The sequence below is a fragment of the uncultured Piscinibacter sp. genome, from assembly GCF_937952055.1.
Classification (GTDB): Bacteria; Pseudomonadota; Gammaproteobacteria; order Burkholderiales; family Burkholderiaceae_C; genus Piscinibacter.
Window position 1 is genome coordinate 1 of the sequence record NZ_CALFYO010000020.1, and the last position, 57,066, is coordinate 57,066.

At 65.6% G+C, this 57,066-nt stretch carries 51 protein-coding genes, 1 tRNA gene and 1 pseudogene (1 of these 53 only partly in view); 23 read left to right on the plus strand and 30 right to left on the minus strand.

Annotated features, from left to right (window positions below; all coding sequences use genetic code 11):
• Positions 1-417 precede the first annotated feature (417 nt).
• From Q0599_RS26165 to Q0599_RS10840, 3 genes and pseudogenes are all read left to right on the plus strand, one after another.
• Positions 418-486: pseudogene (locus Q0599_RS26165) on the plus strand (zinc-ribbon domain-containing protein); the annotation flags it as partial.
• Between the two features lie 174 nt (positions 487-660).
• On the plus strand, positions 661-918 hold the full coding sequence (locus tag Q0599_RS10835; RefSeq protein ID WP_298829360.1) for a hypothetical protein: 258 nt from the start codon (positions 661-663) through the stop codon (positions 916-918).
• A 718-nt stretch (positions 919-1,636) separates the two neighbouring features.
• Entirely contained in the window at positions 1,637-1,870 is a 234-nt protein-coding gene (locus tag Q0599_RS10840; protein WP_298829362.1) for a hypothetical protein, read from the plus strand.
• A 557-nt stretch (positions 1,871-2,427) separates the two neighbouring features.
• Here the strand turns inward: Q0599_RS10840 and Q0599_RS10845 are convergent.
• From Q0599_RS10845 to Q0599_RS10900, 12 genes are all read right to left on the minus strand, one after another.
• Positions 2,428-2,733, minus strand: a complete 306-nt coding sequence (locus Q0599_RS10845; protein ID WP_298829364.1) for a hypothetical protein — start codon at positions 2,731-2,733, stop codon at positions 2,428-2,430.
• Positions 2,734-2,965: 232 nt separating this feature from the next.
• The gene (locus tag Q0599_RS10850; RefSeq protein ID WP_298829365.1) at positions 2,966-3,199 is read right to left on the minus strand and encodes a hypothetical protein; all 234 of its coding nucleotides are present in this window, start codon (positions 3,197-3,199) and stop codon (positions 2,966-2,968) included.
• A gap of 1 nt (position 3,200) precedes the next feature.
• Positions 3,201-4,307 carry a phage major capsid protein gene (locus tag Q0599_RS10855; RefSeq protein WP_298829367.1) on the minus strand — a complete coding sequence of 369 codons (1,107 nt, stop codon included), beginning with the start codon at positions 4,305-4,307 and terminating at the stop codon, positions 3,201-3,203.
• A gap of 46 nt (positions 4,308-4,353) precedes the next feature.
• The gene (locus Q0599_RS10860; protein ID WP_298829370.1) at positions 4,354-4,755 is read right to left on the minus strand and encodes a hypothetical protein; all 402 of its coding nucleotides are present in this window, start codon (positions 4,753-4,755) and stop codon (positions 4,354-4,356) included.
• On the minus strand, positions 4,755-5,276 hold the full coding sequence (locus Q0599_RS10865; RefSeq protein ID WP_298829372.1) for a hypothetical protein: 522 nt from the start codon (positions 5,274-5,276) through the stop codon (positions 4,755-4,757). Before Q0599_RS10865 ends, Q0599_RS10860 begins: the two co-directional genes overlap by 1 nt.
• A gap of 128 nt (positions 5,277-5,404) precedes the next feature.
• Positions 5,405-5,866 (minus strand): hypothetical protein, encoded by a 462-nt coding sequence (locus Q0599_RS10870; protein WP_298829374.1) that lies wholly within the window; start codon positions 5,864-5,866, stop codon positions 5,405-5,407.
• On the minus strand, positions 5,863-7,437 hold the full coding sequence (locus Q0599_RS10875) for a YfjI family protein (protein WP_298829376.1): 1,575 nt from the start codon (positions 7,435-7,437) through the stop codon (positions 5,863-5,865). Before Q0599_RS10875 ends, Q0599_RS10870 begins: the two co-directional genes overlap by 4 nt.
• On the minus strand, positions 7,434-7,892 hold the full coding sequence (locus tag Q0599_RS10880; RefSeq protein ID WP_298829378.1) for a CHC2 zinc finger domain-containing protein: 459 nt from the start codon (positions 7,890-7,892) through the stop codon (positions 7,434-7,436). Before Q0599_RS10880 ends, Q0599_RS10875 begins: the two co-directional genes overlap by 4 nt.
• Complete coding sequence (locus Q0599_RS10885) at positions 7,889-8,107, minus strand: hypothetical protein (protein WP_298829380.1); 219 nt, start codon at positions 8,105-8,107, stop codon at positions 7,889-7,891. Before Q0599_RS10885 ends, Q0599_RS10880 begins: the two co-directional genes overlap by 4 nt.
• Positions 8,104-8,307, minus strand: a complete 204-nt coding sequence (locus tag Q0599_RS10890) for an excisionase family DNA-binding protein (RefSeq protein WP_298829382.1) — start codon at positions 8,305-8,307, stop codon at positions 8,104-8,106. The genes Q0599_RS10885 and Q0599_RS10890 overlap by 4 nt, the downstream gene beginning before the upstream one ends.
• Positions 8,308-8,382: 75 nt before the next feature.
• Positions 8,383-9,102, minus strand: coding sequence for a hypothetical protein (locus tag Q0599_RS10895; RefSeq protein ID WP_298829384.1), 720 nt, complete (start codon positions 9,100-9,102; stop codon positions 8,383-8,385).
• On the minus strand, positions 9,099-10,337 hold the full coding sequence (locus tag Q0599_RS10900; protein WP_298829385.1) for a site-specific integrase: 1,239 nt from the start codon (positions 10,335-10,337) through the stop codon (positions 9,099-9,101). Before Q0599_RS10900 ends, Q0599_RS10895 begins: the two co-directional genes overlap by 4 nt.
• Positions 10,338-10,662: 325 nt before the next feature.
• Between Q0599_RS10900 and Q0599_RS10905 the strand changes: the two genes are divergently transcribed.
• Positions 10,663-12,594 (plus strand): SurA N-terminal domain-containing protein, encoded by a 1,932-nt coding sequence (locus Q0599_RS10905; RefSeq protein WP_298829386.1) that lies wholly within the window; start codon positions 10,663-10,665, stop codon positions 12,592-12,594.
• Positions 12,595-12,632: 38 nt separating this feature from the next.
• A tRNA-His gene (locus tag Q0599_RS10910) sits at positions 12,633-12,708 on the plus strand.
• A gap of 55 nt (positions 12,709-12,763) precedes the next feature.
• On the opposite strand, the gene Q0599_RS10915 is transcribed toward Q0599_RS10910, so the two are convergent.
• From Q0599_RS10915 to Q0599_RS10925, 3 genes are all read right to left on the minus strand, one after another.
• Positions 12,764-15,055, minus strand: a complete 2,292-nt coding sequence (locus Q0599_RS10915) for an ATP-binding protein (protein WP_298829388.1) — start codon at positions 15,053-15,055, stop codon at positions 12,764-12,766.
• 15 nt (positions 15,056-15,070) lie between these two features.
• Entirely contained in the window at positions 15,071-15,796 is a 726-nt protein-coding gene (locus tag Q0599_RS10920) for a response regulator transcription factor (RefSeq protein ID WP_298829390.1), read from the minus strand.
• A 114-nt stretch (positions 15,797-15,910) separates the two neighbouring features.
• Positions 15,911-16,888 carry an NADPH:quinone oxidoreductase family protein gene (locus Q0599_RS10925; RefSeq protein WP_298829393.1) on the minus strand — a complete coding sequence of 326 codons (978 nt, stop codon included), beginning with the start codon at positions 16,886-16,888 and terminating at the stop codon, positions 15,911-15,913.
• A gap of 91 nt (positions 16,889-16,979) precedes the next feature.
• Here Q0599_RS10925 and surE point away from each other — a divergent pair, with 91 nt between their 5' ends.
• From surE to rpoS, 4 genes are read left to right on the plus strand one after another with little or no spacing between them, the layout of a single operon-like run.
• Entirely contained in the window at positions 16,980-17,756 is a 777-nt protein-coding gene (gene surE / locus Q0599_RS10930) for a 5'/3'-nucleotidase SurE (RefSeq protein WP_298829394.1), read from the plus strand.
• On the plus strand, positions 17,753-18,571 hold the full coding sequence (locus tag Q0599_RS10935; protein ID WP_298829395.1) for a protein-L-isoaspartate(D-aspartate) O-methyltransferase: 819 nt from the start codon (positions 17,753-17,755) through the stop codon (positions 18,569-18,571). Before surE ends, Q0599_RS10935 begins: the two co-directional genes overlap by 4 nt.
• Before the next feature lie 3 nt (positions 18,572-18,574).
• Positions 18,575-19,501, plus strand: coding sequence for a peptidoglycan DD-metalloendopeptidase family protein (locus tag Q0599_RS10940; RefSeq protein ID WP_298829396.1), 927 nt, complete (start codon positions 18,575-18,577; stop codon positions 19,499-19,501).
• 24 nt (positions 19,502-19,525) lie between these two features.
• Complete coding sequence (gene rpoS / locus Q0599_RS10945) at positions 19,526-20,569, plus strand: RNA polymerase sigma factor RpoS (protein ID WP_298829397.1); 1,044 nt, start codon at positions 19,526-19,528, stop codon at positions 20,567-20,569.
• Here rpoS and Q0599_RS10950 read toward each other — a convergent pair.
• Complete coding sequence (locus tag Q0599_RS10950) at positions 20,566-21,714, minus strand: iron-containing alcohol dehydrogenase (RefSeq protein WP_298829398.1); 1,149 nt, start codon at positions 21,712-21,714, stop codon at positions 20,566-20,568. The two genes, rpoS and Q0599_RS10950, sit on opposite strands and share 4 nt — an antisense overlap.
• A 98-nt stretch (positions 21,715-21,812) precedes the next feature.
• Between Q0599_RS10950 and Q0599_RS10955 the strand changes: the two genes are divergently transcribed.
• Both Q0599_RS10955 and Q0599_RS10960 read left to right on the plus strand, forming a co-directional pair.
• Positions 21,813-22,724 (plus strand): alpha/beta hydrolase, encoded by a 912-nt coding sequence (locus Q0599_RS10955; RefSeq protein ID WP_298829399.1) that lies wholly within the window; start codon positions 21,813-21,815, stop codon positions 22,722-22,724.
• Complete coding sequence (locus Q0599_RS10960; RefSeq protein WP_298829400.1) at positions 22,721-23,578, plus strand: YbgC/FadM family acyl-CoA thioesterase; 858 nt, start codon at positions 22,721-22,723, stop codon at positions 23,576-23,578. The genes Q0599_RS10955 and Q0599_RS10960 overlap by 4 nt, the downstream gene beginning before the upstream one ends.
• 22 nt (positions 23,579-23,600) lie before the next feature.
• Here Q0599_RS10960 and Q0599_RS10965 read toward each other — a convergent pair whose 3' ends face one another.
• From Q0599_RS10965 to Q0599_RS10975, 3 genes are all read right to left on the minus strand, one after another.
• Positions 23,601-24,563 (minus strand): NRDE family protein, encoded by a 963-nt coding sequence (locus Q0599_RS10965; RefSeq protein WP_298829401.1) that lies wholly within the window; start codon positions 24,561-24,563, stop codon positions 23,601-23,603.
• Positions 24,551-24,856 (minus strand): DUF4936 family protein, encoded by a 306-nt coding sequence (locus Q0599_RS10970; RefSeq protein WP_298829402.1) that lies wholly within the window; start codon positions 24,854-24,856, stop codon positions 24,551-24,553. The genes Q0599_RS10965 and Q0599_RS10970 overlap by 13 nt, the downstream gene beginning before the upstream one ends.
• Positions 24,857-24,924: 68 nt before the next feature.
• Positions 24,925-25,848 carry a folate-binding protein gene (locus tag Q0599_RS10975; RefSeq protein WP_298829403.1) on the minus strand — a complete coding sequence of 308 codons (924 nt, stop codon included), beginning with the start codon at positions 25,846-25,848 and terminating at the stop codon, positions 24,925-24,927.
• Positions 25,849-25,926: 78 nt separating this feature from the next.
• On the opposite strand from Q0599_RS10975, the gene mltG reads away from it, so the two are divergent.
• The 6 genes from mltG (at position 25,927) to Q0599_RS11005 (ending at position 30,532) form a co-directional block, all read left to right on the plus strand.
• Entirely contained in the window at positions 25,927-26,919 is a 993-nt protein-coding gene (mltG, locus tag Q0599_RS10980; protein WP_298829404.1) for an endolytic transglycosylase MltG, read from the plus strand.
• Between the two features lie 18 nt (positions 26,920-26,937).
• Entirely contained in the window at positions 26,938-27,549 is a 612-nt protein-coding gene (gene tmk / locus Q0599_RS10985; RefSeq protein ID WP_367180930.1) for a dTMP kinase, read from the plus strand.
• On the plus strand, positions 27,543-28,604 hold the full coding sequence (holB, locus tag Q0599_RS10990; protein WP_298829405.1) for a DNA polymerase III subunit delta': 1,062 nt from the start codon (positions 27,543-27,545) through the stop codon (positions 28,602-28,604). The genes tmk and holB overlap by 7 nt, the downstream gene beginning before the upstream one ends.
• Entirely contained in the window at positions 28,601-28,996 is a 396-nt protein-coding gene (locus Q0599_RS10995) for a PilZ domain-containing protein (RefSeq protein WP_298829406.1), read from the plus strand. The genes holB and Q0599_RS10995 overlap by 4 nt, the downstream gene beginning before the upstream one ends.
• Before the next feature lie 53 nt (positions 28,997-29,049).
• Positions 29,050-29,835, plus strand: coding sequence for a TatD family hydrolase (locus Q0599_RS11000; protein WP_298830432.1), 786 nt, complete (start codon positions 29,050-29,052; stop codon positions 29,833-29,835).
• Positions 29,836-29,920: 85 nt separating this feature from the next.
• Entirely contained in the window at positions 29,921-30,532 is a 612-nt protein-coding gene (locus tag Q0599_RS11005) for an ankyrin repeat domain-containing protein (RefSeq protein WP_298829407.1), read from the plus strand.
• A gap of 460 nt (positions 30,533-30,992) precedes the next feature.
• On the opposite strand, the gene Q0599_RS26170 is transcribed toward Q0599_RS11005, so the two are convergent.
• A complete protein-coding gene (locus Q0599_RS26170) occupies positions 30,993-31,619 on the minus strand; it encodes a DNA/RNA helicase domain-containing protein (RefSeq protein ID WP_367180931.1) in 627 nt (208 codons plus the stop codon).
• Between Q0599_RS26170 and Q0599_RS11010 the strand changes: the two genes are divergently transcribed.
• From Q0599_RS11010 to Q0599_RS11030, 5 genes are read left to right on the plus strand one after another with little or no spacing between them, the layout of a single operon-like run.
• Positions 31,561-33,111 (plus strand): hypothetical protein, encoded by a 1,551-nt coding sequence (locus tag Q0599_RS11010; protein WP_298829409.1) that lies wholly within the window; start codon positions 31,561-31,563, stop codon positions 33,109-33,111. The two genes, Q0599_RS26170 and Q0599_RS11010, sit on opposite strands and share 59 nt — an antisense overlap.
• Positions 33,111-33,917, plus strand: a complete 807-nt coding sequence (locus tag Q0599_RS11015; protein ID WP_298829411.1) for a hypothetical protein — start codon at positions 33,111-33,113, stop codon at positions 33,915-33,917. The genes Q0599_RS11010 and Q0599_RS11015 overlap by 1 nt, the downstream gene beginning before the upstream one ends.
• 4 nt (positions 33,918-33,921) lie before the next feature.
• Positions 33,922-35,649: a hypothetical protein gene (locus Q0599_RS11020; protein WP_298829413.1), complete on the plus strand. Its 1,728-nt coding sequence runs from the start codon at positions 33,922-33,924 to the stop codon at positions 35,647-35,649.
• Positions 35,646-36,881, plus strand: coding sequence for a hypothetical protein (locus tag Q0599_RS11025; protein WP_298829416.1), 1,236 nt, complete (start codon positions 35,646-35,648; stop codon positions 36,879-36,881). Before Q0599_RS11020 ends, Q0599_RS11025 begins: the two co-directional genes overlap by 4 nt.
• 8 nt (positions 36,882-36,889) lie before the next feature.
• Positions 36,890-37,432 carry a thermonuclease family protein gene (locus Q0599_RS11030; RefSeq protein WP_298829417.1) on the plus strand — a complete coding sequence of 181 codons (543 nt, stop codon included), beginning with the start codon at positions 36,890-36,892 and terminating at the stop codon, positions 37,430-37,432.
• Here Q0599_RS11030 and xerC read toward each other — a convergent pair.
• The 10 genes from xerC to Q0599_RS11080 form a co-directional block, all read right to left on the minus strand.
• Positions 37,416-37,988, minus strand: coding sequence for a tyrosine-type recombinase/integrase (gene xerC, locus Q0599_RS11035; protein WP_298829418.1), 573 nt, complete (start codon positions 37,986-37,988; stop codon positions 37,416-37,418). The genes Q0599_RS11030 and xerC overlap by 17 nt on opposite strands.
• Positions 37,989-38,458: 470 nt before the next feature.
• Complete coding sequence (locus tag Q0599_RS11040) at positions 38,459-41,932, minus strand: YhaN family protein (RefSeq protein WP_298829420.1); 3,474 nt, start codon at positions 41,930-41,932, stop codon at positions 38,459-38,461.
• The gene (locus Q0599_RS11045) at positions 41,929-43,188 is read right to left on the minus strand and encodes a DNA repair exonuclease (RefSeq protein ID WP_298829422.1); all 1,260 of its coding nucleotides are present in this window, start codon (positions 43,186-43,188) and stop codon (positions 41,929-41,931) included. The genes Q0599_RS11040 and Q0599_RS11045 overlap by 4 nt, the downstream gene beginning before the upstream one ends.
• On the minus strand, positions 43,166-45,484 hold the full coding sequence (locus Q0599_RS11050) for a DEAD/DEAH box helicase (RefSeq protein WP_298829424.1): 2,319 nt from the start codon (positions 45,482-45,484) through the stop codon (positions 43,166-43,168). The genes Q0599_RS11045 and Q0599_RS11050 overlap by 23 nt, the downstream gene beginning before the upstream one ends.
• Before the next feature lie 23 nt (positions 45,485-45,507).
• The gene (locus Q0599_RS11055; protein ID WP_298829426.1) at positions 45,508-46,809 is read right to left on the minus strand and encodes an ATP-binding protein; all 1,302 of its coding nucleotides are present in this window, start codon (positions 46,807-46,809) and stop codon (positions 45,508-45,510) included.
• A complete protein-coding gene (locus Q0599_RS11060) occupies positions 46,806-49,238 on the minus strand; it encodes a TerB N-terminal domain-containing protein (RefSeq protein ID WP_298829428.1) in 2,433 nt (810 codons plus the stop codon). Before Q0599_RS11060 ends, Q0599_RS11055 begins: the two co-directional genes overlap by 4 nt.
• Before the next feature lie 22 nt (positions 49,239-49,260).
• Positions 49,261-50,352, minus strand: a complete 1,092-nt coding sequence (locus tag Q0599_RS11065) for a Wadjet anti-phage system protein JetD domain-containing protein (protein ID WP_298830434.1) — start codon at positions 50,350-50,352, stop codon at positions 49,261-49,263.
• A 50-nt stretch (positions 50,353-50,402) separates the two neighbouring features.
• A complete protein-coding gene (locus Q0599_RS11070; protein WP_298829431.1) occupies positions 50,403-54,023 on the minus strand; it encodes an SbcC/MukB-like Walker B domain-containing protein in 3,621 nt (1,206 codons plus the stop codon).
• Positions 54,020-54,691 (minus strand): DUF4194 domain-containing protein, encoded by a 672-nt coding sequence (locus tag Q0599_RS11075; RefSeq protein WP_298829433.1) that lies wholly within the window; start codon positions 54,689-54,691, stop codon positions 54,020-54,022. Before Q0599_RS11075 ends, Q0599_RS11070 begins: the two co-directional genes overlap by 4 nt.
• Positions 54,688-56,160 (minus strand): Wadjet anti-phage system protein JetA family protein, encoded by a 1,473-nt coding sequence (locus tag Q0599_RS11080; RefSeq protein ID WP_298829435.1) that lies wholly within the window; start codon positions 56,158-56,160, stop codon positions 54,688-54,690. The genes Q0599_RS11075 and Q0599_RS11080 overlap by 4 nt, the downstream gene beginning before the upstream one ends.
• 83 nt (positions 56,161-56,243) lie before the next feature.
• Between Q0599_RS11080 and Q0599_RS11085 the strand changes: the two genes are divergently transcribed.
• Positions 56,244-57,066, plus strand: the 5' portion of a protein-coding gene (locus Q0599_RS11085; RefSeq protein WP_298829437.1) for a WYL domain-containing protein. 23 nt of this gene lie beyond the right edge of the window; the window shows 823 of its 846 coding nt (coding positions 1-823); it begins with the start codon at positions 56,244-56,246; its stop codon lies off the right edge, out of view.

Below are 57,066 nucleotides of genomic sequence, written 5' to 3' on the forward strand. Positions count from 1 at the left end.
GAGCGGCGCCCTTACAAGGCGTAGGTCGGGGGTTCGAACCCCTCAGCACCCACCAATGAAAAAGGGCCTCGCCAATGTGCGGGGCCTTTTCGCGTAAGTGCAGGGTAAGTGCAGCGGAGAGCTAGCCCCTCCCGCCATGCACTCAGACCGGCCAGCGCGTAAGTGCCCCCCTGCAGGTCCGTCCACTCGGTTCCACAGGTTCCGCTGGTTCCGGCCCTCCCGGAGAGACTGTGCACGTTGGCGGCGCACTGACAGTGATCAGCAATCCAGCCTCAGAGCCTCACCAGAATTGCGCTAGGTACGTTCGCGGCGCGCAGACACGGCGCAGGGCCTGACGCCCTCACTCGGGGATACGCGAGAGGGCTAGGCCGTGGCACGATCCCCGCACGAGACCTAGGTAGGGAGCTGGTCATGGCGATGATCAAGTGCAAGGAGTGCGGCAATTCCGTCAGCACCAAGGCGGCTACGTGCCCAAAGTGCGGCGCCCCTTTGCCGAAGCAGACGAGCATGGCAACTTGGATCATAGGCGGCGTCTTTGCGCTCAGCCTCTTCAGCTGTATATCGCGTCAGAACGAGGCGGAGACGAAGAGGGCCGCGACACCTCCTCCGCCCCCACCAAGTCCTGCGCAACTTGCCGAGAAGGCTCGCCAGGATCGCGAGGTGAACATCGTGCTGGCCGGAGCACGGCGTCTGAAGAGCGCGATGAAGAAGCCGGAGACGTTCGAACTGACACGCGCGATCATGATCGACGGCAAGGTCATCTGCTACGAATACGTGGCGCGCAACTCGTTCAACGACCGAGCCCCGGGGCACTACGTCGTCTCGGATACCGTCAGCTCCGACAAGGCGAGCGACTGGAACAAGCTCTGCGCGGGCAAGTCGGGCGACGACTACACGCACGTTAGGGTGATGCTCTAGTGGGGCGCCTGCACTTCGGTGGTCGAACAGGAACTGACCGCGCCCGATCTCCAGAGGTGACTATGCGTCGAGGGCGTCAGTTCTTCGTCACCTGCTTGACTCTGGCCAGCGTTGCAGGACTGCCAGTTTCGGCCAAGCCCTCCCCGTCACCACTCTCGTGTGCGTCGGCGGCTGGTGTTAAGACACTCGCTGAGGTTGAGTTCATTCCGAGTCAAGACGTCTACTCAGTCAACGTCACCTTCATCGGAAAGCGCCCGCCCAGCAAGGAAATTGATCGAGTGCTGCGTGACTGTGTTCTGGCCGCGTCGAAGCGCGATGGAAGCAAGGACATGCTTGGCTCGCCTTGGTTCCGAAAGCGCGCCTCGGACAATCCGAATGAGGATGAACTCCTACACCCGTATGGCGGGCTCAACTACCTCTCTTACGAGGCGTCCTCTCGGAGCATCGGCATTCGGGAGCTGAAGCTGAAGAAGAAGTAGGTGAGGCTGAGCACTCAGAGTTAGGCAGCCACACCTAGCTCCCAAGCAAGTTTCTGGTCATAGTGCGGATGTGGATTGATTCAGCGGGAGTGTCCTTCTGCTGTGCAGGGGGAGAGCCCCTTGCCTCCGGAGCGAGACTCCGGTGTGACTCGCGGCGTGGCTCGGTTCAGGCTACTTCGGAAGGCGCTCAGTCCATCCTTTCCGGGCGGCCCTCTTACACATCAAACGTGGAGGGTTCCATGAACCAATTCGATCCAAACCCACTTCATATTGTCCTCGGCAGGAGGAGCGTTCTGCTGCTTGGCGGAGTTGGCCCCTGCGCCGACGCCATGATCAACGCACTCGCCGAGAGGTTCCCGGGCAGGGCAATCCTGGTGTCAGTCGATGACCTCGCCGACGATGACGTTCTTCTCCTGCCGACGGGCACGTCCCCTGACGAGCTGGCGGACTTCGAAAGGCAGCTTCGTGCATAGCGGAGCATCTGTGCCGCAGCTCACGCGAGCAGCGGCCGAACTAGCACGACCTGCCGCATGCGCAGACAGGCATAGCGGGTCGCGTCTGCCGCATGGTCGGGGCCTGAGCTGTCCACGTCCTCCGCGCGCTTCTGGTCACGTGCAAGGTAGGGGACCGTCGCGCCCACCAGTAGCTGCAAGCTCGGCTGACGTACAGACCCGGACGGTCAGGCTTGCCGGCATCCGCGAGCAGCCGGCGCATCACGTTCCAGCCCGAGATCCGGTCCGCCTTCCTCGCGGGCTAGAACACGACGCCACCCAGATGATGAGATGACCAAGCCAGCGCGCTCCGCAGTGCAACTCCGTGCCATGGTGCAAGTTCGGTTGAACGCTCAGCCCGAGGTGCAGCAGCGCGTCGCCACAGATCCGCGACTAGGGCCAGTCGTCGGCCCTGTCGCGGCGCACGAACGCGACGCCCGCGGCAGGAACTGGGACATCACAGAACTTGAACGCGGCGAGGGGCTAGAGCGCACCTTCCGCGCGATCGTTGACGGATTGCGAGAGGCGCTCGACGTGGTCTAGATCAGCCCGCGCCAGCCAGTCCAGTTTGGCGGCGGCGGCATCCACTCACCGAAGTCGGTGCTCTCGATGTAGCCGAGCACTCGCGAGCGGATAGCGAGTTCCAACGGCACGCAGTCGGGCCCGAGGGGAACTGATCCATCGAAGGTTCCGCCTCGTTCCAGACCCCCGAACAGGCCCTTGCTTGGCTCGCTGATGACGCAAGCGAAGAAAGCCTCGGTGTCGCTCACTGGGCCGTAGGTCACCCAGTAGCGGAAGCGCCGGCCGGAGCAGGGTTGGACGTGATCACCGCTGAGGATTGCCACGCGCAGATGCTAGCGCTCGCCGCAATGTGCGCACGCAGTTCCCGGAGCGAGGTTTCGGCAGGCAGCTTCGCCAGCCGGTTCTCGACCAGCAGCAAAGCGTCTTCAGGGCTCAATGGAACCAAGCCGCGGTACAGCCCGTGGCGTCGCAGATCGCGGCCCCGTAGACAAACGTGATCGCGGATACGCACGACGATGTGCTCCTGAAGAACGCTAGGACGGCACGGGGCTTCGATCACTGGGCGGGCCTGCACATGGCACCAGACTGCTTCTCGCGGCGCAGGCATTCGGCGTTTGAAGCGCGCACCGATTCCCGAACAGCTTCCATGTCGGTGACGTTGGCCAGCGAAGCTCGCCCGGACTCAAGCAGCAGCGCCGCCTCGCTGGGGGACACGTCGACCGTACGGCCTGCGGATACGTGGTCGCCGCGCAGCATCAGCGGGCGATTGACCATCATGCGGATGCTCATGTCAGGTCACCGTGCCAGCAACAGAGAACGCGGACGGCTGCGGGAAGGCCAGGTCACAGGCCAGGATGACCCGTGCCGCCACCGCACCGGACTTGAACCCGGTGTACGGGTCGATTTCCACGCGGAGGGCAGGCGGGCCCCACACGCCGAGCACGGCCTGCGACCAGTCGCCCACCGTCAGCGCACCGGTCGGCGCGTTGCTGGTGGCGCTGGCAGGTGCGCCGAGGATGCCGTCGTCGTCCCACAAGAATCTGCCGCCGCCGGTCGCACGTTCGCGTGCGCCGAGCAGTTCCTGCACGGCCGGCGTGCCGATCCAGCGCAGGCGATTCTGTCGACCGCCAGCCGCGAGAACTTGGCGCCGCATCGCGAGCACGCCGGCATGCGCGAGCGACGTGCCGCTTGTCGTGTTGATCCCCGGAGTCATATGCAAGCCGGTTGGCTGACCCGCGGTACCAGAGCCGCTGAAGACGGCTGCGTCGAGCAGCTGGCCGACCGCGCCGAGCAGTTGCTGCCGCAGCATCGCCTCCAGCGAGGCCGCCTGCAGGGTCATGTTCCGGGAGATGTTGACCCAGCCGGCGACGAACTTCGGCGTCATGGCGACCTGACCGAGCACCGGCTGCGCAGTCGGCAGGTTCGTGGACTCAGTCGCGATCCATCCACCACCGGCCGCGGTCGTGATGCGCGTCAGAGTGACGTTTCCCTGCAGGCCAGGGATCACCGTCATGCCGGCCTCGACAGCCACGGAGTAGGGGCGCAGTACGTCGAAGGGTTCGGCGTTAGCGATGCTGGAGCCGACGAGGAATCCGCCACCCGCTGCGGAAGCCGCGGTCAGGTCACGGATAGCGTGCAACGGGATCAGCACGCGGTGCGGGTCGAAGTGTTCGCCAGCCAGCGTGGCGGTGCTGCTGCAGATTTCCCGTTCGCGGCCGTCGACCAGGCCGCGGGGGGTCTTCATCTGCTCCACCAGTCGGGAGAACGAGAACGGCGGCGCATCGGCTTCTTCCGTGCCGGCGAGTTCTTCGTAGTGGCGCCACAGCACGCGGGCGACTGCCAGGCGTGCGTCTTCGGGAATGGTGCGGCGGGCTGCGGTCGGTACGTAGGTTTCCATGCGATCTGTACTCGTTGTGGGACTGGCTTGATGATCGGCGCCGGCTTCACGCACCGCCACCAGCGGCGCGGGTTTCGAGGGCGTCGAAAGTCGCGAGCACCTTTAGTTGATACACCGCACCGGCGCGGCCGTCCGTGCCGATCCGCACCAGGCGGATGCCGCCGATGACGCAGCCTTCGCAGCGCTCCAGCAGGTTGCCGAACTGCCGCAGCCCGCCGCGCTCGGACGTGTACTCACCGACCAGCGCGACGAGGTCGTCAGCGACGTGGCCTCGACCGACCATCGCAGCCGCCGAGAGGTCGGCCGCAGTCCATGCAGCCTCGCCGAGAAGTTGATGCACCAGCGGCAACAGCTTCGCCAAGACGCGCCTGTCATCTACAGCAAGCAGGCGGCGCATCATGTGGCGCACGTCGTCTTCGAGCAGTTGCAGGGACAGGGCAAAGTCCATCACGCTTCCCAACTAATGATTGCGTTGATGGTCTCGCTGTACTCTGCATCGTCACCGGCCGCGACGGCGTACCAGAAGCGGCCAATGATTTCCATCTGCGCCGCCGTGTGCTTCGCGGTGCTCTCCGGGTCCGACAGGTCGATGCAGTCACCGACCAGTGCATCGAAGACCTTCATATCCATGAGCACGCTGGGCCGCAGTTCTCCGGGAACAGCACGCATCGCGGCGCGTAGGTCGGGCTCGATCAGTTCGAACTGCCCGTTGCGCAGGAGGGACTCGGCCATCTTCGCTAGGCGCTGCACCTTCTCGACCCTCGGGTCGGTCGACTTGAGCAGCGCCGCACGGGCCGCCCGGCGGTCGTGAAGCTTCATCAAGCCGGAAGGCAGCCGGGTGTAGTCGAGATTCGCCTCGCGCCAGGTCTTGGCGAGATCCGCGTCATGCGTCGGCATGCCCCGTAGTTCCAGCTTCCGAACCATCGCAGGACTGATGCCGAGGGCTTTAGCGAGTTCTTTCTTCAGCATGACGCTTCACCAGTTGGTTTACCGGACCAAAAGTCTTTTCCAGAAGGTGGCGCGGCCTCGCGGTCGGTTCGAACCCGTGTTTTCTCTTCGTTCCAAGTACCTTTTGTGTTTTCCTGACTGCATAGCTCTCATGGCGCAAAGCCCCCGCAGCGATGTAGAACACCAAGCGGCAGCGGCGATCCATCGGGGCAGGTGCGGGCGCGTCCGTATCGGCATTCAGCGCATGCATGGCGGTCGTCTTGCTCGCGGTCCCTCAGCACAAGGCGTTCGGCCAGGCGTTCGGCATCAAGCTCTGCCCATCCCCAGCGGAGCAGGCGGTCGCATCGGCTGATGAACGCCTCGATCTCGGCATCAGACCACCCACCTGCGTGGCAGGCATCGGCCTGTTGCTTGGTCATCACGAGGATGCGTTTTGCAGGAACGGCCGCACCCCCTACCGACGAAACCGACGAAACCCGAACGAGTTTTCTGGCAATGCGCGCCGGGGCTGCCGACGAAACCGACGAAAGGGGGGTTTCGTCAGTTTTGGCGGTGGGGTTGGCGGGCTTCTGTGAAAACTCATGTTTCGCACGAGTCATCCAGTCAATCACGATGCGGCCCTCCGGATGCGCGGGTTGATGTAGTAGCGCGTCGTGGGTCGGCCTGGTTGATCCTCAATGTCTGCGGACTGAATCCAGCCGCGCTCTTCGAGGGTTGCCAGTGCTGTTTCTGCCTGAAGCGTGGTTCCGATCCCGGTCCATCCCTTGCGGACCACATCGCGTGCCGTGAAGCCGTCCTGCAGCTTGCCTTCGGCGAGCCGGCGCCCGACCATCGCAGCGGCACTCACCCTGGCGGCTTCAATCAGCCCATAGATGCGGCGGGCGTGCCCTTCGAGGTACTGGCACCATGCCGCCGCCCGGATAGCGCTGTCGGCCTGCACAGGGCCGATGCGGCCTTCAGCCAGGTGAAGGATCAGCGCCAGCGCGCAGAAAAGCTTCTCGTACTTGCCGAAGTGCTGCTGCATCAGCGGATTGGTTTCGGTGGCAATCCGCTGCCGATGCAGTTCGCCAGACCACTCGATGAAGACCTCCTGCGCCGCGTCGTCGAAGTAGAAGTGCGGGAGCTTCACGAAGTCATCTGCAGGCGCCGCGCCGTCCTGCACGGGGTCGAACGCGGCCATTCGATCGAAAATATCGCGCACGGCCTCACGGGCGCCTTTAACGGGGTAGCGGTCGCGCCACTCCCACTTCACAGCATCGGGGTACACAAGGACTTGGAACCGCTGGATTCGTCCGTCGTTGTCGAGCGACGACGCGATGCCAGATAAGTACTTCGACAACAGGTCCGGTTGAATGCCTCCGAACACTGACAGGCACAAACTCTTGACGTGCAGGCTGCCGCGTCCAATCCGGTCGATGTTGAAACTGCCTGTGCCGTTCCAGCCTTCGAGGTAGAAGGCCCTGTCGCCCTCGCGGCCCTCGCGCTCCCAACTCGACAGAAGGCCGACAAGCTCATCCCGGAACACGAACATGCCGGCCGGGTTATGGGTCAGCAAGTCGCCCAGCTTCTCGACGGTGGCGTCGTTGCTCTTGAACCGCCGTTCGTGCGGCTCTTCGGGCGCATGCAGGTCTTGCAGGTCTGCCACCGCGGCGTCCATCTTCAGGCTGTCGCCTTTACCAGAAGCGGCCTTCTTCATCGATGCCTTCAATGCGGCCCGCCGCGCTTCAAACGCGGCCACCTCGGCTTCGTGAACGCGCACGGCTTCAGCGTGCTTTTCGGACTCCGCAGCTTCGAGCCGGTCCAGGAACCGCATCACAGTGTTGATCGCCGGAGTCTTCTTGGCGGACGGGTCGCCGACGACGCCGCCGAACAAGTTTGGCGTGACGATCCAGTCGTCGCGGCGCTTAGGCTTGATGGCGCACTTGGCCCCGATTACTGAGCCGAGCGCCACCACGATGGCGGCGGCGATGTAGTCCGGGCTGCAGGGCATCCGGTCGGCTTCGTCGAGCACGAACTCAGCGAGCGTTTGCGGCAGCAGCGCGGCAGCATCAAAGTTTGGCGCCGCGAGCAGTTCGGCTTTGATTTCCTCGGGCTGAGGCCAGGCTGAATCTTCATTCTTGATCTCCTCGTCAATCTTCGCGGCAGAGGCCTCGATGCGGCGAAAGTTCGGGACGGCGCTCATGCAAACTCCCCTGCGAGCTTTTGGATTCGGCCGGCGCCGATCAAGAACCTCTGCCAGTCGGCATCGGTCGGGATGACGCCTCGGCGGATGTCGGAAATGACGACGATGGCGACGTTCAACTCGAACGCGACAACCTGCATGGCGTCGCGTGCCGACAGCGTGCGTGGTCGGTCTGTGTTCGGTTTGCCGTCGTCGGACCAGGCGCCCAGCGCTCGCGCTGCCTCGACAAAATCAAGCCCGTGACGCTCCATGTGAAAGGCCAAGACGTCGCCGCCTTTGGCACCGCAGCCCATGCAGACCCAGCCACCGGAAACCGTGTTGACGCGAAGGCTCGGCGTGTTCTCGCCGTGGAATGGACACATCACGGTGCGCCATCTACCAGAGCCGATAGGGTGCAGGCCCTCGGCCTCAAGGTAGGCCATCGGATCGGGCAGGCGTTCGCGGACGAAGCTCATTGCGCGCACCCAGATTGCTCGGCGAAGTCGGCCAATGCGTCGACGCTGTACAGCGCTTTTGCGAGCCCCCAGCGCGCGACGATGAAGACCGCGCGGCCGTGTTCGTCGCTGATGGCCAGCTCGAACCCGCGCATCTGCAGGGCGGCGCGGATGCGAGCCATGCGCTGGTCGCTTGCGGCCACGGCGTCCTCAGAGGGCAGGGCGGCGGTATTCATGCTGCCTCGGCCAGCTTGCGCTGCACGAATCGCTGCAGCTCGGTGTCCGGGATCAGTCGGCGCTTGCCGAGCTTGAAGCTTCTCAGTTCACCGCTGGCAATCGCCTCGTACACCTTGCGGGTGGAGACTCCGAGCCGCACACCGGCCCGCTCGGGTGAGTGGTTCAGCGGCTCAATGGCCGGCCTTGCTTGCTCATTCACTGCGCGCTCCTGCTGTTAGGCACGGCGTGAATGATTTCGGCACAGGCTCCCGGCCAGTACCGGCAAACGCTCGATCTACCGGGATTCGCCTCGCTCGATCCAGCGCGCGGCCTTCTCGTGGAACCAGGCGGAAGCCGCCGACCTGAGCGTCCCGCCGGCCTGCAGGTGCTGCTTCACGTACACCAGCGGGGCCGCGTCCTGCGCACTGATGTAGTCGCGGATGATCTCTTGCACCGCGGAGTGCCCACGCTCCACCAGCTCTCCGACTTCGCTGTAGAACGCGGAGTTCAAAGCCTTGTCGGGGTTCTCGGCGAGCACGCCTAGCGCGGCCCGATAGGTGTCCAGACCCATTGCCTTAGCTTCCCGGGCTTTCACGGTCCCGCGGATTGGGCCGAATGCGTCTTCCCAGGTCTTGTGCACGCCAGCATGCGCGCCCCAGAAGCGCTCAACGTAGGGCAGAGCGATCCAGGCGGGCAACGTGACTCCGCTTGCAGCACACAGAGCAACCGCTTCGAGCAACGGGCCACCTGCGCCACCTTCAATGGCCGCGCGAAGCGTCAGACACTGTCCTGCGGCCAGGACTTGGCTATCCGGGCTGCGAGCAATGCTGCCTAGCCAACGCGCTTGCGCCGCTTGCTGTTCGGAATACAGCTCTCGCCACATCTGCCGATAGACGGCTTCGTTCGGATTAGCGCGCAAGCGTTCGAACATGTAGACGATCGGCCATGGATCGAAAGGCGCAGACCCGAAGTTGTCGAAGCCCTCGAAGTGGTCGCTCCATGTATCCACGATCACGCCCCCAACATCTCGACTGCATCGGCCAGTGCGCCGGGCGCCAGCTTCGCGTAACGCATGGTCATGCGCGGGTTCTTGTGCCCGAGCAGCTTTTGCACGGTGAACAGCGGCACGCCCTTCATGACAAGCTGGCTGGCGAAGTCGTGCCGCAGGTCGTGCCAGCGCAGATCCGGCACCTTCGCAGCCTTGGTGACTTCGGCCCATGCCTTCTTCACGTTATTGAACCGGCCGCCGCTCACCGGGGATTTGAAGACCAGGCCCGCTGCGGCCTCGGGCTTGATCGTGTTCAGCACGGCCAGCGCCTCGACGTTCAGCGGCACCGTGCGCGTGTTGTTGCCCTTGCTGTGGCTGGCGAGCACCGTGATGGTCTTCAACTGCAGGTCCACCTGTTCCCAGGTCAGCGAGAACAGTTCGCCCTGTCGCAGCCCCGTGTTCAGCGTGAGCAGGACCATCGGCGTGATGTGGTCGCTGTACGTGCCCAGCTCGGGCAACAGCTCATAGCCGCGTTGGGCGCGCCAGGCGTTTGCGCTGGCGCGTTCTTTCCGGGCTGCATCGTCGCGGTCCTTCAAGGCCTTGCGCAGCCGCTGCGCCTCGTCGGGCTGCAGGTAGCGCACCGTTTCGTCGTCGGCCACTTTCAACGCCTTGAACGATTCCAGCGGGTGTGTAGCGCCCTCGGTGTTTGAAACCCAATGGCTGAACACGCCCGACAGCGCGCTGACGTCACGGTTGACGGTGGCCTGCGCGGCACCCGCGAGGATTCGCTTGTTCCGCAGTCGGTCGATTTCGCTGGCGGAAATGTCTGTCATCCGCTTGTTCAGCAGTGACTTCCATACCGCCTTTACCCGCGCGATGGAGCGAGCCCCGTTCTTGAGCTTGGCCAGCGCGTGGTCCGCGTAGTAGTCGACGATGTATTCGGCCAGCGTCGCGGCGCCGTGGGACTTCTTATCGTGCGCCTCAGGGTTCAGCAGGATCGCCTTTGCGCGCGCCCGGGCCTGTTCGAGCGTGTAGGTGGTGGCGTTGCCGATCTTTACGCGCCTGCCCCGGGCGATCTGCACGTAGTAGGTCCGCAATCCGCTCGGCTGCACGCGGAGCAGCAGGCCCAGCGGCTGGGTGGCGCGTACTTCATAGGGCTTGTCGGGTTTGTCCTTACCCTTTGCCGCACTTGCGATGCTGGATCGGGGGTGCGGCGGCGGAGTCGTCAGATGAGTGGCAACCGTCAATGCGTGTCTCGGCATGGTTTGCTCCTGCGACTCATAAGTGCGCCGTAAGTGCAAATTCTAGCCCAAGATGGCAGAAACTAGCAGGCAACCGCACATAACGGGTCGTTGGTTCACCTATAAAATCGCCTTCGCACGAGGTACGCGCGTAAGTGCTGGATTCGCCCTTACAAGGCGTAGGTCGGGGGTTCGAACCCCTCAGCACCCACCACTGCCCCCTGCGGGCCAGGCCGATCGGCCCCGAAGGCCTGCGATAGAATCAGTCAGCACACCAGAGACCCGAAGGCGAACCCAGGTTCGCCTTTGTTGCATCTGGACTTCCTGCAGTCGATAGAGGCACTCGATGTTCGAATTTGTCCGCAAGCACACCCGGATCCTGCAGTTCGTCCTGGTGCTGTTGATCTTCCCGTCCTTCGTGTTCTTCGGCATCCAGGGCTACAGCCGCTTCACGGGCGGCGAAAACGAGCCGGTCGCCAAGGTCGACGGGAACAACATCACCCAGGCCGAGTGGAGTGCCGCGCAGCGCGATCAGATCGAGCGAGTGCGCCGCCAGATGCCTGGTGTCGACCCCAAACTCTTCGATACCCCGGAGATGAAGCAGCAGGTGCTCGACGGGCTGATCCGCGAACGCGTGTTGCTCACCGCCGCCGGCAAGCTGCATCTGGTGACCACGAACGAACGCCTGCAACGCGAATTGCTGGCCATTCCGCAGCTGTCAACCTTGCGCAAGCCCGATGGCAGCATCGACCTCGACGCCTACAAGGCCCTCCTCGGCGCGCAGGGCATGACGCCCGAGATGTTCGAGGCGCGCATGCGCCAGGACACCACGATGCGCCAGGTGCTGCAGGGTGTCGGCGGCACGGCCTTCGGCCCCGCCGGCAGCAGCAACGCGGCATTCGACGCCCTGCTGCAGCAACGCGAGATCCAGGTGCAGCGCTTCGACGCGAAGGACTACCTGGCAAAGGTCAACCCGACCGACGCCGAGCTCGAGGCCTACTACAAGGCTCCGGAGAACGCGTCGCAGTTCGAGGCGCCAGAGCAGGCGTCGATCGAATATGTGGTGCTCGACCTCGATGCGATCAAGAAGGACATCACTGTCCCCGAGGACGAGCTTCGAAAGTACTACGCCGAGAACGAAAAGCGCTTCGCCGTGCCGGAAGAGCGCCGTGCCAGCCACATCCTCGTGAAGGCCGAGAAGAGCGCACCGGCGGCCGATCGCGAGAAGGCCCGGGCCAAGGCGGAGCAGCTGCTTGCCGAGGTGAAGAAGTCGCCTGGCAGCTTCGCTGACATCGCGCGCAAGAACAGCGACGACCCTGGCTCGGCCGCACGCGGCGGGGACCTCGACTTTTTCGGTCGCGGCGCCATGGTCAAGCCCTTCGAGGACGCGGCGTTCGGCCTCAAGCAGGGCGAAATCAGCGGCATCGTGGAGAGTGACTTCGGCTACCACATCATCCAGGTCACTGGTGCGCGCGGTGGCGAGAAGAAGACCTTCGAGCAGGTGCGTGCCGAAATCGAGGAGGAAGCGAAGAAGCAGCAGGCACAGACGCGCTTCGCGGCGGCCGCCGTCGACTTCAGCAACATGGTGTACGAGCAGGCCGACAGCCTCAAGCCCGCTGCGGAGAAGTTCAAGCTCGAGGTCCGTACGGCGAAGGATGTCGGGCGCTCCCCGTCACCGGGAGCCGCCGGGGCGCTCGCCAATGCGAAATTCCTCGAGGCGCTGTTCGGCGCCGACTCGGTGAAGAACAAGCGCAACATCGAGGCGGTCGAGGTCGGTCCGAACCAGCTCGCGTCGGCACGCCTGCTGCAGTACAGCCCGGCACGGCAGCGGCCCTTCGAGGAGGTCAAGGCATTGGTGCGCGAGAAGGTCGCTGCCCGCCAGGCTGCCGCGCTGGCGCGCAAGGAGGGCGAGGCACGTCTGGCCGAGTTGCAGAAGGCACCGGAGTCGGCCGTGCCCGGCAGCGCGGCGACCGTGTCGCGCAGCACGCCGCGAGACGTTCCGCGCGACATCGTCGACGCGGCGCTGCGCGCGCCGGCCGACAAGCTACCGGCCTTTGTCGGCGTCAACCAGGGCAACCAGGGCTACGCCGTCGTGAAGATTGCCAAGGTGATGGGCCGCGACCCGGCCGGCGGGGACGCGCAGCGCCTGCAGGCCCAGTATGGCCAAGCATGGGGCGACGCCGAGGCGCAGGCCTACTACGCCGCACTCAAGAGCCGCTATCGCGCCGAGGCCCTGCCGGCCGCGGCGCGTGCGGCGAGCGCCGCAGCCGGCAGCTGAGCCAGCACGATCCCTCGGCTATAATGCTTGGCTCTGCGGTGGCTGTAGCTCAGTTGGTAGAGTCCAGGATTGTGATTCCTGTCGTCGTGGGTTCGAGTCCCATCAGCCACCCCACCGAATGACCACGAAGCCGGGCCCAGCGCCCGGCTTTTTCGTCGCCTCGCGAGGTTCAGTTGCGCGCCGAGAACTCGCGGATCGTCACCCGGCAGCCGATGCCTCGCGGGCTGAGTTCGCGCCACTCCACCTCGCCGCCGAGCTGCTTGACACGCTTGCGCACGCCACCGAGCCCGAGTCCGTGCGACCAGGCGCGCGGGTTGCGACCCTCGCCGTTGTCGAGTACCTGCAGGTCGAGCCGGTCCTTGCGCAGCACCAGGGAGACCTCGACCCGGGTCGCGCGCGCATGGGCGATGGCATTGCTGACCAGTTCGCGCAGCACGCGCGTCAAGGCCGACCACTGCACCACGGTCAGCAACACGTCCTCGTCCGACTCGAAGCTCCAGTCGAGCTGCACGTGGGCGGCCGTGAGGCGCTGCGTCAGGTCGGCCTTCCACTCGGCAGCGGCATGCGAGAGCCGATGGTTGGGCGCCGCCAGCCCGCGCGTCAGCGTCTTCAGGTCCTGCAGCGTGTGCCGCACGTACTCTTCCATCTCCGGTGACTGGGCCTTGTACATCAGCGTCAGCAGACGCGCGCCGATGTCATCGTGCAGATCCTGCGCGAGGCGTGTGCGCTCCTCGCTGCGCCCCTGCTCGACGGCCTTGTCGAAGGCCACGGCGCGCCGCAACTGCTCGACGACGCGGGCGGTGAGCCGAGCGTCCTCGAAGGTGAAGAGCCGACGGCCGCGGTTGGCAAAGCGGATCACGATCGACCCCCTCGCGGGTGCGGCACCGGCGTCCAGCGAGGGCACCGGAATCATCAGCGTCGATCCGTCGCCCGACACCCGCGTCGCACTCACCGAGCGTTCGACCAGCAGCACCTCCATCGGCTCGAACAGGTCGCGCAGCAGCTCTGACAACAGCGCAGCAGTGCGCTCCGGATGCACTTCCACCTCGCGCGCGATGCGGTAGAGCTGCTCGAACATGCGCTCGGTGGTGAGCATGTTGTTGCCCAACAGCTGATTCAGGATCCACTGCCGTGCGCCTGAATAGACGGCAAGCGATACGAACAGTGCGAGCGTCAGGGAAGCGAACTGGCCGAGCGAGAACACCGCGACGAAGAGCAGGTCGAGGGAGGTGGCCACCGTGCTCACCGCTGCGAGCATCGAGAACTCGCGCAGGATCTGCTGCGAGCGCGACAGGAAGGGCACCAGCAACAGCAGCGACGCGAAGAACACGTACCAGATCATCGAGCCGATCGAAGCGATCTGCTGGTGCACCCCCGGCTGGTCCACCACGGCGGCGAGCGACAGCGTCAACAGCAGCCAAGTGCCCAGCGTGACGAGGCCGAAGCGGCGCAGCACCGTGGCGAACGGATGCGGCTGGATCTGGTAGGACCAGGTCAAGAGCCCCACCATGGCCAGCCCGTAGATCATCACCGCGACCTGCACCCACCACCAGCCGAAGGGCAGCGCGTCGAACGAGACCAGTGTCGTCAGCAGCAGCGCGCCCAGCCAGGCTCCCGATGCGATGTATGACGCGCGAGGAAGCCGACGCGGGTGCAGCGCTGCGGCATGCACGATCGCCGCGGCGGTGCACAGGTCGAAGCCGATGCGCATCGGCAGGTCGAGGTTGGCGATACGGGCGGGCAGGGCGAGGTCGAGCGTCGCCTCGATGGCGATGAAGATCAGATTGCCCGACTGGCACAAGGCCATCAGCGCATAGAGCAGGTTGCGGCCATTGGGCTTGGCGAGCAGCACGACCATGCCCACGAGATAGAGCAGCAGGGCCAGCGCGCACAGCACCCAGTACATCACCGGCAGGCCGGCGAAACCGCGCGGCTTGGTCTGGACGAGGGTGCTTCGACCGCCGGCGAAGACGAGTTGCACGGCCTGCTGCGACAGCAGGCCGTCGAGATCCTCGTGCAGCAGGTGATGGCGGGCGCGTGCCTCGTCGTCGATCACCCACCGCGCCGAGCGCTGCAAGGTCAAAGCGTCCTTCAGCTCCACCGTGAGGCCGTCGGCCTGCACCGCCAGCAGCACTTGACCGACCATCGGAGCAAGCGCGATGTCGGAAGCCTGGGCCAGCTCGACCTGGTTCTGCGCCGTCGCACGCCAGCTGGCATCGATGCGCGGCAGGGCGGACATTTCGCGTGCCAGCAGGAACAGCCCAAGGCAGCCGACCAGCGCCGCGACGACGAGCAGGCGCAGCCGCCAGCCCATCCAGCGCGACATCGAGTCGCCGGCGAGTGCCAGCCTTTCGCCGAAGCTCGATTCGATGACGGAGTCACCTGGCGTGAGCGTGGACAACGGCCCCTGCGCGGCACCCGTCGGGCGCGTGTTCCTCGCCGGCGAAGCGTGTTGCGCCACGGCGATGCGCCGGCGTCAGACCAGCCCTTGCTTGCTTGCCAGCACCGCCGCCTCGGCGCGGCTGGAGACGTTGAGCTTCTTGTAGATGGACTTGATGTGGTCGTTGACGGTGAACCACTTGATGCCCATCAGGTTCGCGATCTCCTTGATCGTGAATCCCTTGCTGAGGTAGGTCAGCACCTCGCTTTCGCGCGGGGTGAGGCGCTCGTGGTCCAACGGTGCGCCGCGTCCCATCGGCATCGGCCGGCTGCTCTGGAAGCCGGAGTTCAGCGGCACCGGGCTGCTGTCCACCGCCGGACCTTGCCGGAAATGGGTGAGCAGCCGGCGCGCGATCGCCGGCGACAGCGGCGGCTGGCCGCGCACGATCTTCTGCAATTCCTCGACGAGCACCTCGAAGCGATCTTCCTTCAGCAGGTAGCCATCGGCGCCGCACTGCAGTGCGGGAAAGAGATGGTCGTCGTCGGAGTAGAGCGTCGTGACGATCTTGGTGGCCGGATACTTCACCAGCTCGGCCAGCAGTTCCATGCCATTGCCGTCGGGCAGTTCCAGGTCGACAAGGATCAGCTTGAACGGATCGGCCGGCTCGCGGCCGGCACTCAGCGGGCCGATGTGCCGACGCGCGCTTTCCAGATCACCGGCCTCGGTGATCGCGATGGCGTCGCTGAAGCTCTCCCGCACGACGCGGCACAAGAAGCTGCGCGCCACCGGGTTGTCTTCGAGAATGAGGACTTTGACCGACATGCTCCACCCAGCACGGCTTTCTGCGGCCGTTGTTGTTTGCGTCGGATGTTAGCGCACTCTGTTCGGTGCGCAGCCGATGCGTGACGAAGTTCCCGCCTCCGGATGCGGACGCGCTCAGTCGTTCACCAGCACGAGCTTGCCGCGCACCTTTCTCGTGCCCATGAGACGGTAGGCCTCGGGCAGTTCGGCCATCGGCAAGCGCCGGTCGATCACCGGCTTCACCTTGCCCTGCGCATACCACTGCGCCAGTTCGGTGAGCGCCTGCGCATTGGCCCGCGGCTCGCGTCGAGCGAACTCGCCCCAGAACACGCCGACGATGGACGCGCCCTTGAGCAAGGCGAGGTTCAAGGGCAAGCTGGGGATCGTGCCCTGCGCGAAGCCCACCACGAGGTAGCGGCCGCGCCAGGCCATGGAGCGGAATACCGGCTCGGCGAGATCGCCGCCGACCGGATCGTAGACCACGTCCGGGCCCTTGCCGCCGGTCAGTCGCTTGAGTTCCTCGCGGATGTTGGCGCTGGCGTAGTTGACGGTGTCGTCCGCCCCGATCTCCCGGCAGAGCTCACACTTCTCGTCGCTGGACGCGGCTGCGATCACCCGCGCGCCCACCGCCTTGCCGATCTGGATGGCTGCGGTGCCCACCCCGCCGGCGGCGCCGAGCACCAGCAGCGTCTCGCCGGATTTCAGTGCGGCGCGGTCGATCAATGCATGGTGGGTCGTGCCATAGGTCAGCACGAAGGCTGCGGCATCGTCGAAGGCGAACCCCGGGGGCAGGGGCATGACCACCGAGGCGCTGACGCATGCATGCGTGGCGAAGCCACCGGTGCCCGAGAAAGCCGCCACCGGATCGCCGACCTTCAGGTGTTGCACGCCGTCGCCCACCGCTTCGACGATGCCGGAGAACTCCGAACCGGGCACGAACGGCGGAGTCGGCTTCATCTGGTACTTGTTCTGCACGATCAGCAGGTCGGGGAAGTTCAAGCTCGCCGCCTTGATGGCGACGAGCACCTCTCCGGCGCCGGGCTGCGGCGTGGGCAGTTCCTTCCAGGCCACGGCATCGACGCCGGTCGGGTTCTCGCACAGCCAGGCATGCATTTCGGTCTCCGTGGAAAGGGTTGGCGGCGCATGATAAGCATCAACGGCGGACTGTCCCGTCGCGCAGGCGACGCCTCCCTACAATCGGTGCATGCGCATCCTCATCGCCAACGACGACGGCTACCTGGCTCCTGGCATCGCCGCGCTGATCCAGGCCTGTGCCGGGCTCGGCGAGCTCGACGTGGTAGCCCCGGAGCAGAACGCGAGCGGCACCTCGAACTCCCTGACCCTGACGCGCCCGCTGTCCGTCTACGCGGCTCGCCATGCGCATGGCGAGGCGGTGAACTCCTTCCGCTACATCAACGGCACGCCATCGGACTGCGTTCACGTGGCGCTCACCGGTCTGCTGCCGCAGCGCCCGGACCTCGTCGTCTCGGGCATCAACAACGGTGCCAATATGGGCGACGACACGCTCTACTCCGGCACGGTGGCCGCGGCGATGGAGGGCTTCCTGTTCGGCATCCCGGCGATCGCCTTCTCGCAGGTCGAGAAGGGCTGGGCGAACCTCGATGCGGCCGCCCGCGTCGCGCGCAGCGTGATCGAGCAGGCGCTGCGCCAGCCGCCCGCCGGCGGAGCCTGGCTGCTCAACGTGAACATCCCCAACAGCGCCGATGCCGATCGCCTGCCGCGCCAGGTCACGCGCCTCGGGCGGCGACACGCGAGCGAGCCGGTGATCCGGCAGACGAGCCCGCGCGGCGAAACGATCTACTGGATCGGTCCGGCCGGCGATGCACGCGAAGGCGGCGAGGGCACCGACTTCCACGCCGTCGCCAACGGGGCGGTCTCGGTCACGCCCCTGCAGGTCGACCTTACCGACCATGCCGCGCTGCCGGCCTGGCGTGCCTGGATGGGCGGGGCGGCTTCATGAGCGACGCGGGCTCGAAGGGCTCGCGATTCCCTTTGCGGCTCGACCAGGTCGGTCGCGCCGTCGCTTCGCCGAAGACGCCGCTGCTGCGGCCACAGGCGCCGCTGCAGCAAGCCCATCTCGACGCATCGCGGCGCAGCGCGCCGTCGGGAATCGGACTGGACTCGGCCGATGTGCGCCGGCGCATGGTGCAGCGCCTGCATGCGCAGGGGCTGCGACACGAAGCCGTGATCGCGGCGCTGGATGCCGTGCCGCGCCATCTGTTCGTCGACGCTGCGCTGGCGACGCAGGCCTACGAGGACACGAGCTTGCCGATCGGCCACGGTCAGACGATCTCCAAGCCGTCGGTGGTCGGGCGCATGCTCGAGTTGCTGATGCTGGGCGCCAGCGCGCGCGCCCACGGCTCGCTGGCAAGGACGCTCGAGATCGGCACCGGCTGCGGCTATCAGGCCGCACTCCTGGCCCGGCTGTCCCAGCAGGTGCTGTCGATCGAGCGCCTGCGCCCGCTGCACGAGAAAGCCCGCGAGCATCTGGCGCCGTTGCGCATGACGAACTTGCGTCTGGTGTATGGTGACGGCATGCGGGGACACCCGCCGAACGCGCCCTACGACAGCATCATCGCCGCGGCGGGCGGCGAGGCGCTGCCGCCGGCCTGGCTGGAGCAGCTGGCGGTGGGCGGGCGCCTCGTGGCGCCGCTGCAGGAACCACGAACACACAGTCAGGTCCTTGTCGTGGTGGATCGCCACGAAGGCGGCTACGAGCACAGCGTCCACGAAGCGGTGAAGTTCGTGCCTCTAAAATCAGGTCTCGGTGGATGACGAATGAATGAACGGAAGGTGAGTCCCTCGTCGGCGCGCGGCGCAGGCATGGCCACGGTGCTGTGCGCCGCGCTGCTGCTGGCCGGTTGCGCCGGATCGAAGTATCCGGCGCCGGTGGAGGATCGTCTGATCGCCCGCAGCACGCCCACGATCGTGGCGCCAGGACCGGGCGCGGTGCCCGCACAACCTGCCGCCGACGCCACCAAGCCACTGCCCGGCGCCGAGAACGCGGGCAAGCCCGGCTACTACACCGTGAAGCCCGGCGACACGATGATCCGCGTCGGGCTGGAGAGCGGCCAGAACTGGAAGGATCTGGTCAAGTGGAACAACCTCGAGAACGCCAACGTGATCGAGGTCGGCCAGGTGCTGCGCGTCATCCCGCCGGGTTCGGACGCCGGCGTGTCGACGCGGCCCGTGACCACGGCCAAGATCGAGGCGCGGCCGCTCGACGCCAAGCCGTCGGCGGCCGGCGGCACGCCGGTGGCCGCGACCGCGCCGTCCGCATCGCCGGCGGTCGTTGCAGCCACCGCGGCGGCAGCCGCCGCCACGCGCGATGGTGACGACGACATCAACTGGATGTGGCCGGCGACCGGGCCCATCAACGGTGGCTTCGAGGAGGGCAAGAGCAAGGGCCTGGGCATCGCCGGAAAGCTCGGTGATCCAGTGCTCGCCGCTGCCGATGGCAAGGTGGTCTACGCCGGATCGGGGCTGCGTGGCTACGGCAACCTGGTGATCCTCAAGCACAATGCCACCTACCTCACCGCCTACGCCCACAACCAGACCTTGCTGGTCAAGGAAGATCAGGCAGTCAAGCGCGGCCAGAAGATCGCGGAAATGGGCAACACCGATTCCGACCGGGTCTTGCTGCACTTCGAGATCCGCAAGCAAGGCAAGCCGGTCGATCCGGCAAAGCTGCTACCGCCGCGCTGACGGCGCACGCTCGAGGCCCGGACCATGCCCAGAAAGCGCACATCGCTCGACGGGACATCGGTCAGCCCTCCGCCGCCGATCAACGGCCGTCCGCTGCCCGAGGCCGATGGCCCCGCGGCGGAGATCGACGGGCCCGACGGGCCCGACGTGGGTGACGGCGTTCCAGACATCGAACCCCGTGCGGTCGAACTGGCCGCCGGCGACGGCGAGGTCGGCAACACGCTGCAGACATATCTGCGCGAGATCCGCCGCGCGCCGCTGCTGACACCGCAGCAGGAGTACGACACCGCCGTGCGGGCACGCGCGGGCGAGTTCGCGGCCCGGCAGGCGATGATCGAGCACAACCTGCGCCTGGTCGTGAGCATCGCGAAGAACTACCTCGGGCGCGGGCTGCCCATGCCCGACTTGATCGAGGAAGGCAACCTGGGGCTGATGCACGCGATCGGCAAGTTCGAGCCCGAGCGTGGTTTCCGCTTCTCGACCTACGCCTCGTGGTGGATCCGCCAGAGCATCGAGCGCGCGATCATGCACCAGGCCCGCCTGGTGCGGCTGCCGGTGCATGTGGTGCGGGAGCTCAACCAGGTGCTGAAGGCGCGCCGCAGCCTCGAATCGCAATTGCCGGGCGACTTCGACGGCGAGCGTCAGGTGCGCGTGGAGGACGTGGCGGCTGCGGTCGGTCGGCCGGTGCAGGAGGTGGCCGACCTGCTGCGCTTTGCCGAGCAGCCTACCTCGCTCGACGCGCCGCTCGAGCGCCACCCGGCCGAAGGCGGTTCCGAATCGCTGCTCGACAGCGTGGCCGACGACGGCGCCTCCGATCCGATGAGCCTGACGCTGTCCAACGAGGTCGAGCGCCTGCTCGCGCACGGCCTCGACGAGTTGAACGACCGAGAACGCGAAGTCCTCGCCGGTCGCTACGGCCTGCGCGACCGCGAGCCGGAGACCCTGGAGGTGCTGGCCGAGCGGCTCGGGCTGACGCGCGAGCGCATCCGGCAGATCCAGCAGGAGGCGCTGGTCAAGCTCAAGCGCCGCATGCTGCGCAACGGCATCGACCGCGACTCGGTCTTCTAGAGCGAGGCTTCGAGCATCTGCCGGTAGTCCTCGCGCGTGGCGATGCGCGGGTTGGTCTTGTGGCAATGGTCGGCCATCGCGCCGTCGATGACGCGCTCGAAGAGATCGGCACCCACGCCCATCGCGCGCAGGCCGCTGGGCAGGCCGAGCCGAGCATTCATGTCGCGGATCGCCTCGGCGATCTCGCTGCCGGCGGCGTCGCTGGCACCGATGCCCATCGCATGGGCCAGCCGCGCCAGGCGGCGCTCACGCACCATCGACTCCGCCGGCGCATTGAAGCGCACCACGGCCGGCAGAAACACCGCATTGAGCGTGCCGTGATGCAGCTTCGGATTCACGCCGCCCAGGCTGTGGCTGAGGCTGTGCACGCAACCGAGTCCCTTCTGGAAGGCCATCGCACCCTGCATGCTGGCGCTCATCATCTGCCAACGCGCCTCGCGATCGGCGCCGTCGCGGGTGGCACGCTCGATGTGAGCCCAGCCGCGCTCGAGCCCATCGAGGCCGATGCCGTCGGCCGGCGGGTTGACGGCCGGCGCCATGAAGGTTTCGAGGCAGTGCGCGATGGCGTCCATGCCGGTGGCGGCAGTCAGCAGCGGCGGCAGGCCCAGCGTGAGCTCGGGGTCGCAGATCGCCGCCTTGGGCACCAGGTGCCAGCTGTGGAAGCCGAGCTTGCGGCCGTCGTCGACGATGACGATGGCGCCGCGCGCCACCTCGCTGCCGGTGCCGGCGGTCGTGGGCACGGCGATCAGCGGTGCGACTCGCTCGCTGATCCTCGGGCTGCCGCCTTCGATCGTGGCGTAGGTCTTCAGCGGGCCCTCGTGCGTCGCGGCGATCGCCACGCCCTTGGCGAGGTCGATGCTCGAACCACCGCCGACGGCGACCAGGCCGTCGCAGCCCTGCGCCTGGAACGTCGCCACCGCCGCGCGAACGGCGGCTTCGGTCGGATTGGAGGGCGTCTGGTCGAACACCGCGTGGGGCAGGGTGCCGAGCGACGCGAGCGCCTTGTCGAGCACGCCGGCGGCGCGCACGCCGGCGTCGGTGACGACCAGCGGCCTGCGCATGCCAACACGTTCGCACTCCTGCGGCAGCAGCGACACGGCACCGAAGTCGAGCTGGATCTGGGTGATGTAGTTGATGAAGGCCATGCAGCCGAGTGTAGGGGGCGGCTCGCGTCCTGCAAGCGGGACCACCCGATGTGGCAGACTGCCGCGCGGCCATGAGCACCCATCTGCTGACCCCGCGCATGGCCGGCCTGCTGGAGCGGATCCGCCGCGCCAACCGTCCGGCCTTCCACACCATGACACCCGCCGAGGCGCGCGTCGCCTATGTGGCAGCCGCCGAAGTGCTGGACCTGCCGCGTGCGAAGCTGGCGCGCGTCGAGAACCTGCAGTTGCCGGGCGCCGGCGCTGCGATGCTCGACGCTCGCCGCTATCGCGCGGGCGAGCGCACGCGAGGAACGCTGCTCTATCTGCACGGTGGCGGCTTCACCATCGGCGGGCTGGAGACGCACGACAGCCTGTGCCGGCAGCTCGCCCTGCACAGCGATGCCGAGGTGCTCGCCCTCGACTACCGGCTCGCCCCCGAGCATCGTTTTCCGACCGCCGTCGAGGACGCCTGGACGGCGTTGCGCTGGCTCTGGACTGAGGGCCGCACGTTCGGCTTCGACGCCGCGCGCCTGGCCGTCGGCGGCGACAGCGCCGGCGGCACGCTCGCGGCGGTCGCCGCCATCCTGGCGCGTGATCACGGTCTACCGCTGCGCGCGCAACTGCTTGTCTCGCCGGGCACGACGGCGCATGCGGACACCGCCTCGCACCGCCTGTTCGCCAACGGCTTCCTGCTCGACGCGACCACCATCGAGTGGTTCTTCGAGCAGTACATCGAACGCTCCCAGCGCAGTGACTGGCGCTTCGCGCCCTTGAACGCCCACGACCTGGAAGGCGTTGCACCGGCCTGCGTCGTGCTGGCCGAATGCGATCCGCTGTGCGACGAGGGCATCGCCTATGCGGACCGCCTGCGTGCAGCCGGGGTCGCGGTCACGCTGGATCTGGTGCGCGGCGTGACGCATGATTTCATCAAGATGGGCCGCGTCCTAGACGAAGCTCGCCACGCGCAGGCCACGCTCGGCGCTGCGCTGAGAAAGGCTTTCGAACCATGAAGCGAAACGAGTTCCGGTTCTTCGACCGCCTGCGCGTGCGCTGGGCGGAGATCGACGCGCAGAAGATCGTCTTCAACGCGCACTACCTCATGTACTTCGACACTGCGGTCGCCGGCTACTGGCGCGCGCTGGCGTTGCCTTACGCGCAGTCGATGGAGTCGCTCGGCGGAGACCTCTATGTGCGCAAGGCCACCGTCGAGTACCACGGCTCGGCGCGGTACGACGACCGGCTCGACATCGGCATGCGCTGCGGTCGCATCGGCAATTCGTCGATCCAGTTCCTCGGCGCCGTGTTCCGCGGCGACGAATTGCTCGTCGAGGGCGAGCTGATCTACGTGTTCGCCGACCCGCACAGCCAGAGCTCGCGAGCGGTGCCCGCGCCCTTGCGCGAGGTGCTGCAGGGCTTCGAGGCCGGGAAAGCCATGGTCGAGGTGCGGCTAGGCGGCTGGGACAGCCTGGGCGTCGACGCCAGCGCCATTCGTACAGCGGTCTTCGTGGACGAACAGCGCATCCCGGCCGAGATGGAGTGGGACACCGCCGACGCCGAGTGCGTGCATGCGGTGGCCTACAACCGCTTCGGACTGCCGCTGGCCACCGGCCGCCTGCTGCAGCACGTGCCCGGCGTGGCCAAGATCGGGCGCATGGCGGTCAGCCAGGCGGTGCGCGGCAGCGGCGTGGGGCGCGAGGTGCTCGAGGCCCTGATGAAGGTGGCTCGCATGCGCGGCGACCACGAAGTGCTGCTGCACGCGCAGACCAGCGCTGCCGCGTTCTATGCACGCGCCGGGTTCGTCCCGCGCGGGGCGCAATTCGAGGAAGCCGGCATCCCGCACGTCGAGATGGTGCGGGCACTGTAGCGCCGGGGAGGCCTCCCGACGATCAGCCGGAGACGGCAGTGGTGCGGCGCCGTCTCGACTCGGGTCGCAGCAGGCTGCGCACCCGGCTGCGGCGCTGCGCGGCGGTCGCCGAGATGCCTTCGATCTCCGACTCCGACACCGCGCCGCCTTGTACGGCCTGCACCGCATCGCCGGCGCTGTAGCGCGGCGGCCAGTGGTTCAACGTGGCGCGGCGCAGCAGCGCCATGCCGCCGACCGGCGAGAAGCTGCGCTCGAACACATGCGTCACGTTGTGCCGGTTGACGCGCTCGGTGATGACGAGCGTCGAGCAGCGCGTGCCGTAAAGCTGATCGGGCGATCGGATGAAGGCCGGTGCCAGCATGCGCTCCTTGTCGAGCCCGACGCCGGTGTCGGGCAGGTCGGCGTCGTCCGGCACGCGGCGGTCGGCCAAGGCATCGAACAGGCGATTGGCGAGTTCGTCCACCGAGCGGGACTGGACGATCGCATCACGGGTGCGCGACTTCAGTGCCGTCACCTTGGGCCAAGGCGTGTCGAGCCCGGCATTGGACAGGCCGTACACGCCCCGTTCGAGGCGCTGGGGGTGAGCGCCGGTGTTGCTCGCCCAATAGCACTCACCGAGCGAGAAGTCGGCGGCGATCAGGTTGAACCCGTTGTAGCCCGCCAGCACGGTTCGCATCCAGAACTGGTCGACGCGCTCGCGGGCAGCCAGCCAGTCCGCCACGATGCGGCCGCGCGATGGCGCCGCCGGGTCGTTGCGTGCAGGATCGCGCACGTTGGTGAGCAGGCCGAGGCGACCCTCGGCCGTCAGGCCCAGCCAGGTACCGCCGGCATCGAGGTCACGGCCACCGAGGATGGGCGTCGCACCAGGCCCCCTCGTCCACCAAGCCAGGCGCGCCGCCGGCCGCGCGAAGTACTCGTCGCGGTTGGCCGCCACCACCAGCGGGAAGCGGCGGTCCTCGTCGAGGGCCAGCGTCAGGAGGCACATGGGATGAACACCTCGGTGTGTCGGTCGCCCTCGATCAACCCTGTCAGGCAGGCGGCGTGCGTTTCGATCTGCTGCTGGAGGCTGTCGTCGAGGGCGAGGCCGGAAGTCATGGTGTCCGAAGAGTAGGTTTCCATCCAGGTCAGCAGGCCCTGCTTCACCTCGGGACGTCGCAGCAACCGCGCCACCAGCCCGGGGTGTTCCAGGCGCAACCGGGCCTGGAACCCGCGCACCTTGGCCCGCACTGCATCGGCGTGGTCCGCGTGCGATCGATAGTAGATGAACAGCTCGCGCACCGGCACTCCGACGATCGTTCGGGGTTCGAGCCCGTGAAGTTTTGCCGTGCCGTCTGCCGCGCGGGCGCTCAGGCCGCGGCCGCCGATTCCAGGGGCACGGCGTAGGGCAGATCGCGGCGTTCCAGGCGCGGCCCGTCGGCGGCGGCCAGGTGCAGCGAGCCGCCTTCCAGCGCGGCCAGCTTCACCTCGGCGAGCACACGGCTCCCGCCGCCGGGCGAGGGCGCCGCATTGGCCACCAGGCCCGCCGGCTGGCCGGGGTCGGCACTGTGGAACAGCTCCTGACCCGCCTGCGCCGCCGCGGCCACGTCGAAGAGGAACAAGCGCCGCTTGATGGTGCCGCGGTACTGACTGCGAGCAACGACCTCCTGGCCCGGATAGCAGCCCTTCTTGAAGTCGACCCCGCCGATCAATTCGAAGTTGACCATCTGCGGCACGAACTGGTCGGCGGTCGCCGCCTCCACGGTCGGCACGCCGCTGCTCACCTCCAGCCAGCGCCAGGCATCGAGGGCGATGGCGGGCAGCCCCTGCGGGGCTGGGCCGACCAGCATGGCTCGCTTCACGCCCAGCACGTCCGGCAGACGCAGCACCGTGCCGGCAGGGGCGTCGCGCCGCTCCCAGACGACGGCGTCGCCGAGCAGCGCGGCCGCCGCATCGCCCGCCAGTCCGTGCAAGGGCAGCTCCGCGCTCGCGTCGCTCAGCTTGCACTGAGCGCGCAGCACGAACATGGCCAAGCGCTTGAGCGTCGGCGCGAGCAGGTCGGCCGAGCAGGCAAGCAGGATCTCGTCGGGCCCACCCTGCCAGGCGACGAAACTCGCCTGCAGCCGCCCCTTGGCGGAGCAGAAGCCGGCCAGCACGGCACGTCCGCCATCGAGGTGCAGCATGTCGTTGGTCAGCTGGCCGTGCAGGAAGCTTGCGGCATCGGCGCCGCGAGCACGAATCACGCCGAGGTGCAGCAGCGCCACGACACCGTTGGTTGCGAAGTCGGTATGCATGTGCCGATTATCATCAGCCGCCATGAGATGCATCGCACAGGGGTCTCGCGGCATGCGCCGCACGAGCCGTCACCTTCAATGAAGTGGTTGTCGCGCCTGCTCCTGCTGGCGTCGCTGGCCGGACTCGCGGCAGCCAGCGGCGCGGCCTGGTGGCTGCACCAACCCCTGAAGCTCGCCGGCGAGAGCGTCGAACTCTCCATCGAACAGGGCGAATTGCCGCGCGATATCGCGCAGGGATGGGTGAAGGCCGGCGTGCAGGCGCCGCCGTGGGCGCTGTACCAGTGGTTCCGCTGGTCGGGCAAGGCCAAGCGCATCCGCGCCGGCAGCTACGAGATCGGCCCCGGCACCACGCCGGTCGCGCTGCTCGACAAGATGGTGCGCGGCGACGAAACCCTGGCCACCGTACGCCTGATCGAAGGCTGGACGTTCCGCCAGTTCCGTGCCGAACTGGCGCGCGCCGAAGCGCTGAAGCCGACCACGGCCGGCATGTCCGACGAGCAACTCATGGCAGCGCTCGGCACACCCGGCCAGTGGCCGGAAGGACGCTTCTACCCGGACACCTACGCCTACAGCAAGGGCAGCGCCGACCTCGCCGTGCTCAAGCGCGCACACCGCGCCATGCAGCAGCGCGTCGAGGAGGCCTGGGCCGCGCGCGCACCGGGCCTGCCGCTGCGCACGCCCGACGAAGCGCTCATCCTCGCCTCCATCGTCGAGAAGGAGACCGGGGCCGAAGCGGAGCGCTCGCGCGTGGCCGCGGTGTTCGCCAACCGCCTGCGCATCGGCATGCCGTTGCAGACCGACCCGACGGTGATCTACGGGCTCGGCGAGGCCTTCGACGGCAACCTGCGCAAGCGAGACCTGCAGGCCGACACACCGTACAACACCTACACGCGACCGGGCTTGCCGCCGACGCCTATCGCCATGCCCGGTGCGGCGTCACTGCGCGCGGCGGTACAGCCGGCGGCGTCGAAGGCGCTCTACTTCGTCGCCCGCGGCGATGGCACGAGCGAGTTCAGCGAGACGCTGGCCGAGCATAATCGGGCGGTCAACAAGTACCAGCGCGGCCGCTAGCGCCTGCCTCCCACGCCCGTGAGCGGCCGATTCATCACCTTCGAGGGCATCGACGGCGCCGGTAAGTCCACGCACATCGCCGAGCTCGTCGAGCACCTGCGACGGCGCGGCGCCGAAGTCGTCTGCACGCGCGAGCCCGGCGGCACGGAACTCGCCGAGCGGCTGCGCGAACTCGTGCTGCACCAGCCCATGGATGCGCTCACCGAGGCGCTGCTCGTCTTCGCGGCGCGCCGCGACCATGTGCAGCAGCTCGTCGCGCCGGCGCTGGCGCGCGGAGCCACGGTCGTGTGCGACCGGTTCACCGATGCAACCTTTGCGTACCAGGGCGGCGGGCGCGGCTTCGACGTCGCGGTACTGACGCAACTCGAAGCGTTGGTGCACGGCACCCTGCAGCCGGACCTGACCTTCTGGCTCGACCTCCCCGCCGCGACCGCAGCCAGGCGGCGCGCGCAAGCGCGCGCCGCTGATCGCTTCGAGAGCGAGGACCTCGCCTTCTTCGAACGCGTGAGGGCAGGCTACGCAGCGCGCATGGCGCAGGCGCCGCAGCGCTTCGCGCGCATCGACTCCGCACTCGAACGCGGTGAGGTGTGGCGACAGATCCAGGCCGAACTGGAGCGGCGCGCATGGTAGGGGCGGACGGTGAGCTCCCGCTGCCCTGGCTCTTCGCCTGGCTCGAGCAGGCGCTGCGCACCCAGCGCGGCCATGCGATCCTGATCCACGGCCCGCAGGGCATCGGCCAGTGGCAGCTGTCCCTCACGCTCGCCCAGGCGTGGTTGTGCGAGTCATCGGCGCGGGGGCGCCTACCTTGCGGCAGCTGCGCCTCGTGCCGGCTGGTGCAGGCACGCTCCCACCCCGATCTGCTCGTGCTGCTGCCCGAGGCGCTGCAAGGCCCGCTGGGCTGGAGCTCTGCGGAAGGCGAGGGCGACGCGCCCGAGTCGGGCAGCAAGAGCAAGCAGCCCAGCAAGGAGATCCGGGTCGATGCCGTGCGCAGCGCGGTCGCCTTCGCGCAGACCACGCCGGCGCGCGATGCGGGCAAGGTGGTCGTGCTGCATCCGGCCGAGCGCATGAACGGCATTGCCGCCAACGCGCTGCTGAAGACACTCGAGGAGCCCGCCGGCACGGCGCGATTCATCCTGAGCAGCGCTGCGCCCGAGGCGCTGCTGCCGACGATCCGCAGTCGCTGCCAGGCGCTGGCCCTGTCGCTGCCCGACCCCGCGCAGGCCGTCGTCTGGCTGGCCGCGCAGGGTGTGGCCTCGCCCGAGGTGGTGCTGGCAGCCGCTGGAGGCCAGCCACTCGATGCGCTCGACTGGGTGGGCGAGGGGCTGGATGCGCGACTGTGGACGCAGCTGCCCGCATTGGTACAGCGCGGCGACGCGTCGCCGCTGGCCGGATGGCCCCTCGTACGCGCCGTCGACGCGCTGCAGAAACTCTGCCACGACGCGCTCTGCGCCAGCGTGGGCGCCGAGCCGCGCTTCTTTCCGAGGAGCGTGGTGCCGGATCGCGTGGGCACGGCGGCGCTCGTCGCCTGGTCCCGCGAGCTGAACCGGGCTGCGCGACAGGCCGAACACCCGCTGAATGCCGGGCTGATGATCGAGGCGCTCGTCTCGCGGGCCCGACAGGCGCTGACGGCGGAGCAGGGCGGCGGGCCCGGTTCACGTCTTGTTTCGGTACACTCAGCCGCATGAGCGAAGCCAGCGGACGAAGCATGCTCCCCGGTACGCCGGCCACGGCCGCTGCCGCACGGCCGAGCGTCATCCAGCTGGTGTTTCGCGAGAAGGGTGCGCTCTACGCGGCCTACATGCCGGTGTTCTCCGACGGCGGGCTGTTCGTGCCCACCACGCGCGAGTACCGCCTCGGCGAGGACATCTACCTGCTGCTGTCGCTGCCCGACGATCCGCAGCGCTACCCGGTCGCCGGCAAGGTCGGCTGGATCACGCCGGCCAATGCCTCGGGCGGGCGCACGCAAGGCGTCGGCGTACGTTTCCCCACCGACGAGAAGACGCGCCTGCTCAAGGCGAAGATCGAAGAGCTCCTCGGCACATCGATCTCCTCGGCCAAGCCGACGCAAACGATCTGAGGTTCACGCCTCGCTCCGGCCGGAAGCTCCGGCCACCCATGCCTTGCCTTGCCATGTTCGTCGACTCGCATTGCCATCTGAGCTTTCCCGAGCTCGCCGCGCGGATCACCGAGATCCGTGACGAGATGGCCGCCGCGTCGGTCGACAAGGCGCTGTGCATCTGCACGACGCTGGAGGAGTTCGATCAGGTGCACGCGCTGGCAACGCGTTTCGACAACTTCTGGTGCAGTGCCGGCGTACATCCGGACAACGAGGGTGTTCGCGAGCCGCACGTCGAGGACTTGGTGGCCATGGCAGGGCGGCCGCGCGTGGTGGCCATCGGCGAGACGGGCCTGGACTACTACCGCCTGCATGGACGCGACGTGACCGAAATGGAGTGGCAGCGTGAGCGGTTCCGCGTTCACATCCGTGCGGCGCGCGTCACGCGTCTGCCCCTCGTGATCCACACGCGCAGCGCCTCGCAGGACACGCTGCGCGTCCTGCGCGAGGAAGGCGGGCAGGCGGCCGGGGGAGTTTTTCATTGCTTCACCGAGACGATGCAGGTGGCCCGCGAAGCGCTCGACCTGGGCTTCTACATCTCCTTTTCCGGCATCCTGACCTTCAGGAATGCCGCCGAACTGCAGGCGGTGGCGCGCTACGTGCCGATCGACCGCTGCCTGATAGAGACCGACAGCCCCTACCTCGCCCCCGTACCGTTCCGCGGCAAGACCAACACGCCAGCACGGGTGCCGCATGTGGCGGCGAAACTCGCCGCCCTGAAGGAGATGCCGCTGGAGGAAGTTGCAGCAGCGACCAGCAAGAACTTCGAAGCGCTCTTCAGGACCTCACATTTCACTTGAAATATTGTCAGTAAGTAATTATCAAACAACAACTTTGACGGTCATTGCGGATCGGACAATGATGAGATTCTGGTTGAAGATAGTGATGTACATCATTATCGGAATTGGATTTTCTTCAACTCGCGCTGGTTCCTACGAGGCCTTCTTTCAGGCCGTCATCAGGGACGACATCGGCACCCTGCGGAGCCTGCTCGCACAGGGCATGGATCCGAACAGCCGTGATCCAAAGGGCTATCCCGCGCTGGCGCTGGCGGTGCGGCGCGAGTCTCCTCGGGCGTTCGCCATGCTGCTTGCCCATCCGGACACCGACGTGAATGCACTCAACTCCGCAGGCGAAAGTGCTTTGATGCTCGCGGCGATCGCCGGCGACCTGGAAACCTGCGATCGGTTGTTGGCACGTGGGGCGAACGTGCAGCAGCCGGGCTGGTCGCCGATTCACTACGCCGCCAGCGGCCCGGGCACCAAGATCGTCGAACGGCTGCTCGACCGTGGCGCCGCGGTCGACGCCGAGGCGCCGAACGGCACCACGCCGCTCATGCTCGCCGCCCAGCATGCGCCGGAGGCCACCGTGAGCCTGTTGCTGCAGCACGGCGCCGACACCCGCCGGCGCAATCAGCGCGGCTTGCAGGCAATCGACTTTGCCGAGCTGGGCGGCCGCGAGTGGCTGGTCGAACGTTTCGAGAAGTTGCCACGCTAGTTTCCCGGCAACAGTTCACGACGGATCGGCCGTGTCGGATTTCTTCCTACACGGGGAATGGCGCAACGACGACTTCCCACCCTCGGACCGAGGCCTAGAGTGCCTTTCATCCCAGTGCACTCATGCCGGAGGTCCTCGATGCAGTCCGCACAACCCGTCGTCAATCCGTTTGCGCTCCTGCTGAATCCCGCGGCGGTCGTCGCTGAAATGGAGCGCTCCGAACGATTGAACCGTCTTTCAAGCCGCATTTGCAGACCCCTGGACAAGCCACAGCCCGCCGCGCCGACCGATGGGAGCCGAGTGGACGATGCGGGTCCAGCGCGCCACAGGCCGGAACTCGACCGGCTTCCATAAAGCGCTCTAATGTATATTATGTAAACTACTGGCGACATCTGGCCAGGACGATGGCTCGCTGAGTGTCGATACCCGCTTACCTCGCCAACGCTCCTAGGTCAGGCTGCTAACGACTACAACATGAAACTGCCAACGGCGCGTTGGCGGACATTGAGGAGCCACGTGTTCGACGACGCACGGTTCGTCTCATCAACCGAACCCGGTCGCAGACCTTCCCGAACCTAGGCCCGCCAGCTTTGCCGTGTACAAGGGACGCCACGCGCCCTAGTTTGGTGAACTCGTCGAGTGCAGCCTGTACCGCAGCCGGACTCTGGAGCGACGACAGACCCCTTGCCATGTCGCACCTACTTGGCAGTGGCCACGGGCGTGTCGGGCGTGGTCTGGTTGGTGCATTGTGGCCGCATGGGTCCTGAGTCCGCTTGGGCGTCGAGTCCCCAGCGGGGTCCTTCCCGGCGTTCGAGGCCAACTTGGAGGCTACGGCCTCGTTGAGGTCCACACCCAGCACCGCGGAGACCCACGTGTTGCGCTCCCTCTCATGCCGAAGGTCAGGGCCAAAGATGATGCCGACATAGTCGAACTCGAAGCCCTGCAAGGTCTTCAACCCCTCCCCGGTCACACCTGCGACAACCCTGGCGGCCCGCCAGCCTTTTAGCGAGGAGAGCTGACGCCCGCAAATGAGCGTAGCGCCCGCACAACTGCGGGTCCAAGGGCCTCGACGAAGGCAGAATCTCACGTTTGGTTACGGCGCACCTTGCGGTTTGAATGCGCCGCCGCAACAGGAGAAGAAACCTTTGGGATTCTTTCGCACGGTATGGCAATGGCTCTTAGCTCCCGGCAACCAGTCGTCGGACCACGACGACGACATCCAGAAGATTGATGTTGCCAAGCTCGCCAAGGAGCTCAACCTCGCCGCGGAGGGCAAGCGCTTGGGCGAAGCGGGCCTGCCGCCTCCGGAGGCGACGACGCTGTACGGGCCGGAGTCCGCCTGCGTCCAGAGAGTCGAGCAAGCCAGGCAGGGCTATGTCACCTGGGCCCAAAGGAGGCTCAACATCCTGAGCCGCGACCTGGGGCACTCGGACGTCACCTCCGAGGTCAACCGGGCACTGCAGGCCCACCAGGAGTTTGAGCGCGAAGCCAGCAGCGTGCTCAACCGCCACGAGGGCGTGCTGGCCAGGCTGTCCGAGCAGGCGCGCCAGAAAGGGCGGGAGTTGCAGGATTTCAAGGCACGGCATCGCCTGACCCGAGATGCGGACTACCCGGACTCCACCGGTCGCTTTAAGCGCATCGGGTTTCTGGGGTTGTTGCTGCTCGTCGAGGCAGGCCTGAACACGAAGTTCTTCGCCGAAGGGCTGGACCTGGGGCTTCTGGGCGGTGCGATAGAGGCGTTGACTGCCGCATTCTTCAACGTCGTCATCGCGTTCGTGTTGGGCTGGCTTGTCGTCCGGTTCGTCTTCCACTCGTCGGTGGCGTTCAAGTGCCTCGGCGTCCTCGGCTCTGCTTGCGCCGTGGGCGTGATGGTCTTCGTTGGCCTGTTCATTTCCCACTACCGCGGAGCTGTCCAGTCCGAATCAGCACGGGCATGGGAAGTGGCCGGCTCGGCTCTGTGGGACAGTCCACTTGCCTTGCAAGGGTCCGCCTGGGGACTGTTCGCCGTCAGCATCACGTTTGCCATCTTCGCGCTGCTGGATGGCATCTCGTTCGATGACCTTCACCCCCACTACGGCGCGTACAGCCGCAGAGCCCGGACCGCCGAAGACGACCATCAAGACGAGATGGACGCCGTGCGAGAGGAGCTCGAGGAGCTCAAGCAAGAGCAGCTGCAGGCCCTGGACCGCACGCTCGAGCGTGCGCAGTCGTCCATTGCGGTCTTTGAGTCGACGATTCGCGACAAGCACTCCGCGGGCAATCGACTGGCCACTCTCATGGCCGATGCCGACAACTCGCTTGAGGCACTGCTGCAGACGTTTCGCGCGGAGAACGAGTTGGCACGCAATGGCGTGCCTCGCCCGGCCTACTTCGACACCTACCCCAAGCTGCGGGAGCTGCCCCTGCCCAATTTCGACACGACGGCCGACGAGCAGTCGCTGGCTATGCAGAAGGCGCTCGTGCGCAGGCTCGTCGAGGGGGCCGAGCAACTACGGGGAAACATCCAGACCGCCTTCAACAAGCAGTTCGACGGCGAGAGCCCGTTGGCCACCCACTTTCCTGGTAAGGAGGCCGCCTGATGGCTCACCTGGGTCGCCGCGCCGCCGCCCGGCGCCGCAACAACATCATTTGGGGCATCGTTGCCTTTGTGGCCCTCTTCGGAGCGGTCGCAGCCCTCATCTACGCCCAGCGCCAGGCGCCGGCGAAGTTGAACCCAAACACGCTGTGTCCGCCCGGTGGCCCGCAGGGTCACATCGTCTTGCTGGTAGACCGTACCGACCCGCTGAACTTCACCCAGAAGAAGGCATTCTCCGAGCTGATGCACGAGGTCATCGAGCGGCGCACGCCGGCCGGCCACCTACTGTCGGTGTACGTCCTGGGGGAGGACTTCAAGGAGACCGCTGAGCCTCTCATCGAGATGTGCAACCCAGGCACGGGGGAAGACTCGCGCTTCCTGGACGGCAACCCGGAGAAGGAGAAAAGGCGATACGAGCAACGCTTCCTGAAGCCGCTGGCGGAGCAAGCCGAGGCCCTGGTGAGCTCCACCGCAGCCAAGTACTCGCCCATCTTCGAGATGCTCCAGATGGTCAGCATCAACTCGTTTCGCAAACACGGCGTCCAGGGCGAGCGCCGGCTCCTCATCGTGTCCGACATGCTGCACAACACCCCACAGGCGTCGATGTTCCGAGGCTCGCTCGACTACGGGACATTTGCTGCCAGCGAATACGGCCACAAGATGACGCTGGAGATGCAAGGCGTGAAAGTCGAGCTGAACTACCTACTGCACAGCCCGAAGCTGCAGACCATGCAGAACGTCAATTTCTGGGAGAAGCACTTCGACAAAGCCGGCGCCCGCGTCGTGGAAGTGCGTCGCATCGAAGGTTGAACCGATGAACTTCAGAATCCAGCGCCTCTTTGTTGTTGCCATTGGGCTGAAGGTCATCTCTGCAGGCATCGGCTGGTTCGTCGAGGCCAACCTGCTCAAGTGGGCCTTCTCCTTCGTCTTCCCGATGGTTGTGATGGGCCTGTACGTGGTCCTGGGCCTCAAGAGACGAGACACGGACGTCTCCGACGAGAAGTTCGCCGACAGCTGCTACTACCTGGGCTTCATCTTCACCATCTCGGCCATCATCTTCAGCCTGTTCGACCTGCCGAACATCGGCACGAAGATGCAGGACATCGCGGTGCGCTTCGGCGCCGCCATGGTCAGCACGGTCGTTGGCCTGTGCGTGCGCGTGTACCTGGTGAGCTTCCGCAAGGACGCGGCCGACGCCATCAAGGAAGCTGAGGACGGCATCGTCGACGCCTCCCACCGGCTGCGCGAACAGATGGTTCTGGCCAACGAGCGGCTGCGCGACTTCCACTCCGCAGTCGACGTTGCCACCAAGGAAACCGTCGAGCGCGTGCGCCAGCAGCTGGAGACGCTCGCCCAGCAACAGGGCAACAACCTGCAGGCGTTCTTCGAGCAGCTCACTGAGGACAACCAGGCGGCGTTGACGCAGACCCTCGAGCAGGTCAGGGCCGCCACGCAGCACTTGTCGACCTCGGTGGACGGCTATGCGCAAGGCATGCGAGCGAACCTGGAGAGCATCGAGACGAAGGTGACGGCGTTCGCGGACGCGGTGACGCAGAGGCTGCGCAACACGACCTTCCCCGACGACTTCTTCGTCCAGCGGCTGCAAGGCCCGCTGCAGCACGTGCACGACGGGACGGAGGCTCTGTCCCGCCACGTGCAAGAGGTGGCGTCTTCCGTCCAGCAGACCTCTCGCGACGTCAACGCAGCGCTCAACTCGATTGGGCGCAAGACTGAGCAGGTCGACGGCGCACTGGACCACGTGCTTCACCTGACGAAGCAGCAACAGGCCGTGCTCGATGCCAGCGAAGGGCAGCTGCAGGCGCTGCAACGCGTCGAGGAGACGCTTGGGCGTTTCGACGGCCTCCTGGCCGAGGTCATCGCACAGCTGAAGACCACGTCCGGCGCGTCATCCGAAGTGGTGGCTCGGGTCTCGCAGCTCGTCGACGAGACAACTGCAGCACGCAAGAGCCTGAAGGAGTCCCTGGACGGCATCACGGCCGGGCTGGCCGCGCAGACTAGGGTTGGCGAACAGACCACACAGCAGCTGTCCGCCGCAGCAAAAACAGCCGAAGCGGCCGCATCTCAGCTGCGCACCAGCGGCGAGAAGCAGCAGGGCGTGTCTGAGCAACAAGCAGCCGCTACCCGCGAACTCGTCGCGCTGGCCTCGGCCGGACGAGACCAGGCAGCCTGGCTGCACCGGCTCGGTGAGGGTGCCAATGCCGCGCTCACGAAGGTCGAAGCTGGCGTTCGCGAGCTGAGTACTGCAGCCGCTTCCCTGCGAGTGTCGCTGGCGTCCCCGCCCACTCTCCCGCTTGCGCCCTCCCCTGTGCTTGTGCCCGCCCCTGTGCTTGCGCCCGCCGTGAGCAACGGGCACTCTGTCTTCGTGCCCGAGGCAGCGTCCAGGTCAGTCCCACCGCCGCGGCCTGATGAGCTGGCTCTCGTGCCAAAGGCTCTGGGTGGATTGCCGCATCAGGAAGGCCCGGCAACGCATCCCGCGCCGTTGCCCCCGGCGAACAATAGCGGCGCGGCTGAGCCGCGTTGAGCGCAGTGGCCACGGAGCGCGTCGTAGGTCGAAGGAACGACCAGGTCTTTCAGCTCTCGCTGACCGAAATCGCCTTCACCATCATCTTCATCCTGCTCCTGCTGCTGGGCTACCTCATCGTCAAGGAGCAGGCCGCGCGGCAAGCCGCGGAAGCGGCCCTCGCCGAGGCCGGTGGCGCAGCTCGTGCAGCCGCGGCCCTGGCGGGGGCCAAGACCGAGCTGGAGACCGCCCTCAAGGCGGGCGGAGCCAAGGACCCTGAGGCCCTCATCAACAGGGTGATTGACGCGGACCGGGAGCGGGAACAACGAGAGACCCTCGCCAAGAAGGTCGCGGACCTCGAGGCTGAGCTCACGGCGCTGACGGCGCTGAAGAGCCTCCTGGAAGGCACCGGAGAGGCTGCCCGCATGCAGGTCGCGAAGGACGAGGTCATCACAGCCTTGACGCTGCTGAAGGCCGTGCGCGACGAGCTGCAGAAAGAGCCTGAGCTCCCAGCTGAGTCGCCAGTGAGCCCGGCATCCGCCGCGACTGCTCCCCGCGCTCCAGCGCCAGGCGCGGTTGCCGGTCAGGGAGGTGCCTCAGGCACCAAGCCCTCGACCAAGGTCGCCGAGCGGCAACCCACCACCCCTCAAAAGCCACCACCCGACGCCCGTGCCGCGGCAGACAGGGTACGGCAGGCGTTGAAGACCGATGCGGCATTCCGAGAGCACGCCAAGAAGCATCTGAACGTGAGGGTCAAGCCGGGCGAGGAAGGTCAGGCGGTCGAGCAGGTGGTCCAGGCCGCCAAGGTCGCGGCGTCGCTCGGAGGACGCAACATCGACGCTTTGCAGAAGGAGGTCGACGGCCTCCGGGGCCAGGTGGCGTTCCTGAAGAATCGGCTGGATGCCAACGGAGGACGTGACTGGCCGCCTTGCTGGGCCGACCAAAACGGAAAAGTCCAGTTCCTGCTCAACGTTGAACTGCGCAGCGACACCGTCACTCTGACCAAGGCTTGGCCGCCCGAACGAGAGGCCGACGCGCGCGCTCTGCCGGACATCGACTCACTGCTGGCGACTCCGTTGTCGCACTCTGACTTTCAGTCGCGCGTGCAAGGCATCTTCGACTGGAGCAAGCGCCAGGACCCGCAGTGCCGGCACTACGTGTATCTGCGCAACTTCATCCCCGACGCTGTTCAGTCGGACCGAGCCCGCCTGATGGTCGAAGGCTACTTCTACAAGTCCGAGGCCCGGCGCTAGGTATACGCATGCGAACGCACGCCACCCGGTTGGGCCACGTCACGGCGTGGCTGGCTCGTATCTTCGGCTTGGCACTGCTCCTTGCCGCTGGCCCGTGCATTGCCGACATGCTCGAGGGCCGTGTGGTCGCCATCCAGGACGGCGACACGCTCACCGTCCTGGATTCGTCGAAGACTCAGCGCCGGGTCCGACTGGCAGGCATCGACGCTCCGGAGAAGGGGCAGCCTTGGGGCAATCACTCGAAAGAAGGGCTCTCCTCGCTAGCGTATGGAAAGCAGGTTGAGGTCCAGTGGCACAAGCGAGACCGATACGGCCGCATGGTCGGAAAGGTTCTCGTGGAAGGCTGCGATGTGAACCTGGCGCAGGTATCTTCCGGGCTGGCCTGGCACTACGCCGAATACGCCCGCGAGCAGTCGCCAGACGACCGGCAGCGGTATGCAGCTGCGCAGGAGACGGCCAGACAGCGCCGCCTCGGCCTTTGGGCAGACCGGGAACCCATCCCGCCCTGGGACTTCAGGCGCGCTCGGAGAACGTTCAACCGGTCGCGGTAGCACCGACGCACCGTGCGTTCAACCCAGCACGAGCGTAGAACGTAGCTCCGAGGCGCCGCAGGTCTGCAAACCGCAGTTTCGGCAGGCCGGCCTTCTCCCGCACGCGCTGCCAGGCCATCTTGACCGCTTTCTCCGACATCGAGAACACCCGCCCAGTGCCGTTGTCCGGGATGTGCCGCAGCAACGTGACGGCGCATCTGGACAGCGGTAGGGGCACCTCGGCCCCCTTGGCCCATACATGGGCCTCACGGGCCTCGAGGTCAACGTTTGACCACGCCAGCTTCGGCAAAGACCCGCGTCGTATGGTGCTGGTCAGCGCCAGTTCGACCATCGGCCAGAACTGCGGGTTGTCGCACTCGGCCAGGGCTCGGACCAGACGGTTCGCTTCATCGTCGGTCAGGCGAACGAATCGCCTTCTGGACCGGCCAAGCGTGATGCCGAATACCGGATTGACGAACCCGGACCAGCCCCACTCCCGGATGGCGACGTTGAAGGCAGCCTTCAGCAGCGCCATCTCCTTCAGAACCGTGCTCTCGCTCAGCTCCTCGGCGCGCATCGTCGACGCCAGCTCAAGCAGTCTAGCGGTCGTCAGCTGGGCTCAATGGGTGGCGCCGATGTCACGCACCAAGCGGTAGGTGCCGGCGCGTCGGGACCGCCGGGCCTCGAGATACCTTGTCCAGCCCTTCGGATTACCACTGCCGACGGGTCGGCTCAGCGGCTTGTGTATCGCCCGGCCGTTCTCGGTATCCCGCCGCAGCGGTTGCAGCCCGGCACCCTGGACGTAGTGATTGATTCGGACCAATTCCGCGTCACAGCCCGGCTTCACCAACCAGTTCGTTCGTCGCCCACGCCAAATTCTCCCGCCGGACAGCCATGCTGCCTCCCATTCTTGCTAGCTGAATGTTCCGTTATGCGCAGATGGGTAGTCCTGCGGCGTCTCGCGAAACAGAGCACTGGATGAGTCTCGCGTTGCTTAGCACGGTCGGCCACCTTGGCATTGGACGCGGTTCAAAAGCAACAGCGGCTTCACCGCTGCAGCGCGACGACGTTGACACCCGCTCCGAACACTTGGCGCACCCGCGGCAGCAGGTGGTCGTGATGGCTCAAGAAGAGCACCTGCGTCTTCGTAGACAGCTCCCGGAGCGCTTCCAACCCGGCAGTGGACCGCTCATCGTCGAAGTTCACAAACAGGTCATCGGCAACGAATGGCAGCGACTTCGACTTGTCGAGGTGCAGCTCCACTGCCGCCAGGCGGAGCGCCAGGTACAGTTGGTCCCGGGTACCCTCGCTCATTCCCGACACTTCGACATGTCGACCGTCGGTGCGAAGCGCGGAGAGACTCAGTGGCGTCTTTTCGTAGTCGACGAACAGCTTGCTGTAGCGTCCTAGGGTCAGCTTCGAGAAGATGACGCCGGCGCGCGCAAGCATCGGCCCCTGCTTCTGGTCACGGTACCGGTCGATGGCCCAAGAGAGCAGCGTCACCGCGGTCGCGACCTTGATGTAGCGCTCCGATGCGTCAGCCATCTCCGCGAGGGCCTCCTGCCGGCGAGACTCTGCGGCGGCGGCGGCCTGACCGCCGGAGATGGCCGTTAGTGCCTCCTGGGCCCTTACGCGCGCCTCCGCAAGCTGGGTGAGAAGCGGCAGAGTGGCCTCCAGGTCATGGGCCGTGCTCGCCAACTCAGCAGCCAGTTGCTCAAGGTCGCAAGCGTCAACTTCCGCGACGACAGCATCAAGCCCCAGGCCATCTGAGTCCTGGTTCAGTGACTGTCGAGCCTGCTCCATGCGCAGGCTGAGCGCCCGACGCCGGTCAGAGCGCTCCACGAGAGGTCTGGCTTCCTCCAGGGTGGCCACGCCGGCAGCTGTCAGCAGCGGAGTTACCTTCGCCTGAATCTGCGCAACCTGCTGCTCGGCTTCTCGAAGCTGGCCGGCTGCCTTCTCCAATGACTCCTCGGCTGCCTTGCGTCGCTGCATCGCAACCTTTCCGTTTCCCAACCGAGTGGACAACTGGGCTGCCACCACCCGAGGTTCGGAGCCGCTCAGGCCGGGTGCCTCCACTCGCCGCAAGACGTCTTCCGCAAGGTCGCGGAACGTATCCAGGTCTGCAGACATCGTGTCGATTCGGTCCTTCTTCGTGGCTGCGGCCTTCTCCAGATTCGTGCGGACCACCTGGACTTTGTGCAGACCTTGCTCGGCATCTTCAACCGACTTTACAAAGTCGCTCAGCAGGCACCTGCCTACCGCCTGGCGCCACTCTTCCTCCCATCTTGCGTAGTCAGACGAGGCCTTGTCGACCTTCGCGTTGAGGTCGGCGAGTACTGTCGCGGCGGCGGCGACCTGTTCTTGCAGCAATGCGCGGCGGGCGGCGTCCGCGTCGATTCGAGAGACAAGCCGCTCTGCCTCAGACAAAAGAGCCACGAGCGATGAGTCTTCCGCCACAGTGGCACCGACCGATGACATCTCGGCTGTTAGGCGCGCAGCAGCGGAGTTCGCCGCGTCCTCTTCCCGTCGCAACTCCTGGTGTTTCTGGTCGGCCAGGGACGCGGCCTGAAGCACTTTCTCGCGAGTGGAGAACCAGGACTGGGCGTCGCCCAGGTCCAAGCCCGCAACGCCAGACGACTGGCAGAGTTGCTTCCATGCCAGGTCGAACGCCTCCAGAGCCGCACGCTTCTCCGTCTCTGCGGCCTTGCGCTGCTTCAGGTCCAGATTGGCCCGCTCCAGTCGCTGGCGAAGGCTCTGGAGCTCAGCTGCTTCCGTCGCCGAGCCGAGCTGCGTATCGGCGAGCTCATCTGACAAGAGGATGGCTGCGTCAAGTGCAGCCGCTCCCTGCGCCACTGCCACCTGGCCGGTCTTGATAGACGACCACTGCTCGTCCCGCGCACAACGCGCATCACGCACTTCCGTGCTCGTGACGATGCGACGGGCCTCCGCATACTGTGACACGGCAAGCCCCGATGACTCCACCTCTTCTCGGGCCTTCTCAAGCAGGTCAAGCGCTGTGTCGAGCGCAGAGTGAAGGGCTTGCCGTTCGCGGACGAGTGCTGCCAGTCTGGTTGTCGAAAGCGCCGACACAGCCCTGAGTGCTTCCAGCTCCAGGGCGGGTAGCCCCATCGCGCTGAGATGGTCTTGCTGCGTACGCTCCGCGGCCTCTGCGGCGTTCGTCAACTGTAGCTGGGTCGAGGTCGTGTTCTTGTAGCCCTGCGCTTCGGAGAGAGCGTTGCGGAGCGAGGTTGGGACCTCGGCGACGGTCGTCGACGCAAGTTCTTTCGTCGCTTCGTCCGTCTCGGACTGCTTGTCCGCCAGCGCCTGTTCGGCGTTGCTTCGGGCCTGCAACAGCTGCCCATGCGAGACGACGAGACGCTGCACCTCCCGCAAGTCGAGCGGCTTCGGTAGCGATAAACCAACGATGGAGTCGCTGTCTACGGACCAACCGAGTTCCTGCGCCGCAGTAACTGCCTGCAGCAGAAACCGCTGGCGCTCGCCCATCTGGGTTTCGAGGTCTGCATAGTGGTTTCGGACTCTCTGGCCCCAAGCGACCAACTCGTCAACATGGTGCTGAGCGTCGATAACCCGCTGGTCGAGAGCGATGTCATCTCGCTGCTGGGTGAAGTGACGAACGTCCTCTTCGCGTTGCGACTTGACGGTGCTCGCAACTGACAGGTCAGACAGGCCCGCCTGAAGCGTCGCGGCAGCGTCGGCAGGCAGCTCGAGCACCTCTCCAAGCAGTTCCAGCTCCTTCTGGCACGTCCTGAGAGCCTGCACGGTGGGCGCAAGGCGACGAATGCGCTCTAGACGGGTCCTTTGCGTCTGAAGTGCAAGCTTCTTCTGCGTCGCCTCCGCGATGTCGCGCTCCACTTCGTCGAGCCGGTCCCGCGCTTCCGTCCAGCCCTTCGTGCGAACGGTGAGCTCCTTCAACTCCTTGCAGGCCTCCTCCCAGCGTGTGCAGGCGGCGTAGTACGCGCGCTGAGCCGAGGCTCGCGGCGCCCACAGCTTGTCTGCTTCTGCGACCAAGGCATCCTTGACCTTGCCCAGCCCCGCGATGCCCGCAGCGGACTGGAAGAGCACCTGACTCACATCCTTGGACGCATCGAGGATGGTTTGGCCCCCGCGTACGAGCTGACTGTGGTCGAGACCGAACATCTGCTCGAAGAACTCACGGTCGGACGCGCCCAGGTATCCCGCCAGGCAGTCGTCCGGCAGCGCAGCGTCCTTCGGCGTGCGTAGCGTGTTCTTGTTGCCCTTCGTGCGATGGAACTCCAGCTCGTTTGTTCCGTCGACCAGGTGCGCCCCGAGCCGGAGTTCAGGTTGCGGGTGCAAAAAGGCCATCGCGGCGCTGCGGGCTGGAAAGCCGTACAGCAGCTCGGAGATGGCGCTGCGAACGGTCGACTTCCCGGCCTCGTTAGGGCCGACGATGAAGTGGAAGTCACATGCCGCCTGGGGGAAGGTCGCCTCGGCGTCGGTGAACTTGCCGTAGCGGATGAGCTCAAGCCTTCGAATCCTCATGCTCCCTCCCCTTGCTGCAGATGCGCCAGCAGAGCCGGGGAGACTTCCTGGACGAGGCCCTGCAGCTTGCCGGCTCGGATTTGCTCGATGAGCGGCACAAGGGGCTGCAAGTCCAAGGGAGCCTTGGCTGCGAACGGCGAGAGTGTGCTCTGCAGCTGCGCGGTGAACTCGGGGTCCGCTGCCGCGTCTGCGAGGATGTCCTGCAGGTCAGCAAAGGCGTCCAGTCGTTCGTGTGCCGTCGCTGCATCCACGTGCGCTTCCGTCTCCAGCCTGACTTTCTCCAGCCAGAGACGCTCATTGCCGATAGCAGCAATTTGGGCGAGAACTTCGCTGCGCAACTGCACCTCGAGACCGAAAAGCTGCCCATGCGCCTTGGTGCGGCCCTGGACTGTTACCCGTACCGCGCGAGGAACCTGCCCATCCTCCGCAAGGAGACCCTCCAGGGCGCGCCCGATGCTTCGAGTCACCTCCAGCAGCGTCTCGCACGCGCCGACGTCAACGTGCAGGTGCTCCCATCGCAAGACGTCGATGAAGACTCGTTCGACGCTGGTCGCGCCTTCATCGTCCACGGAAACAAGGACCGCACCTCGCCGCCCGCACTCGCGAACATGGCGGCCCTGCAGATTGCCAGGGAAGACGATGGTCGACGAACCGCTCCACTGCTGAAACTCATGAACGTGGCCAAGAGCCCAGTATTGGTAGCCCTTGGCGTGAAGCTCGTCGACAGTGCACGGGGCATACGACGCGTGGGCCGCGTACCCCTCCAGCGCCGTGTGCAGCACGCCGATGTTGTAGTGGCCCGGTACCGCAGCCGGATAGTTCGCCGCCAGATTGGCTGTGGTCTCCTTCTGCTTGAAGCTATGCCCGTGGAGCGCCACTGACAGACCTTCAATGCGGAACGTCTCCGGCTTGCTCGCAGAGAAGCAAGAGACGTTATCCGGCAGGTCGAGCTTGCGGGTCATCTCGCTTTCCGCGTCGTGGTTACCGAACAGGAGGTACACCGGAATGCCGGCTCGCTTGAGGCGGCCCATCTCCTTGCAGAAGAAGATGCCGGTGTTGTAGTCACGCCAGGTGCCGTCGTAGAGGTCGCCGGCGATGACCATGAAGTCGACGCCCTCCTCAATGGCGCGGTCAACCAAGAGGGAGAAGGCTTCTCGGGAGGCTCCCCGGAGCTGCGCCGCGGGGGCGTCGGGATAGGCCGATAGGCCGCTCAGTGGGCTGTCCAGGTGAATGTCAGCCGCGTGGATGAACTTCATGACCATCTTCTCCCTCTGAATACTTTGTTGTGTGGTCGGCACTGACCGTACGGGTCCACGTGAGGGCCTCGTCAAGGTTCAGGTACAGGCTGGCATAGGCGCGCCGCAAGAGTCGGTCGGGTAGTGCCCAGTCCCACTTCTCGCGCTGCAGGTTCTTCACATCCGCCAGCAGGACATCAAGGGGCGGTGACTCATCCACCGCTGCGTCAGCGAGCGCGTCCAGGATGTCTTCGGTGGTGTGCGGGCCCTTCATGACTTCAACGCCGGGTCCTGCCGCACTCGCCCTGAAACCCCGTCGTTGGAGCAGACAGGCCAGCGCCTCGTTTGCCGCGTCGCCAAGCCAGGTTAGCAAGAGCGTTTCGCTGCCTTGGTCCACCAAGATGGCGTTGCCAAGGCCGCGAGCCGCGTAGTTGGCTCGCGCCTCGCTAAGGAACCGGCGCGCGACCTCATCCAGGTAGGGGGGTACATCGGCCGTCTCAAGCAGCTCACGCATACGCTGACGAACGCGCGTGTGGGTCCGGCCTGCCCCGCCCGAGAATAGCGGCGGCGTGCCCCCACCTGCTCTGACCACAAAGATGGTCTTTTGGGCTTCGTCGATGTCTTCGACACGCCACGTCTTGCCGGCGAACAAGATGCGCTGGCCGATGCTCAGCGCCTGCGAGACAGGAAGTGACCCCAGCGTTCGTCCCCCACTGACGATGCGAAACTCCTCGTCCGACGCGAAGGCAGCGTAGAAGGTGTAGTGGTTGACGAACTTCTCCCCGACCCGTCCATGCAGCAACGTGCCAGATGAGTCCTGAACCAGCAGCTCCTTTTGGCCAAGGTGGCGCACCAGCTCTACGAACTCCTCCTTCGAAACACTGGCAAAGGGCGTCTCCTGACCGCAGAGCAGGCCGTACAGCTGCCCGATGGTGGCGCCACCGTTCTGTGCGATGAACGAGAGAATCTGCTGAACCAGCGTCGACAGGTGCGCGCCCTTGGACATCGGCGGCTCGAACCATCCCTCCAGCAGCAGCGAAATCATCGCTGCCATTCGGACGGTGCCGAGCCGGAGTTCGGTATCGAGTGACGCCTTCCCACCCAGGGCATCTTCAACGCAGTAGCCGCGCAAGATAGCTGGCTCACCCTTGCGACGGCCCGAGCGGCCCAAGCGCTGACGAAGACTGGCCACGGAGGGCGGCGGCCCAATTTGCGCGACGCTCTTGACCGCACCGATGTCGATGCCGAGTTCCAGAGTGTTCGTACAGATAGCGGACGCCGGGCGCTCCTTCTGCTTCAGCGCTGCCTCGGTCTCCGACCTAATCTCCTTCGAAAGACTGCCGTGATGAGGCCAGAACTCGTTGGGAACGTGCTGGTCCTCGCACATCTTGTTCAGCAGGTGCGTGTACCTCTCAACCTCCCTGCGGGAGTTCGGAAAGACTAGGTTGTTCGACCCACGTAGGCCCTTGAACAGATGGGCTGCAATCAAGGCGGGCGTTACCGGCTCCAGGGCCTCTTCGGCCTCCGGAGCGTCTGATTGCTCGTTGCCCACGGCGTCATCGACATCGGCGTCAAAACCAGGTGAAGCCATCAAGCCGGGCTCCACGACCAAGGGCTCCTCGTAGCCCTTGACCAAAATCTTCAGCTCGTTGCCTGACGCCTTGGACTCCACCATCTCAACCGCCGGCCCCTTACCGGGGCGCAAGAAGTCCGCCGCCAGGCTCATGTCGCCCAGGGTCGCCGACAAGCCAATCCGCGGCACCGTTCGACCGATGACGCGCTCGATACGGTGCATGAGCGACTGAAGCTGCTTACCACGCTCGGCGCCGATGAACGCGTGAAGCTCGTCGACCACGAAGAACGTCAGCCGCTCGAAGACCGCCCCGATGGAGGTGCCACGGTTGCACAGAAGCGCTTCCAGAGACTCTGGCGTGATGAGGAGGACTCCCTCCCGCTTTGCGAGGAAACGCGTCTTTGTCGTTGCCGAGATGTCTCCGTGCCAAGGCCAGACCGGCACCTCGAGCTGCTCGCAGAGGCGGTCCAGACGGCCGAACTGGTCGTTGATGAGGGCCTTGAGCGGGCTGATGTAGGCAATTAGCCCGGGCGGGTCGGCCTGCAACAGGTGCGTGAGAGCGGGAAGGAACGCGGCCTCGGTCTTGCCGGCCGCTGTCGCCGCCGCCACGATGACGTCGCGGTCGGCCTTGACGATGAGCGGGATGGCAGCTTCCTGGGCGTCTCGAAGGGACTCCCAGCCCTCGGCCCAGATGAAGCGCTGAATGCGCTCATCGAGAAGGTGGAATGACGACGAGTCCGACATCGGGCACCTGCTCTACCGGCCCTTCACATCTTGAAGGATGCGAACTCGTCGCCGTCATCCGCTTCAACGGCCTGGTCGCCAGCGCCACCGTTGTCGACTGCCACCTCGATGCCGCCAAGGAGTTCCTGCCAGGCCGTTCCTTGGTTCTGTTCGAGCACGGCAAGCAGGTTGATGAAGGCCGTGATGGTCGTTCGCGGTGTACGGAAGTACGTATCGCCGATGCGCTTGGAGCAATGCTCCATGAAGCTCATGACCCCGTTGTCGGGCAGCAGGTGCTTAGCCGGGTCCCCGAAGGCGTAGACGCTACGAATCTTCTGCAGCAGCACATAGAAGTCTTCCGGGGTCAGGCTAGACAACCGCACCACCGGCCCGCTGTAGTCCACGAGGCCGTCCGTTGCAAACGTGTTCTGCGCCAGCCGGCTCTGCAGTGCCGGGTAGCTGTAGAGGCCTCGGCGTGTGTCGAGCAGGAACTCTGGCGTGCCGCCAAGCACGAAGCCCAGCCCTACGGCGGTGCCCTGCAGCGAGTCATTCAGGATACGGAGAATCTGCTCGTAGTTCGAGTTGCGGGCCTGCGCATTCGCCAGCTTGTACAGGTTCACAAGCTCGTCCAGGCTCACAAGCAGGCCGGAGAAGCCCGCCAGGCGGACGAACCGCGCCATCAACTTCAGCTGGTCGTAGACCGCGGCGTCGTCGACGATGGTCCGAACGCCGAGAGCTTGCTTGGCGTCGGTCTTGGTCCTGAACTCGCCCCGCAGCCAGCGAACGGCATCAGACTTGAGCTGCTCGTTCCCTTCCTCGTAGCCGCGGCAGTACGCCGCAATGACGTCGGCGAAGTCGTAGCCATTCACTAGCTCGGTCAGCTGGTCCAGCTTTTTGCGCAGCACTGCCTCCGTGGTTTGGCCTGATGCCTTCGCCTCGGTCTTGGCAGTCGCGATGAACTTCTCGACGATGCCGCTCAGCGCGCCGCCATCCGGCTTGGTACGCGTCGAGAGGTTGCGCATCAGCTCGGCATAGAGCGAACGAGCTTGGCCGCCACTGGCGTGAAGACGCCGGTCCGGATTCAGGTCCGCGCTGGCCACCACCAGCTTCTTCTCCATGCCCACCGCGCGAACGAGGTTGAGGAAGAAGGTCTTGCCAGCCCCGTACTCGCCAATGACGACGCGGAACGCCGACCCGCCGTCGGCGATGCGGTCGATGTCGGTGACGAGCGTCTCGATTTCCCGCGTGCGTCCGACTTGCACCAGGTGCTGACCCGTGCGAGGCACCACGCCGGCGCGCAGCGACTGGATGACCGCGTCTCGGTCCTTTGGGCGAATCGTTGTCATGCTTCCACTTTCTCCAGGATTTCGGCGTTCACAGTCACGGGGTCTTCGCCCTCGAATAGCGGCATGTCATGTGTATCGAACGCCGCCTCGTTGATGTGCTCCAGGGCGCCGTCGAGCATCAGGTCGAGGTCAGCAGCCACGTCGAGCAGCTCCTCGCGGCTCCATTCCGGGCGAGACAGCATCATCCGGGCGAGCGCCGAGTGCGCCTCGTCTAGCCCCATGAGGCCCTTGGGTGCCTCGACCGTTTCGGTCTCGGGCTCAGCCTCAACAGGCTCTGCCGCCGCCACCTGCTCTTCTGCCTCGGTGAAGATGTTGGCCAGCAGCGCCGAAACCCTCTCGGTGTCCTTCTGCAGCGCAGCGATGCGAGCCGGGTCGAGCTTGAAGCCGGCCTCTTCGGCCTTGGCCACAGCAGCGGCTGTCGGCTTCGTACCGGCAGCAACTGCATGAACGTCGGAGAACACTTTCTTCGGGTCGACGCCCAGGGCCTTGTAGACCTTTTCGAGCATTTTCACCTCGGCTGGCGACACCTCGCCGTCCGACTGGGCGACGGTCGCCATGAACGCGGCAATGGTCTCCTTGACAGCTGTATCCAGCGGCTCGAACTTCTTCTTGAGAGCAGTCAGCGACGCAGGCGCCTGCATCAACAGCCTGAGGTGGGCAAGCAAACGTCTGGTCTGGGTGGGTGTGAGGTGCTTCCAGGACAGCACTGTCTCGCGCAGGTGGCCCATCTCCTTGATGCCGAACTCTCCGTCGGCCGAGGCGACGGCCGAGGCCAGTTGCAGCGTCAACGCAGCCGCGAGGTACGGCCCGTTTGCACGCGACAACTGCTCCGATGGCGGTAGCGCGAACAGAACGACCTTCTCCTCGGGCTTTGGCGGCTTCGCGCCGCTCAGCACATCGGGCTCGAAGCCGACATTTGCCGACTCGAGTGTTCGGGCCAATGACAGCGTCTTGTCTTTCGTGAACGCTGTCTTGGCTCCGAGCGCGCTCAGCAAGTCTTGGAACGACATGGCGACCATGCCTTCGCCCATACGCGCCTTCAAGGCCTGGAGTGCCTTCTGGGCGCTCTCGGGCCAGAGCGGCGCTGGGAGCTGAAGCAATGCTTCGAGCGACGTCTTGGCATCTGGGCTTTTGCCGACGAGGCGGCTGAACGACTCCAGCGGTTTGGTGGCCGCCTCAACGACCTCTTGGAGCTTCTTGATTGGGGCCGTCAGCACAGTGACGTCGGGTGTGTCTTTGAATGTCAGTTTGAGCTCTTGATATCCCCTGAAGCCGGAGGACGCGGGACGGTAAACCAGCTTCAGCTTCGTCCGGTTGCGAGGCAGGACCATCCCTTGGCCACACAGCTCGGAGTACTTCTGGGCAAACAACTGGTCGAACTGTTCGGCGCAGCGCGTTGCTGGTGTGCGCAGCGCGATGTTCGGGTCGAGCCTTGCCCAGGCCAGTGCAAGGTGGGCAGGCACGGGTTCACTGTCTACTGCCGCCTGTCCCAGGGCAAGTCGAATGTAGAGCGGCAGCTCGAACGAACGCGGAAGCTCGGGGACGGGCCGCTCATATAGTCTTGCCGGGTGCGAGGCCAACGAGACCCAGTCCAGCAGCTCGCCTGCGTAGCGCCTGAACGAATGGGACTTCTCCCCGTAGATGCTCAGAAGCCGACGCAGCTCGTCGGCGATGAGCGGCCAGTCGGCCTGGGCAGTTTCGTCCTTGGACGCGTCGATGATTGCCCGACGCTCAAGACCGTAGAAGAAGAGGAAGACGTAGCCGATGTCCGCGCGCGGGTCCTGGCGACCACCCGTGAGCCACTTGAGGTAGGCCCGTCGGGCGCTCGGGGAAACCTCCGAGTAGCTGGGCCAGTAGCCCATGTCGCGCTCGGTGTACTCGGCGCGCGCTGCTACCGTCTTCGAGGGGTCGATGAGGCAAGGGTCGTTGTCCCCGAGCGGTGTGCTTAGCGAATTGCCGACATAGACCATCCCCCCGGGAATAGTCAGGCCCGCAATGCTCACCGACTCGCCAGGTGGAATCCACCGGCCGACGCCGTACCCTTTCGGAGCGGCAGGAACCCTGAAGTTGGAGACAGGCGGTGCTGGTGCAGACGGCGAGGAGGTCCGGTAGGCGCCGGAAGACTGGCCGACGCTTACGGGCTCGGCGTCTTCAACGTACCGGGGTGCTGGGGTTCCGGATGACGTCTGACGCGTTCTTGCCGCAGCTTCGAGGGAGCGTGGCGCCGACCGGGTTGGCTCAGGCGGCGGCTCTTCGATGACGTCTTGAGCCTTCTTCGACTGGCCGTACATGTAGATGGCGATGCCGATGACGGCAAGCACCCCTGCGCCAATCCAGACCTCCTTGGGAATCGCTGCGAGCAGCGCGATAGCGCCGATGACCAGCGCTCCTATGACGCCTCCCGAGCCAGACTTCTTTCTTCTTGCCATTCTTGTTGGTCTCCCGCTCCGTTCATGGACTGAACAGCTCCTGGTCTAGGTAGCGCCCCGATTGCGCTAGCACCGGGAGGAGTTTGCTGTCTGCGTACTCGCAGCCTGTGCTGACGACCGGTCGCTGGCCCTGCTTCTCAGCCGCCTCCGGAGAATGCCCGCCTCCTGCAAGCAATGCTGCCAGCATCGGTGCGTATCCGGGAGTCCATCCCACCAAATCGGGGAACGTCGAGCGCATCGCGGCCAGAATTCGCATGCCCGAGTAGTCAAGGTCGCCCCAGAAGAAGACAGGCGTGCTGCCCTGCCCAAAGAGCCAGGCCTCAAACGCGACCTGCAGGTCTCCTCCCAGAGCGCCCCTGCCGGCGTAGAACAGCGAACACCCGGTAGAGCTCCTCAGGCGCTGGGCGCTGCCTTTGAACCCCGAGGCGAAGACCAGAGCGAGCCGGTCGAAGGCCCCACTGGTGGAGCGCAACGCTTGTTCGAAGCTCATCTGGTTTTCGATGAACAGCACACCGCGGTAGCCAGCCTTTGGCAGGTAGACCTGCAGTTGAATGGGCGACTCCGGAAACGGGCACTCGTCCACCCCCAGAATTGCGGCCACTAGGCCCTGCCGCTTGTCCAGCACTTTGGACATTCCCCAGAAGAGCTGAGACGACACCTCCCGCAGCAACATCGGCTTGTCGGCGAGTCCACGGAGCCTGTTCAGTTGGGAAACGACCTCCGCCATCGAGTGGTCGGGCATGTCTATGCAGTAGTCGCCAACAGCGCGCTTGACGGCCTCTGGCGCATCCAGACCGCTGTTTACCGCTTCGCGCCAGCGCACGACCGAACTGCGCTGGCGCTCTGGTCGGCCAACCGCTCGGCGTATCGCGTCTTCATCGAGGACAGTGACCCGTGGCGAAGAAGCGTATCCCGATGGAGACCTGACCGCGTCCTCCGGCTTCACCTGCAACCAACCCCACTTCGCCATGGCGACAACATGCTCCCAGAGGTCCTCCTTCGTGGACTCCATGGGTGCCTTGTAGAGCGCCGGCCAGGTTCGGTCGCCCAGGGCTACGGATTGGGCCTTTGAGCTCCCACGCTGTTCCGCTGCATCGAGCCGGTTCACGAGCACGTTCAACAGCTCGCGGACAGGCTCGGATTGCAGCCAAAGGGGCGTTACGGTCACTTCGTCGGCTCCGCCGGCTCAGCGGTCTCGAACGCGAGCTTGGCCTGTTCACGCACCGCCGCCCGCTGCTTCTCCCAGAGGTCGCGCATGCGGTCCTTCCTAAAGATGCGCTCGTCGCACTCCAGGATGAAGTCGAGTTCACCGTTCTCCGGCACGGTCACCCGGCTGTAGCTGTACTCCCGGTCGAACTCAGGCCTAAGGCCACCCGCCCCGCGTGTGGGCATGGCACTGATGACCTGGATATCCAAGGTGTCTCGCAGGTATTTCAGGACAGACCTGGCTCTTGACTCGTCCATCGTCGAGAACGACTCATCGCTGGCCAACATCCGCAGGTTGGCGCCCTTCTCGAAAAGCTTGAGTCTGTTGCTGACCACCGCCGCCCGGACGATGTAGGCAGGGGTCTCGAGTTGACCGCCTGACCCAGTACCCCAGGTCGACAGCGGGATACGCCCCCCGCTGTCGGAGTTGTTCCAGATTTCGTAACGCCGGTAGTTCCGGTAGTCGGCGATTCGCATCAACTCTCGCCCGGCACGCTCCTGGTCCGGGTCCAGCAGCAACTTGACCAGCCGGTCTCGGACTTCGACGTGCTTTGGAGAGAGTTCGGTGTCGCCGAACAGGTCGACCGTGTCGGGTGAGTCTGCCAGTTCGGCCACGGCTGAGAAGAAGCCGTAGTACTCCAGGAATTCGGGTTCCCACTTGGACCAGTCGATGCTGAAGCGGTCGGTGCCGAACTTGAGCCTCTCCAGCTCGTTGTTCAGCTGCTTCAGCATGCGCACACCCTCATCGACCTTGCTCTTGATTTCGACGCAGAACTGCTTGGTGAACACGTCGTGGAACGAGCGCTCCGCCTCCTCCACTTTGGCGCGGTTGTTGTAGAGCCCGATACTCTCCATATCGCGGTGCAGCTCGCTCACGGCCTGGCCGAGCTGCACCAGAGGGCCGTAGTAGGGGTCGAAGCCGGTTGCGTCGTGGTGGTGCGGCAATGGAGCGAAGCGCTCTTCCTGACGCACGCTGGGGTTGTACTGGGCCAGCATCTCCCGCACCTCGCCCAGCAGGCTCTCAGGCTGGCTGCGGAGGTGATTGAGGCGGGCCTGCACCCACACAACGTCCATCCGCTTTGACGCCAGGAGGTCCTCGACCTGCTGCGCAAGCACCGTATACGTCTTCTCAGGATTGGCCTCGCACAGGTGCTTCAGCCGGCGAAGCTGGTTGTCGCGCTCCTGGAAACGGGCGTCACGGCCCTTCTTGACTCGCTCAATGACCGCCTCGGCCTCCGTGATGCGCTGGTCAGCCAACGTCACTGTGTTGTTCGCGAGCTTGATTTCCTCGTCATGTTCGGCGATGCGGTCCTCGAGACGCTTGAGCTCCTCTCGCAGCTCTTCGACCTCCTTTAGGTCCAGCTGAGCGAGCGAGCGACGAACGGTGTCGATGTCGCCGGCGTACTGCGCAAGCGGCGCGGCGTCGAACGAAGGCTCGCGCAGGCCCGTGAGTGCGCGTCGGAAATCAACGAGAACACCTTGAAGCTGCTCGAACTCCTGAATCTCCCGGTCGGTCTGTTCGAGCAGCTCGGTCGTGGCTTGAAGCGCACTCTCCCGAGCCTTGAGCCCGAGTACCAGGTCGCGACGTTCGCCAACGAACATCGTCCGCGAACCACTGCCCTTGCCGTCCTTGGTAAGACCTCGAGGCGTGAACCGCAACTTTTCCGAATCCTTCACCTTGACAACGGAGCCGTACTGCTCGATGAGGTAGGCTTTCGCGATGGCGTGTTCGGTGCGCAGTTCGTGAATGATGGAGTCCGACGGCACGCGGGACGGGTCCGCCCGCTCCAGGCAGTGCTTACCTTGCACGACCTTGGAACGCGAGCCCCAAGATTGCAGGAAGTCGACGGTACGGGCCTCCCACTCCGGCTTCACGATGAGATTGAAGCGGGCGTTGTCGAGGTAGCCCTCGATGGCCTGCTGCCACTCCTCCGACACCGGCTCCACGAGGTCACAGAGCACCTGCACACCGGCGTCTGGCAACCGCTCTCGGATGCGCTCCAAGGCGAGCACCGTGTCGCGGCTGTAGTTGCCTGCGCCCGCCGCAAGACGCTCCTTGCGTTCAGCGAGGTCCTTGCGCTCCTTCTTGGCAGCGTCGACTCGCTGTGCCAGCGTGGTGGCCTCTGCAGCTAGGGCCACGAGGACGCTTTCGTCGGCGCCCACCATCGCTGCGTGCAGCACATCCAGGCCGGTACCCACACCATTGAAGGCGGGTGCGAGCTGAAAGAGCTTCTCGGCAACCAACTCGGCATCACGATTGGCGTCGACCACGGCATCGAGCAAGCCTGCAAGCCTAGACACGTTGGTGGTCGAGACGGCTTTGGCCACCGCCTCCACGGAGGCTTTCAGCTTGGGAAATTGCTCGGGGATGGGCCGCCGCAGCAAGCCATCGGCCGCGTTCGTGATTTGCGCCGCGGCATGGAGGCCCGCGTGAAGCTCGCCCAGCTTGTTTCTAGCGGCGGTAGTTGCCCGTGCGAGGCGCTCGTCCAGCGTCTGCTTCTCCGTGTGCGCAGGGATACCTTCTAGTCGTGCAGCGATGGAGATACGGCTCTTGTCGACCGCCCTCTTCAGCTCCTGCTGGGTCTTCGCCTTCTGGGCGTAGCGCTCTGCGATTTCGGTGTCGTCCTTGATGCGCTGTCGCTCCAGAGCGATGCGCTCCTCGTCGGCCGCAACCTGCATCTTGGCCAGCAGCAGGTCGTACTGCACCTGCTCCTCGAACGTAGCCGCCGTCTTGCCAGTGAGTTCCTTCAACTCACGCAGCCGCCCAACCGCCGTCTCGAGGCGTTTACCCTCGTTCTTCAGGCTGGTGACTTGACGCATGAGGTCGCTGATGCGACTGATGCTCTCCTGCAGTGCCTTGCCATCGAACTCCAGGATGTCCTCGCGCACCAGGTCGTGCACCGAGCCGATGGGCCGGTAGGCGATTGACTGGGACCAGGCCCTGGCCGCGTTCTGCGCCTCCTCCCAGGGAATGGAGTTACGCCCGCGGAATCGACCATAGAGCCCACACAGGTAGTCGCGCTTATGGTCGTCGTAGGCGACGACCTTCGGGTACTTCGACTTAAGGCGCTTGACGATGTCCTCCACGGGAACGCACACGCCTTGGTCCAAGTCATCGAAGAACTCCTCGACCGACAGCGCCGCGTCCTCGACGATGACCAGGACCACGCGCTCAAGCTTCGCGTCCCGGCGCTCGGTAGTGCCGTCCACGCGCGCCGCCGCGGCCACCAGGGCGGTGAACATCCTGGCTGTACCGTCCGATGCCCCGGGCCGGAACACCGCGGCGATGTAGCCCTGGGCGCCCGAAGGTCGCGAGAATCGGCTGTACTCTGCGCCAACCACGAACGACTCGAGCGTCCGTTTCGTCTTTCCTCGCCGCTGGCCCGGCTGGCTCTCCTCCTGACCGGGGTTGTAGGCGACGATGCCCTGATACGCGGCGGTCATGACGGTCTGTAGGCCGTCCAGCATGGTGGACTTGCCGGCGCCCGTAGGCCCGGTGAGCAACGTCATGTTGCCCAGTTCGTAGTTGGCCGGGCGCAATTGCCCCCAGTTGACGAGGACCAGACGGTCGAGCTTCATTCGTTGCCCTCCTGCGCCGTTACTTCGGCCTCGACGACTCCGTCTGCGTCGAGGGCGGCGCTGAGCGCGTCGTTGGAGACGATGCCCAGGATGGTCGGGCGGATGGCCAGCAGCGCGTCTTCGTTGGTGATGGAGAACTCGGCTGTGTAGCGGAGCAGCCGATGGCGCTTGAGCTCGGCCAACAGCGCCATCTTGTCACCCATGCTGCTGGGCAGCGGGCGCTTGAGCTGGGTCTGCATGGTCGCCGCGATTTCTTCAAATCCGACCGAGACCTCGCCGTCCGCCTCTATCTCGCCGGCATTGAGCTTGTTCTGGTACAGGAACCGCAGGGCCAGCGCCATGGCCACGAAGTCTGGGGAGACCCGTGCGCGAAGTGCTGGCGCCGCTTCGTAGACGTCCTCGCTCAGGCCGTCGACTATGGCGCCCGCCACGTAGAGCCGGTAGAACTGGTTTGTGCTGTCGTGGTGGAGCCGGAACCCCGCGATGTCCAGGTAATCCTCCAGCAGGTTCTCGACTCGACGGGCATCGTCGTAGAGCAGCTGTTCGGTCCGGTCTTCGTCGCGCAGGATGACCCCATAAGCCAGCAGTCGAGTCAGGATTTCTCGGAACCGCTCCTGCTTCAGGTTGGCTAGCGCAAGCTGTTCGTTGATGAGACTGGAGATGTTCATTTCTTCAGAGCGATTTCGTAGTCGTTGCCGCTGTAGAACTCGTTCTCCAGTCGGGTTGGGAGCTTCTTGACCACCAGGTCAGCGCCACCGTCGCTGCGCGCTGCTTCGACAGCCTGCATGGCTCGAATCAGGTCTCGTGCTGTCGCGGTCGGCATAGCCGAGACGCGGATGGGGTGCTGAAAGACGCGCAAGTCCGCCCGGATGCGTTGGGCGACCTCTTCGTTCGGGATGGAGAAGGCCTCAGCCTCGGCGCGCGCGACGGCTGCGGCAAGGCGCTCCTCGCGAGATGGGCGAGGCCGTATGGACACCGTGACGGCCTTGCGTCGCTGCGTCGCTGTCTTCAACTTGAAGCTCGCAGGGTCCAAGAGACGGACTTCGGCCGGCGCCAAGAACTGGCCGACGTGCGTGAGGAGTCGGTCTTGTTCCTCCTCAGAGGATTCCGCCAGCTTCTGAATCGTTGCCAAGTACGCGTGTCGCGTCTGGCCGGAGCGCAGCATCATGGACTGCAGTGCCAGCCCGTTGACCCGCTTCAGGTAGGTGTCCATCGCCCTGAGGAACGCAGGCTGCTTGGACTGACACGCGGCATCGACGATGTCCTCGATGCGATTGAGCAGCCAGTCATACACCGAGGCTCCGGTGTGCTCCTTCACCGCCCAATGGGCGACGTCGCGCAGCTGCTGCTCCATGCGCTTGAACTTGGACTCAGGTACGAGCCGCAGGCTTTCGAGCTTCTGGACGATGGCTTGGCGATTGGAAGTCGGGTTCTCGATGGTGAGCTGCTTCGAGTAGTCACGCCGGAAGCGCTCAAGGAACTCACCGAAGTCTGCCCATTGATTGCGCGCAGACGCCTCCTGCATTAGGTGGCGAACCAGCTCCTGGAAGTAGTCGATGCCGTCCGTCAGGTCCTCGATGACCTTCTCGGCGTACTCGTAGGCATCGACGAGGTCGTGGGCGTCGCCACGCTCGGAAAGCGCGGCCTCCAAGGCGTTGCGGCAACCGCGCATGTTTCGCTGTCGGCTGCGGCTCGGTCGGTCCAAGGACCACAGCGCCTCGGCGAACAGCTTCCCAGGGCGGGAGAACCGGAAGGCCGTGACCAGGCCCGTACGGTCTGCGAACTGTTCCAGCCACCCGTCGGTGAGCAGCGCCCGGATGACCATGCTCACAAGGACGTGCGGGTCGTCTGCTTCGGGAGCGCTCAACTCGTCGTCTCCGCCCTCTTCCGCAGCGAAGCTCTGGTAGTCCCGAACGACAGGAAAGAGCAGCTCCCGCAGGGCTTCGCGGGTCAGGTTGTGGGCGTAGTCCGCCGTCGGCCCGTGCAGGCGGTCGAACAATGCACGCAGGCATGCGGCCACGAGCTCGCGCCTGGCACTGTTTAGCGGACGAAAGAAGCGAAGGCGCTCTGCCTCGAAGAACACGGGTTGACCCTCGGAGCTTTTCGCCGTGTAGTCAACGTTTTCGACCTGGGTCAACTTCGCGCTCCCTGCGGCTTTGCTTTTCGGTACCTGTCGTTTGAAGTATTATCGTCATAGCTAATTTAGCACGTAAGATAACAATGTCCAAGCCGGCCCCCCGCAATCCAACGCAACAGCGCCTACGTGAGATGGAGGTGTTGCTGCGCTGGGAGGGCGAACTCGACAACGCCAGACTCCGCGAAGTGTTTGGTGTTCAGGCGGTGCAGGCCAGTAGGCTGCTGTCCGCGTTTGTGGCCGCCTACGGCCCCGCCATCACACGCGTCTCCCCGCATGCGCCCGTCACGCCGACAAAGCAGTTCCGACCTCGTCTTGCAGGCAACTCACCAGACGAGTACTTGCGGCTCGTTGACAGCGTCGGTCCGTTGGTTCGGACCTTCGCCGTTGAGGACCTCCGCTTGGACCTTTCACCCGTGTCCTCGACCCTGTTCGCGCTGGCAACGAAGGCCTGCCTAAAGCGTGTCGGCTTGCAGATTCGGTACAGGTCGCTGTCGGAGCCAGATGGTCGCGACCGTCTGGTCTACCCTCATTCGCTGATTAGGGCGGCACGACGCTGGCACGTTCGGGCGTGGTGCACACAGAGAGCGGCCTTCCGAGATTACGCGCTAGGTCGCATCAGCAAAGGGTCGATAGAAGGGTCTCCGAGCCCGGCCACCAAGGAAGCAGACCAGCACTGGAACGAGATGGCGAAGCTGGAGGTGGTAGCGCATCCCGCCCTTCCCACCGGCCAACTCCAGTTGTTGCAGGACGAGTACTTGGGCGGCGCGACAAGCCGCACTGTTGAAGTTCGCCGCTGTCTGGTGGGCTACACCGTTCAAGACCTACGTCTGGCCACGGATGCTCGCCGGCACATGCCTCCAGAGTTCCAGCTGCTTCTGAAGAACGCGGCTGACTTCAAGGACGACT

Coding starts and splice junctions, on each gene's coding strand:
- Q0599_RS11050 (WP_298829424.1), bottom strand. CDS start 45,484: ATGTCGGACTCGTCGTCATTCCACCTTCTCGATGAGCGCATTCAGCGC.
- Q0599_RS11000 (WP_298830432.1), top strand. CDS start 29,050: ATGTTCGTCGACTCGCATTGCCATCTGAGCTTTCCCGAGCTCGCCGCG.
- Q0599_RS11075 (WP_298829433.1), bottom strand. CDS start 54,691: ATGAACATCTCCAGTCTCATCAACGAACAGCTTGCGCTAGCCAACCTG.
- xerC (WP_298829418.1), bottom strand. CDS start 37,988: ATGCGCGCCGAGGAGCTGAGCGAGAGCACGGTTCTGAAGGAGATGGCG.
- Q0599_RS10900 (WP_298829385.1), bottom strand. CDS start 10,337: ATGCCGAGACACGCATTGACGGTTGCCACTCATCTGACGACTCCGCCG.
- Q0599_RS10965 (WP_298829401.1), bottom strand. CDS start 24,563: ATGTGCCTCCTGACGCTGGCCCTCGACGAGGACCGCCGCTTCCCGCTG.
- Q0599_RS11030 (WP_298829417.1), top strand. CDS start 36,890: ATGCGAACGCACGCCACCCGGTTGGGCCACGTCACGGCGTGGCTGGCT.
- Q0599_RS10940 (WP_298829396.1), top strand. CDS start 18,575: ATGAATGAACGGAAGGTGAGTCCCTCGTCGGCGCGCGGCGCAGGCATG.
- Q0599_RS10950 (WP_298829398.1), bottom strand. CDS start 21,714: ATGGCCTTCATCAACTACATCACCCAGATCCAGCTCGACTTCGGTGCC.
- Q0599_RS11070 (WP_298829431.1), bottom strand. CDS start 54,023: ATGAAGCTCGACCGTCTGGTCCTCGTCAACTGGGGGCAATTGCGCCCG.
- Q0599_RS10850 (WP_298829365.1), bottom strand. CDS start 3,199: ATGAGCATCCGCATGATGGTCAATCGCCCGCTGATGCTGCGCGGCGAC.
- Q0599_RS10840 (WP_298829362.1), top strand. CDS start 1,637: ATGAACCAATTCGATCCAAACCCACTTCATATTGTCCTCGGCAGGAGG.
- Q0599_RS10875 (WP_298829376.1), bottom strand. CDS start 7,437: ATGAGCGCCGTCCCGAACTTTCGCCGCATCGAGGCCTCTGCCGCGAAG.
- mltG (WP_298829404.1), top strand. CDS start 25,927: ATGAAGTGGTTGTCGCGCCTGCTCCTGCTGGCGTCGCTGGCCGGACTC.
- rpoS (WP_298829397.1), top strand. CDS start 19,526: ATGCCCAGAAAGCGCACATCGCTCGACGGGACATCGGTCAGCCCTCCG.
- Q0599_RS10905 (WP_298829386.1), top strand. CDS start 10,663: ATGTTCGAATTTGTCCGCAAGCACACCCGGATCCTGCAGTTCGTCCTG.
- holB (WP_298829405.1), top strand. CDS start 27,543: ATGGTAGGGGCGGACGGTGAGCTCCCGCTGCCCTGGCTCTTCGCCTGG.
- Q0599_RS11060 (WP_298829428.1), bottom strand. CDS start 49,238: ATGGCAAGAAGAAAGAAGTCTGGCTCGGGAGGCGTCATAGGAGCGCTG.
- Q0599_RS10960 (WP_298829400.1), top strand. CDS start 22,721: ATGAAGCGAAACGAGTTCCGGTTCTTCGACCGCCTGCGCGTGCGCTGG.
- Q0599_RS10995 (WP_298829406.1), top strand. CDS start 28,601: ATGAGCGAAGCCAGCGGACGAAGCATGCTCCCCGGTACGCCGGCCACG.
- Q0599_RS11055 (WP_298829426.1), bottom strand. CDS start 46,809: ATGACAACGATTCGCCCAAAGGACCGAGACGCGGTCATCCAGTCGCTG.
- Q0599_RS11020 (WP_298829413.1), top strand. CDS start 33,922: ATGAACTTCAGAATCCAGCGCCTCTTTGTTGTTGCCATTGGGCTGAAG.
- Q0599_RS10920 (WP_298829390.1), bottom strand. CDS start 15,796: ATGTCGGTCAAAGTCCTCATTCTCGAAGACAACCCGGTGGCGCGCAGC.
- Q0599_RS10955 (WP_298829399.1), top strand. CDS start 21,813: ATGGCCGGCCTGCTGGAGCGGATCCGCCGCGCCAACCGTCCGGCCTTC.
- Q0599_RS11010 (WP_298829409.1), top strand. CDS start 31,561: ATGAGCGTAGCGCCCGCACAACTGCGGGTCCAAGGGCCTCGACGAAGG.
- Q0599_RS10975 (WP_298829403.1), bottom strand. CDS start 25,848: ATGCATACCGACTTCGCAACCAACGGTGTCGTGGCGCTGCTGCACCTC.
- Q0599_RS10925 (WP_298829393.1), bottom strand. CDS start 16,888: ATGCATGCCTGGCTGTGCGAGAACCCGACCGGCGTCGATGCCGTGGCC.
- Q0599_RS11045 (WP_298829422.1), bottom strand. CDS start 43,188: ATGAAGTTCATCCACGCGGCTGACATTCACCTGGACAGCCCACTGAGC.
- Q0599_RS11005 (WP_298829407.1), top strand. CDS start 29,921: ATGTACATCATTATCGGAATTGGATTTTCTTCAACTCGCGCTGGTTCC.
- Q0599_RS10880 (WP_298829378.1), bottom strand. CDS start 7,892: ATGAGCTTCGTCCGCGAACGCCTGCCCGATCCGATGGCCTACCTTGAG.
- Q0599_RS10860 (WP_298829370.1), bottom strand. CDS start 4,755: ATGGACTTTGCCCTGTCCCTGCAACTGCTCGAAGACGACGTGCGCCAC.
- Q0599_RS11015 (WP_298829411.1), top strand. CDS start 33,111: ATGGCTCACCTGGGTCGCCGCGCCGCCGCCCGGCGCCGCAACAACATC.
- Q0599_RS11040 (WP_298829420.1), bottom strand. CDS start 41,932: ATGAGGATTCGAAGGCTTGAGCTCATCCGCTACGGCAAGTTCACCGAC.
- Q0599_RS10885 (WP_298829380.1), bottom strand. CDS start 8,107: ATGAATACCGCCGCCCTGCCCTCTGAGGACGCCGTGGCCGCAAGCGAC.
- surE (WP_298829394.1), top strand. CDS start 16,980: ATGCGCATCCTCATCGCCAACGACGACGGCTACCTGGCTCCTGGCATC.
- Q0599_RS10865 (WP_298829372.1), bottom strand. CDS start 5,276: ATGCTGAAGAAAGAACTCGCTAAAGCCCTCGGCATCAGTCCTGCGATG.
- Q0599_RS10855 (WP_298829367.1), bottom strand. CDS start 4,307: ATGGAAACCTACGTACCGACCGCAGCCCGCCGCACCATTCCCGAAGAC.
- Q0599_RS10935 (WP_298829395.1), top strand. CDS start 17,753: ATGAGCGACGCGGGCTCGAAGGGCTCGCGATTCCCTTTGCGGCTCGAC.